The sequence below is a fragment of the Neobacillus pocheonensis genome (assembly GCF_050477905.1).
In the GTDB taxonomy this organism is placed as follows: Bacteria; Bacillota; Bacilli; order Bacillales; family Cytobacillaceae; genus Neobacillus; species Neobacillus pocheonensis_A.
Genome location: NZ_JBCNAD010000058.1, coordinates 1 through 57,671 on the forward strand (window position 1 = coordinate 1; position 57,671 = coordinate 57,671).

Genomic DNA, 57,671 nt, shown 5'->3' on the forward strand with positions numbered 1-57,671 from the left:
ATGCCTGGCACACCAAAAAAAAGACTCCGAGTTGGAGTCTAAAGCTTAAAGGATAATGGCAATAAGTCCGCCAGAACCTTCGTTAATAATTCTTTCAAGTGTTTCTTTTAATTTATATCTGGCATTCTCTGGCATTAAAGAAAGCTTTGCATGGATACCTTCGCGGACAATGGAACTTAAACTGCGCCCAAAAATATCTGAATTCCAAATGGACAGAGGGTCATCCTCAAAATCCTGCATTAAATACCGAACAAGCTCTTCACTTTGCTTCTCTGTGCCAATGATTGGAGCAAATTCTGATTCAACATCAACTTTAATCATATGAATCGATGGAGCAACTGCTTTTAATCTTACACCAAAGCGTGCACCCTGGCGGATGATTTCAGGCTCTTCAAGGCTCATATCAGAAAGTGTTGGTGAGGCAATGCCGTAGCCAGTTTGCTTAACCATCTTTAAAGCGTCGGCAATATGATCGTACTCTCCTTTAGCATGAGCGAAATCCTGCATTAGTTCAAGAAGGTGATCTTTCCCTCTAATTTCAACACCCACGATTTCTTTTAAAATATCATCATATAATTCATCTGGTGCAATTAAATCGATTTCAGCTATACCAGAGCCCATTTCAACTCCGGCAAGTCCTGCTCTTTCAATATATTCAAAATCACTGAATTGCTGGACGACTCGGTCTACATCTCTTAATCTCTTTATATCTTTTACTGTTTCCTTAACCGCTTCTTGATAGCTTTCTCGAAGCCAGTGATTTTCTCTTAACACCATGACCCAGCTAGGGAGATTAACATTGACTTCAAGAACTGGGAATTCATATAGCGCTTCGCGTAGGACATTGAGAACATCGCTTTCCCGCATGCTTTCAACACTCATTGCGATGACAGGAATATCATATTTCTCCGCTAAACTTGATCTCAAAGTTTCTGTACTTGGGTGGTATGGCTGAGCACTGTTTACCACCATTATAAATGGTTTTCCTACTTCCTTAAGCTCTTCGATGACTCTTTCTTCTGCTTCAATGTAATTGCTTCTTGGGATTTCGCCGATCGACCCATCGGTTGTTACGACAACCCCAATGGTTGAATGTTCTTGAATTACTTTTCTTGTGCCAATTTCAGCTGCTTCATGGAATGGGATTGGCTCTTCGTACCAAGGAGTATTGATCATTCTTGGACCATTTTCATCCTCATAGCCTTTCGCACCTGGAACGGTATAGCCTACGCAGTCCACTAGCCTAATATTCACATTTAGGCCATCATCAACATGCACTGTAGCCGCCTGATTCGGTACAAATTTTGGTTCTGTTGTCATAATGGTTTTTCCAGCAGCGCTTTGCGGCAGCTCATCTAACGCACGAGATCTTTCAGCTTCACTGTTTATATTCGGTAAAACAACCAGCTCCATAAATTTTTTAATAAATGTAGATTTTCCTGTTCGTACTGCTCCTACTACTCCTAAATAAATATCACCGCCTGTTCTTTCGGCAATATCTTTAAATAAGTCGACCTTTTCCAAGTGATCCCCTCCCGATCATTGAGTAAAGTGGGATAATTTCATCCATTTAGGTATTTTTGGACAGTATATGTTTATGACGTTGTCCTATCTTCTTATGACTGTTTTCGAAAATTTTTTACCCCCTTAATAAAGAATTCACCATTAAGTTTACTATCTGTAATGTCTGAACGTTTGAATTTATGGAGGGTTTCTATCTATGGTAACGGATATTGGGTTATGCCCATATCACAATAGATTTTTTAAGCAAAAAAACCCTTCTCCTACAATATATTTCATAGGAAAAGGGTTAGAACAATTTTTATTTTTCTAGGAATATGGGTTCTTTTAATGAAGAATCCACCGTGTAAGGCAATGAATATGCCGGAACAAACATCGAGTCATTTACCAGGATTGAGCGGATATCCTCACCAGGTTTTAACTGTTTGTTTGTCTTTTTTATAGCCTGATATAGGTCTGGACGATAATCTACAAATACTTCAGCATTTCCGTTTATAACAAAGGATAAATTTTGGTTCGTAAAGGGACTTACTGCATAAGGAGCCTTTTCATACCCCAACTTTTTATAATCCAAGGAAAATACATTTTTAGCAAGTTGATCTTTATAAGGCGGGTAGCCTTTTGCTTTTATTCTTAAATTAAGATCACGGATCGTCTCTGTTAACCTTAAATCAAATAACTTTACAGTTGGATTTGTTTCTACATCCACAAGGACGTATTGGAAAACACCTCCGCTTTCAAAAGCATTTCCTGGCGGTTCAGAAAGATATTTTGGGGAAATTTTTTTAAATTCGATTGGGTATTTCTGATATATAGGAGTCTCAGCTACCTTCGTTTTTATTGGTAGTATCCCGCCATTATCTTTTCTAAAATCATCAACCGCTGTTTGAACTGCCTGAATTTGATCTTTATAAGGGATTTGATTCTGAGATAACTCCTCTTTTGGATACATACAGCCAGTTAATAACAAAACAATAAGGACAAAAAGCAAACCGTGAACTTTCCATTTCATTACAATCACCTTTAATTTATGTATTTAAACAATTATGTGAAGAAAACGATGAGAAGCGTAATGCCGGCAATGATCATAAATAAATAGGCAAGAATTGCCGACAGTATCCGAAATATTCCCTTTAATTTATATCTGCTAAAATAAATGGTGATAATGGCAAGGAACATAAGGCCGATTCCTGCTATCGATATCCACATTTTCAACATTCCTGGTGACAAGCATGTTTCCCCCTTTTTATTCGAAAGATATTATATCATAGCTTGGGCTGTTCGTATAAATCATAAAAAAACTGAAGTAAAGAGGGGCGATTTCTCTACTTCAGTCAATAGGACTAAATATCCCATTCTCCAGGCGTCATACTACCAAGTTACTTCGTTGCATTGTATGCAATAAAGTGAAAAAACGTATCACCTAACGCCTATTTTCTTTATTAAAAAGCACATTTTTAGTTTTCTAAGGTTCTTTCATCTAAAACATTAACTAAATCTTCCATTTCGTGAGTTCTTCCACGGGCCATTAATACATCAACTGCATCTTTTGCATTCTTCCCATTGAACAGAACATCATAGAGGACAGAGGTGATTGGCATTTTAACATCGTATTTCTTTGCCAATTGATAGGCAGCCTTAGTTGTCCTCACACCTTCAACTACCATCCCCATATTATCAAGTACTTCATCCAATGTTTTACCTTTTCCTAATAAATTCCCAGCTCTCCAGTTTCTTGAATGAACACTAGTACAGGTAACAATTAAATCACCAATACCAGTTAACCCAGAAAAGGTTAGGGGATTGGCTCCCATTTTTGTTCCTAAACGGGCGATTTCAGCTAATCCTCTTGTCATGAGGGCAGCTTTAGCATTGTCCCCATAGCCTAGTCCATCAGTGATACCAGCCGCCAATGCGATAATATTCTTCAAGGCACCGCCAATTTCAACACCAATAACATCCGAATTTGTATAAACACGGAAATTCTGATTTATAAAAAGATCTTGAATTTTTTCAGCTGCAGCCATATTTTCCGAAGCAACGGTAACAGTCGTTGGATGGCGCAAACTTACTTCCTCAGCATGACTCGGACCTGAAAGAACGACAACATCATGCAAGAGTTCTTCCGGTAATTCTTCCTTAATCATTTCGGTAATTCGCATTAGTGAATCAGGTTCGATTCCCTTGCTAACATGTGCAATTGTAATCGGTCCTTCTAACACAGCGCGGATTTTTCCAAGGACTTCTCGAATAGCCTTTGTTGGAACTGCTAAAATAACGTTATCAACTCCAGTTAAAGCATCGCTTAATGAAGCATGTCCAACAATTAATTCAGGCAGGTCAATTCCAGGCAAATATTTCTTATTTGTATGAAGTTCATTTATTTCCTTTACCTGAGCTTCATTATGGCTCCATATACGGACCATGTGAGCATTATCCGCTAACACCATTGCAAGAGCTGTTCCCCAGCTCCCAGCCCCTACAACAGCAACAGCTTCTTTATTTTCTAACATTTCCATCACACCACCTCATCATTATTTTCTTTCTCTAGCGTAAATTTTGATAGGTGTTCCCTCAAAACCAAAAGCATCTCTAATGCGATTTTCTAAAAACCGTTCATAAGAAAAATGCAGTAATTCAGGTTCATTAACAAATACAACAAAAGTAGGAGGTTTCACAGCCACTTGAGTAGTATAATAAATTTTCAAACGTCGACCTTTATCTGTTGGTGTTGGATTCATAGCGACCGCATCCATGATGATGTCATTTAATACACTCGTCTCCACTCTCATCGAATGGTTTTCACTTGCCGTATTAATCATAGGAAGAAGTGTGTGGATTCGCTTTTTTGTTTTTGCCGATAAGAAAACAATTGGGGCATAACTTAGAAATAAGAAATGCTCTCTAATCTTTTGTTCTAACTCCTTCATTGTTTTCTCATCTTTTTCAATCGCATCCCACTTATTTACGACAATAACAATTGCTCTACCTGCCTCATGAGCATAACCAGCAATCTTTTTATCCTGTTCAATAATTCCTTCCTCGGCATTGATAACCACAAGAACAACGTCAGATCGTTCTATTGCCCTTAGAGCACGAAGCACACTATATTTTTCGGTACTCTCATATACTTTTCCTTTTTTTCTTATCCCTGCTGTGTCTATTATGACATATTTCTCGCCATTGTACGTATAAGGTGAATCGACCGCATCCCGGGTTGTTCCGGCAATATTACTAACGATGACACGCTCTTCACCGAGAATAGCATTTACTAAAGAAGATTTCCCGACATTTGGCCGTCCAATTAAGGAAAATTTGATTGTGTCATCATCGTATTCCATTCCTTTATTTTTAGGAAAGTGTTTAGCTGCTTCGTCCAATAAATCACCAAGACCTAAACCATGTGAGCCTGAAACCGGAATGGGCTCACCAAAACCAAGTGCATAGAAATCATAAATTTGCTCGCGCATCTCAGGATTATCGATTTTATTAACTCCTAATACAATTGGTTTTTTGGATTTATATAAAATTTTGGCTACTTCTTCATCTGCAGCAGTTACTCCTTCACGTCCATTAGTTAAGAAGATTATCACATCTGCTTCATCAATTGCTACTTCTGCCTGTTGGCGAATTTGCTCCAAAAACGGCTCATCGCCAATATCGATACCTCCTGTATCAATAACATTAAATTCATGTGTCAACCATTCACCAGAACTATAAATCCGATCTCGAGTTACTCCTGGAATATCCTCAACAATAGAAACACGTTCCCCGACTATACGATTAAAAATAGTAGATTTTCCAACGTTGGGCCGTCCGACAATGGCAATAACAGGTTTAACCATTTTGATCGCCATCCTTTCTATCCATAATTTAAACATTCATTTGTTATTTTATCTCTAAAGCAAATATGTCAAAGTATTATGTGCTAAATGATAAAGAAACCCTTCCTAATCTAGAAGGGTCTAACTTTATTATTTTAGCAAAAGTTTATCCATTCCCGCAATTGTAAGCTTCACATGAATCTCCTTTATGATGATTTTTGTTTCCCTTTTTCAAAAAAATGAAAATGATTTTGTAGTATTGCTCCAGCATTCTCAAGGAAACTCCAGCCTACAAGCAATGAGGCAATTAAGGCACACGCATCTAAATAAGCAAACGATCCGATTGGATAGGGGAATTGATATTTACTTAATATAAACGCATATAAAAATTCTCCCTGCATAGTCCCGCTGATGACAATTAAAAGTCGCCCTTTTAATGTTTTTTGCAATAATATCGCCAGATAGCCGATTGTTATGCCCATCATCCATTCCTTTTTAAAAATTATCCATATCGGATCAAAAATCTCAAACAAATGGAAGGTTACGTAAGCAATCGAGACAATTAATGAACATATGAACAGGTAAAGCAGCGAGTAAAGCTTTTCTTGTGCTAAAAACAGATAAGAAAACACTAATAATATCGGCCCACTACTGTACATCTCAATGCTTCCAATGTGGAAATGATAATTTGAAAAGATAATGACGATAAGAACGATAACAGACAACTTAAGACGGTATGGGTTTTGTTTATCCATAAAAAAAGTTAAATAGATCCAAAACGTCCAATAAATCCAGTAAAACATAGCCCCTTCCATCCACACACCTCCTATTATTTTCATTATTGGTAATCCTTATGTACTTTCATACTTCTTCGCATAATATTTTCAGGTGTGAATCATCTTAAAAAGAGGAGGTGTGTGGATATGGGTAAAGACCGCCAAGAAAAAAAGCTAAAAGCAAGCAGAAGAGTGGAATCAGATCGTGATCAGGCGTTGCACTATCCTGGAGCAACAAAATTATCAAGCCCAGAGGAAGCAAGGGGTTTGAATGACGGGAAAAGATAATAAAAAAAAAGCTCTCGCGTAAGCGTGAGCTTTTTTAAAAGGATCGTTGACTATATGATTTTGTATCAATTCCTCGTTGATTTAACCAATGATAGGTTTCACCTGAGATTACGATCGGAAGTCTTTTTAAATCAGAAATCGTTCTTGCCCCCAGTGCGGTCATTATCATGGTCATCTCCTCATGAAGGGATTCTATTTCGGCCTTTAAGGAATCTATCCCCTTATCAACGAGAATCTGTAAGAACTTGCCCGCTACACCAATTGCATCTGCTCCAATTGCTAAGCCCTTCACCATGTCAATTGCGTTGCTAAACCCGCCAGAGCCAATAATGGAGATGTCTTTCGAAACTGATGAAGCTTCAATGATAGAAATCGGAGTCGGGATCCCCCAATTAGTAAAGAACGAAAGTGATTTTTCCCTTCGTCTATTTTCAATTTCGGCAAAATTAGTTCCGCCAAATCCGCCTACATCCACAAGAGTCACACCTACAGACCCAAGAGATTTTACTGTTTCCATCGACATTCCAAATCCTACTTCTTTCACGATAACAGGAACCTTTACTTCATTAACAATTGATTCAATTCTTCTTAAAGCCCCTGTAAAATCACGATCTCCCTCAGGCATAGTAAGTTCTTGAATTACATTCAAGTGAATTTGAATAGCGTTTGCTTCGATCAACTCAATAGCCGCCTTTGCTTGATCCGGACTAGCTTCACTTCCCAAATTGGCAATAAGAAACCCTGAAGGATTTTCTTTTCGAACGACATCATATGTATACTTTTGCGTTTTATCCTTTAATGCAGCCATCTGGGAACCTACCGCCATAGCAATCCCAGTTTCTTTTGCAACCATGGCCAGTTCTTTATTTATCCGATAAGTTTTTTCACCGCCGCCACCCGTCATCGCATTGATAAAAATTGGCGAACTTAAATAAAGTTCGCCAATTGAGTGGTCTAATCGAACATCAAGCACACTAATATTCGGTAAGCTATGGTGAATAAACTTAATATCGTCGAATGTTGATGAACGTTCTTGCCCATTTTTAAGGGCGAAGCGAATGTGGTCCCATTTTCGTTCAGATCTAGACACTTCATATCACCATTATTTTCTTAGATTCTTTAATTTATCGCCAATTACTTCGCCAAGCTGGAATCCTTTTGATTCTTCTGGAAGTTCATAATCAAGGTTTTCTTCAACTTCTTTTTCTAGAAGTTCTTTAATGCTTAAAGATAGACGTTGTTCCTGTTCATTGGCATCAAGAACCTTTACTTTTACTTCCTGTCCTTCTTTTAGTACTTCATGCGGTGTCCCAATATGTTTATGAGCGATTTGAGAGATATGCACAAGACCTTCTACGCCTGGAAATACTTCTACAAAAGCACCATAAGAAACTAGTCTTTTAACATTTCCTGTTAAAACACTACCCTTAGGAGCTTTTTCATTAATATTTGACCAAGGTCCAGGAAGAGTTTCTTTAATAGACAATGAAATTCTTTCATTATCACGGTCAACACTTAATACTTTAACTTGGACCTTTTGACCTTCGTGTACAACATCAGTTGGCTTGTCAACATGTTCATAAGATAATTGAGAAATATGAACAAGACCATCAATGCCGCCAATGTCTACAAATGCTCCAAAATCAGTAATTCTTTGAACTGTACCATCAATCACTTGGCCAACCTGCAATGCACCAAGACGATTTTGTTTTTGTTTACCTTTTTCTTCTTCCACAACCGCACGATGAGATAGAATCAAACGGTTCTTTTCTTTATCTAGTTCAACAATTTTAAAGGTAAGTTTCCGACCTTTATAATCTGAGAAATCTTCAACAAAATAAGCTTCTACTAAAGATGCAGGAACAAATCCTCTAACACCTAAATCGACAACAAGACCGCCTTTGACAACATCTTTAACCTCAGTTTCAATTATTTCTCCACTTTGGAATTGACTTTCTAAGCTATCCCATGCTTTTTCAGCATCCACTTTCCTTTTTGAAAGAATTAATGCTTCTTCTTCAACTTTCAATACCTCAAGAACTAAAGTATTGCCTTCTTGAACAGCATCAGATGCTTTTTCAATATGAAGGCTGGAAAGCTCACTAATCGGGATTATCCCGTCAAGCTTACTATCTTGAATATCCACATAAACTTGTTTTTCTTCAACTTTAGTGACTTGTCCTGTTACTTTATCCCCAACTTCAAAACTTTTCACTTCTACTTGATTTAATTCTTCCGACATATGTATTCCTCCTTAATCCATTAACTACAAAATCTATATATGATTCGGTGGATGGCACACAGCATTCACCACATATAAAACACACTCAATAAGGAAAGAGAATTTTCAAAAAAAACTCTTTTTATTAACTTCTTACAAATAGACTATTTTGTCAAGTAATACCTATTGATGCTTTTTTATAAGTTTATGAATTTCTGACATAATTAATTCAGTAACTTGTTCCGCCGAAGCCTTTGTCTTTCTAGCCTCTTCCATTGCTATTGGCTGCCCATAAACGACCTTCAGTTTTCGTAAGCTTTTATACGGTCCAATTATTGCGCAAGGAACTACATACGCATCAGTCTTCAGGGCAAAGAAGCCTGCACCGGCTAATCCTTTCCCTAATTCGCCAGTCTTACTTCTTGTACCTTCAGGAAAAAGACCTAAAACATGACCATCCTTTAAAACGCTAAGTCCTTTTCTTAATGCTTCTCGATCGCTCATTCCTCTTTTTACAGGGAAGGCATTACATTTTCTTACGATACCACCTAAAACGGGAACTCGGAATATTTCTTCTTTCGCCATATAATGTACTGGACGTGAGGCCATAATTCCCAATATAATCGGATCGAAATTATTGATATGATTGCAGCAAAGAAGGACTCCGCCTTCCTTTGGAATATTCTCTACCCCTATTGCCTGTACCCTGTACCAAGGTTTAAAAACTCCATATGCTACTGATTTTGCAAATGAATAGAACGTCACACTTATCCAACCCTTTCGTGCACCAGATCCATTATCTTTTCTACGACTTCAGGAATTGACAAAGAGGTTGTATCGATTTCGATTGCATCATCTGCTTTTTTCAATGGAGCTACTTCTCTTTCTGAGTCAATTTTATCTCTACGTGCAATTTCTTGTTTTAATTGATTTAAATCTGAAGGAAAACCCTTGATAAGATTCTCTTGATAGCGCCTCTCTGCTCTTTCATCTACACTGGCTAGTAAAAATACTTTTACTTCAGCATTTGGTAATACATGTGTGCCAATGTCCCTTCCATCCATGACAACGCCGCCGGTAACTGCAAAAGCTTGCTGTCTTTTTACCATTTCTTCACGGATTAATTTGTGTTTTGCAACGATGGAAACAGAATTAGTTACTTCTGCTGAACGGATCTCATTTGTTACATCCTGATTGTCCAAATAAACTAACTGGCCTTGTTCAGAAGGGAAAAGCTCGATATTCGTCAATAACAGCATTTCGAGTAATGAATCTTCCTCTTCAAGATTAAGATTGTTCGCAATTGCCTTATATGTTAATGCCCTGTACATCGCACCTGTATCAATGTAAATATAAGCTAATTTTTCTGCTACAATCTTAGCTACTGTGCTCTTCCCAGCTGCAGCAGGACCGTCAATTGCGATTGAAATTTTTTTGTTCATAAATCCTCCTAATTACAATCATGATTTCTCATAAGTTGTCTTCTTTTTATTTTACCATAAGATAAAGAAATGCTTCTTTTTTTTCTATTTTAATTCATAAAAATAAAGCAGGAGCCCCTGCTTTTATTATTTTCCTTGAAACGTTTGGAGTATTTCTGTAAAGGTATTTTCATTGACCCCTTCGTATTTTGTTATTTGCTTCAGCTGTGGCAAAATATCTAATTGATGAAAAGCAAATTGTGTTAAAAAAAGAAAGATGAATTGAATGATGGCAATCTTGATTAAAATTCTTTCTACTCTTTTCATTACCTCACCTCTATAGTCAACTTAACTCTATTATTGGGGCGGTTGAATCATTTTATTCTGTTTGTATGTGTATGCTAAAAAAATAAGGGAAAGCAAATGCTTTCCCCTTAAATAACATCTTCGTAAACAGCCTCTGCATTTTTTAGCTTTTCCACTTTTTCTTCCATACCATTTTTTGCATTAATAAAGATTCGATAGGTGTCATCGCCAAGGGTTCCAAGAAATTCATAACATAATACTTCGTTGCCTAAATCGTTGATAATGATAGCTTGTCTATCCTCCATAACTTTCAAATTAGGATTCACTTTTGACCGTGCTTGTTCCATCGTTATCGAGGTTTTCTCAATGGTCCTGGTTTGGAAGGATTTTAAATACTCCTCCGCAGAAACACCCATAATATCGCCATTATCTAATGCCACTTTTACCTTTATTGCTTCAGGATAAATTCTAACTCCATTAATATTCGTTACAAAATTGAAAACGCCAATATTATCATATTGTGTGCTTTCAAATAGCTCCAAATCCTTAAATCCATTTTCCTTCAAAAAGGCGGCTGCTTTATTATTGGCATCATTTAAACTAATAACCTGTTTTTTGATATCTCGTTGATTGATAAACCAAATTGGATGTCCAGCCTTCTTTGTAATATCCATACTTGCTTCCTGACCAGTATTCTTGTTTTTTATGGATACACTGTAAAATCCATAGTCTGATCCTTTACCATTTTCAGTTACTTTTACTTCGGCATTTCCATCAAATTTCATATACTTTTTTGCTATTTGGATAGCTTCTTGACGTGTAATGGTTTTGCCTTTTATTTTTTTAAAATTTTCATCCTTTTTTTGCCCATTGGTAAATGTAACGCCAAGGTCTGTTTCATCAAATCCAGATACGGTCTTTTCAACCTTTTTTAATCCATCAATGATGGTATTATCGGTTTGCTCTTTACCAGACGCCAAGGCGAGTTCAACATCCATCCAGCGTAAATTGTTTTTTAACACCATATGCTGAACTCCTCTAAGTTCATTCTGAATATCATTTGACTGTTTATAGAGGACTTTAAGATTTTCGTATTCTTCTTTTGACAAAGGTTCTTTGTCTAAATCTCTTACTGCTGTTTTATAGCTAAAGTCTCCTATTTTTGCTAAAAAGTTTTCTGTCTTATTAAATGGAAGTAATGTCAAAGGAAGTTGGCCTACATCAGTATGTGCCTCTGAAGTAATTCTCCAAACCTCTGTTAATGATGGGGACAATGAATGTCTTGAGTTCATTGCAAGAGTTGTTCCAATTTTATCATGCAATAAATCCATTTGATAAGAAAGATCGTGAAAAGCTCGTTGGTAGTTGTTTTCTGCATTCAACAGAATCGCATTTTTCTCTTGGTGTTCCTGATAGCCCCAATAACCCGTTCCGGCAACACCGACTGCAAGAACTCCTATTAATATACCTCTGATCAATTCTCTTCACCTCTCTAATGGCAAAATATATGTTTTCCGATTCGTTTGATTTGTGGTCTTCCCCAAATCCATCCGCTTGTGGCTGTGGCAGGGTTAAAATAGTATAACGCTTCTCCTGTTGGATCCCATCCGTTTATTGCATCAATTACAGCTTTTTTAGATGCTTCATTAGGTGTCAACCAGATTTGGCCATCCGCCACAGCTGTAAAAGCTCCTGGTTCAAAAATAACTCCTGATACTGTGTTTGGAAAGTTCGGACTAGTGACTCTGTTTAGAATGACTGATGCTACGGCCACCTGGCCAATATACGGTTCTCCCCTGGACTCACCATGTACAGCATTCGCCATTAATCGAATATCGTTTTGCGAAAAACCATTTGGTGTATTTGCTGCGGTAGGTTTTTTGGGTGCTTTTTTAACTGCTGCCGCTTTGGGTTTTGTTGTCTCCGGAGCTGCCTTTTTTACAGCTGAATTGTTTGCTGGCGCCTTATTTGCTGTTGCTTTGTTTACTGGTGTCTTGTTCGTTGGTGTCTTGTTCGTTGGTGCCTGCTTACTAGGAGCAACTTGCTTATTTTGGGCAACTCCACCGTAATGAGTAAATTTTTTCCCTTTTTTTATATTGGTTTTTACAAAATACTCATTGTACTTGGATGCTTTTGCCAGTTTATTCTTAGTAGATGTCCCAGCTAACCCGTCAATTGGCAAACCGTATTCGTATTGGAAATTTCGTAAGGCCCAATAAGTGCTCCATCCAAAAACACCATCAATTTTACCATGATAGTAGCCTATATACTGGAGCCTTGCCTGCAGCTCAATAACATCTTCGCCCACAGCCCCTTTTTGGATTACCTGCCTGGTAAAGGCTTGCGCCTCATCGGTTTTCACGAATGACAGCGGTAAAATAAAAACAGAAATCAAAATGAAAGATTTTATTAGGATGTTTTTCATTTGCATGTGAATTTTAACCCCCATTGTCAATCTTTTTGCAGTAACCCTATTTTTTGTCTAATTGGTGTTTTTATTCCAATTAAAATGAATAAATAAAAAAACCCTTCATCATGAATGAAGAGTTTTTTGAACGGGGTATTGTTTTTTTAAATGTTTTGCACTTAATATTTTTGCTTTTTTCACTTTTCGTAATCCGAACCACCATAGAAAAATCATAAATGGAAATATGATCAACAACCAATGTTCTTGTGAAATTAATATAAAATCGTAGAAACCATGCAGTATAAAGGGTAATAACAACGAAAGAATGATCCACTTGGCTTTGTTTCCTTCGGTAAACTTCGCTTTACCAAGATAAAACCCCATAATGACACCAAACAGGGCGTGGCTCGACACTGGCAATAAAGCCCTTGTCATGGCATGTTCAATCCCATTTGCAACCAAATAAAAGATATTTTCCACAGTCGCGAAACCAAGGGAAACCGATACAGCGTATACTATTCCATCAAATGGTTCATCAAATTCAACATGCTGGTAGATAGCATAGAATAGGATAAACCACTTAAAAAATTCTTCAAGCAGACCAGTGTTTAGGAACGCATCGAAAAAGTGAGATTTAACCAAATGTTCGGTTTCAAGAACATGCTGAATAAACATAATCGGAAACACCAATAGAGCTCCGTACAAAAATGTCCGAAGTACAAAGGAAATTGGCTCTGGCTCATATTCATCTTTTAAATAGAAATAACTTAGTAAGGCCAGTCCGGGGGCAACACCGGCAGATAATATTCCCAGCATGATAAACCTCTTTTCCAATCCATTTCTTTAATCGTAACATGGAAACGAAAGAAAGAAAATGAAAGTTTCCACCATTTAGCTAATGGTGGAACGTTATTTGTTAAAATTTCACACTATCTAATCCGCTTGCAAGGGCAACTGCCAATTTAATTCTTGCCTTTTTAGCATCATTGTCACTGCCGAGGATAACCCCTTTTTTATATAGATCATAAGCACTACCCTCGTAATCATAGGTAGTGTAGACCGAACCTTCCTCGGCACTAGTAGTAATGACTAATTTTATTCCTTGCTTAATTGCTTTTTCAATTTCTTCCATCATTTTTGGAGCTACCTGGCCGCGGCCAACTCCTTCTAAAATAATCCCTTTTACTCCTGATTCTCTTGCTGCCTTAATAAATTTCCCATCTGCACCAATATAGCATTTTATGAGATCGACCTGTGGTATAGCCCTTTTAATCTCATAATATTCTCTTTTTATCGGTTTTTGAAAGACATGAACCTGATCATTGTCAATAATGCCAAGATACCCAAATCCAAAGGCATTAAATCCTTGAATATTGGAGGCATGTTCCTTTTTGACATAGCGAGCAGAGAAAATCCGTTCATTGAAAACGACAACCGCACCAGCATCATGTAAGTCAGTGGAACAGGCTGAATAAATGGCATGGCGTAAATTAATATAGACATCGCTCCCCAAATCATCTGGGGACCGTTGAGAGCCTGTAACTACCACCGGTCGGCGATCCTTGATGGTTAAATCAAGGAAATAAGCGGTCTCTTCCATCGTATCTGTTCCGTGTGTAACAACCACGCCAGCAACATTCTCATCATTAAAATAGGCTTCAATTTTTTTCTTTAAAGCAACTAAATCCTCAAAAGTGATATGAATGCTCGCTTTTTGAAAAATCGATTCAACAATGACTTCAATGTCTTTTGGCAAATTACACATAGCAGCAAGTTCTTCTCCTGTTAGCGCTCCAGAAGCAAGTTTGCCAGAATCCTTATTTGGTTTGCTAGCTATTGTTCCGCCAGTTGTTAATAAAACAACCTTTTTCATCACGTATCACCTTTCAGCTTCTTTTTCGATGATGGAGTTAGCAATCTGTCCACCATGGAACCTGCCATTTTCAATGAATATTTCATTAGCATTATTTCCAGCGGCTATTACCCCCGCGATATAAATGCCTTCAACATTTGTCTCCATTGTATCAGGATTAAAGAGCGGTCTGCCAGTTTCTGGGTCAATATCAATCCCCATTGTTTGTAAAAATTGATGATCGGGATGATAGCCAGTCATAGCAAAAACAAAATCGTTGTTTATCGAATTCTCTAAACCATCAACACTATAAATTACTTTCTCCTCAGTTATCGCTTTTACATTAGCGTTAAATTCCATCTTGATGGTTCCGGTACGGACTAATGCTTCAAATTCAGGGAGAATCCATGGTTTTATGCTTGGAGAATATTCCTTCCCGCGATAAAGAACTGTAACCCTTGCCCCTGCCTTCACCAGTTCAAGTGCTGCATCAACACTGGAATTTTTCCCGCCAATGACACACACATCTTTATCGAAATATGGATGAGCCTCTTTAAAATAATGATAAACCTTTGGGAGGTCTTCGCCAGGAACATTCATATAATTCGGATGATCATAATAGCCTGTGGCAACAACGACAAATCGGCACTCATACCTATTTTTATTTGTTATGACATGAAAGACATCCCCTTGCTTCGAAACTTCACTAACCTTTTCGAATGCGTTAATACGAAGACTCTTGCGTTTTGCTACTTCCCTATAATAGACAAGTGCTTGATTACGTTTTGGTTTATAGTTATCAGTTAAAAAAGGAACATCTCCAATCTCTAATTTTTCACTCGTACTAAAAAATGTTTGATGTGTTGGATAATGATAAATAGAGTTTACTACATTTCCTTTTTCAATAATGAGTGGTTTTTTTCCAATCGCTTGCAATGAAATTGCTGCAGCCAGTCCACATGGTCCGCCGCCAACTATAATTATGTCTTCAATTTGCACTTTCATACACTCCCTAAAACAACATAAAAAACTCCTACCTGTTTTATGATAGGAGTTTCCGGACCATATTTCAATGTTAAGCTCTTAAATCCAGCCTCTGAAGCGGCTCGCCTCAGCCATTTTTCTTACGCCGACCATGTAGGCAGCAAGGCGCATATCGACACGGCGAGTTTGGGCTGTATCATAAATATTTTTAAATGATTTAACCATAACTTTTTCAAGCTTTTCTTCTACTTCTTCCTCTGTCCAATAATAGCCTTGATTATTTTGAACCCATTCAAAGTAAGAGACAGTAACTCCACCAGCGGATGCTAGAACATCCGGTACAAGAAGGATACCACGCTCCGTTAATATTTCTGTCGCCTCTAAGGTAGTTGGGCCGTTTGCAGCTTCAACCACGATACTCGCACGAATGTTATGAGCATTCTCAGCGGTGATTTGATTCTCAATTGCGGCTGGCACAAGGATATCACACTCAAGTTCGAGGAGTTCTTTATTTGTAATAGTATTATTAAATAGTTTTGTTACAGTGCCAAAGCTGTCTCTTCTATCTAAAAGATAATCAATATCTAGACCGTTTGGATCGTATAATGCACCGTAGGCATCCGAAATCCCTACAACCTTTGCCCCTGCATCGTGCATGAATTTTGACAGATAGCTTCCTGCATTACCAAAACCTTGGACTACAACTCTTGCACCTTCGATTTGAATTCCCTTCTTTTGGGCTGCTTCACGAATACAGATAGTTACACCTTTTGCCGTCGCTGATTCACGTCCATGTGATCCTCCAAGAACAAGCGGTTTACCTGTGATAAACCCTGGGGAGTTAAATTCATCAATTCGGCTGTATTCATCCATCATCCAAGCCATGATTTGTGAATTAGTAAATACGTCTGGTGCTGGGATATCTTTTGTTGGTCCAACAATTTGACTAATAGCTCGTACGTATCCACGGCTTAATCTTTCAAGCTCTCTAAAAGACATATCACGCGGATCGCAGATGATTCCACCTTTTCCTCCGCCATATGGAAGGTCAACAATACCACATTTCAAACTCATCCAAATTGAAAGGGCTTTCACTTCTGTCTCTGTTACACCCGGATGGAACCGAATTCCGCCCTTAGTCGGCCCAACGGCATCATTATGCTGTGCACGGTAGCCAGTAAATATTTTTATAGAACCGTCATCCATTCTAATTGGAATTTTCACTGTCATCATACGTAACGGCTCTTTCAAGAGCTCGTAAACCTCTTCAGGATAACCTAACTTTTCAAGGGCCTTATGAATAACAGTCTGTGTTGATTTTAACACATCATGCTTTCCCTCTTGATTAGTTTTTTCATTTGCTTTTTCGGCTACCATTTGTAATCCTCCTAGAAATTGCTTTTACGAATGTTGTCCGCTTTCAGACACAAGTATACACCTTTAAATGATTTATGCAAGAAGAAAAACATACTTTTATTCATTTTATTCATCTCATATGTAAACGCTGCCATCCATGATTTATTAAATAATTTTATGGATAGCATTTGTACAAAAAGTCTAGTTCATCCAACCAATTATTATTTAAAAAAATGCAGAATCGTTTCCACCGCTTTATCTTCAATAATACTTTTTCCGTATTCTGAAAGGACATGTGGACTAATAATTGAGGCATTGCCATATTCTGAAAAAACACACGCTGCCTGTTCATTTTTAGAAACATCAAATTTAACCATTAAAAAGTAATAACGGTTGTTCAGAGTATATAGGCTTCCGCCCAAAATATTCATAGATGACAGCCTCTTTGCAAGATCTATAATATCCTCAAATTCCTCAAATTCGTATATGAGGTCATCAAAGCCTCCTACACTTACTTGCATTTCAATAAATCCATCATATAACATTTCTTCATCTTCTTCTACTTCATTTACAGTTATGATCATGATCATCCCTTGTGCCTGAAGGGAGAAAATTTCAACTGCTACAGACCCCTGAATATCTACATCGAATTCCTCACTGGCTTCTTCAAGCATATCGTGAAAGAGCTGGTTCCATTTGCTTGAATCCTTCCAAATATCTTCCTTAGAAAGTCCCCTATCAATTAAATCATCAGAGGTTAAAAAAATTTTAATTTTATTGGCTGTTAAGCGTTCTAAGCGCATGCTTTTGCCCCCTGCCGTGACATCACTCTTGTTTGTAGTGTATGCCTCAGGGCTCTGTTGGTGAATTGTCTACATTCCCCTTACTCTGTTGGACCATTCTTTAGCGTAAGTAAATGACATTCTGCAGGGGCGCCTAACCTCAAGGGGACAGTTGTTGTTCCATATCCATTACTAATTAATTGGGTCACATTTTGAAGTTTTTTTAGACCGCCTCTTTTATAAGGACTATACCCAAAAAGATGAATTTGTCCGCCATGGGTATGTCCACTTAATACGAGGCTTATTTGGTGATCGGGTAAAATCTTATTTGTAATGTTTGGAAAATGGCTAACCAGTATTTTAAAGCTTTTTTCTTCCGCATCAAATAGGGCCAACTCTAGCCGGTCCCGTTTTTGACTCATATCATCTACCCCAAGTAGACATAATTTTTCACCTTCATTTGATTCAAAAGTGACTGAGGTATTTGCTAAAACTTTTATTCCATTAACCAGAAGAATCGCATCCAATTCATGATAGTCTACTTCATAGTCATTGTTTCCCCAAACAAAATATACTGGTCCAATTTGTTTTAATCTCGTTAAGTTGGTTTTAACTCTAGAAATAGGAACACCCTTCTCGGTTAAATCTCCACCGATAATTACAATATCTGCCTTCCCTTTAACGTTATTGATAATCGTTTCTGAGATTGTTCTCCTATGTATATCTGAAATAAAAAAGATGGAAACCTTCCCAAATGTCGTGGGAAACTCAGGAAAATAGATTTCTTGTTCTACCACTATATTTAAAAATGCCTGCTTTAGCATATATATAAGCAGGAGGATAACTCCTATAATAATCAAGCTGACGAAAAAAATAACCATTTACATTTCTCCTCATATTCTCTTTAATTTTCTACGGAAATCATACCATAAAGAAGACCTAAACTAAAAAAGATGATGGCCTGTTCCCATCCAAAATTGAAAATCAAGTACAAAATAAAACCAAAACAACAATATTCCAATAAAATTGGTAATCTCCATGGAATCTGTTTTCGCCATGCCTTTTTCGTTCTCGATATTGTTCCTCTTATTAAGTCGCCATTTAATAACATGCCAATAAATAAAGCGATTGCGGCTGCAAAGAATTGTAATGGCTTAATGACAATTCCAATAAAAAAGTCTGAAAGTACAAATGGATGTGGTATCGTAATCCATTTCGTAACTAAGTATCCACATAATAAAACAATTAAAAATTTAACTAATTTTTTCAACATAAAAACTCCCCCCATAAAAATATATGAGAAGGAGTTTCTTTTTTTCCTTTATTTCTTGTTATTCATCTTCTTCAATGCTTAAGATACGGAATCCATGCTCTTCAAGCTTCTTTGTAAATCGATCAATATTGTCTTTCTTTTCAATCTTCATAACAATTCTTCGTACAAGTCTATCGGTTTCATCAAAGGTGACAAGAGAAATAATATGCTCGTGGAATTGGTGAGCAATTTCTGAAAGACGGGCAATCCGACCTTCCGTCTCAACCGATGTAAAAGCAATTCTGACGCCTGGGCGGTTAACGCCAAATGCGCTCTCGAAAGAGCTTAACACATCTGATCGTGTAACAACCCCAAGAAAATGATGATTTGAATCAACCACAGCTAATAATGGGAAATCTTTTAAATCTAGGAGTGTTTTTTCAAATAATTCTGAGCCCTGTAAAAACTTCTCTTGGTGACTGGCAATGTCTTTTACTACTGTCAAGTTTAAATAGTCATTCTTTGTTTTATTCGAAAGGAAATAATTTTCATAGATGCTGTACCTTGTAACAACGCCCACATACTGCTCACCTTGTAAAATTGGTAACCCATCTATTTGATGTTCTTCCAGTCTTTCCAAAGCCTCTTTTAGTGTGACCTCAGCTTGTACAGTAAAGCATTCATGCTTTGGTATCATAATATTTTTTACGAACAATTCCCATCACCTCAAAGTAATTATCCTTCTTATTTTATTATACTTCTACACAATAGTGAAAAACCCTCTCACATATTAAAGTTTTATGTCATGTCAAAAAAAAAACTTCATATATTTAAATGATATTGAAAAAAGGGGGGCAACTATGCACACTCATCATAAAGTCTACCATCCGTATGTAAGTCCGTTTGATCCCTGCAAGCCGATACTTGAAAAGACCTATTCAACTCCTCCTCATTTATATATAGGATTTCAACCACCAAATTTACCGCAATTTTCACCTCTTGAGGCCCTGAAAGCAGGCACGCTTTGGAAGGATTTTTATGATCCATATTACAATGCTTTGGAAAAAGCAGGAGGAGGGCTGCCGACGTGAAACAAGTACCGGCAGAATATTATCAAATAATGGAACAGCTTCAAGCTGTCGACTTCGTCCTTGTTGAACTTACCTTATATTTAGATACCCATAATGATGACCTTGAAGCTATTAACCAATTTAATCATTATGTTAAAGAAAGAAAACGCCTTAAAAAAACATTCGAAAGTCAATTTGGTCCTTTGCAGCAATACGGCAACAGTTATTCAGGGTACCCTTGGAATTGGGATAATACTCCATGGCCTTGGCAGGTTTAAAGAAATGGGAGGGATTATGTTAAATGTGGATATATGAAAAGAAGCTGCAATATCCTGTCCGAGTCAGTACCTGTAATCCGACTCTCGCAAAGTATTTAATTGAGCAATATGGCGGAGCTGACGGGGAACTGGCAGCCGCTTTACGATATTTAAATCAAAGATACACCATTCCCGATAAGGTAATCGGCCTTCTGACAGATATCGGAACGGAAGAATTTGCCCACCTCGAAATGATTGCTACAATGGTGTACAAATTAACAAAAGATGCCACACCAGAGCAAATGAAAGCAGCAGGTCTTGCAGCACATTATGCAGACCATGATAGCGCATTGTACTATCATAACGCTGCAGGAGTACCTTTCACGGCTACCTATATAACTGCAAAGGGTGACCCAATTGCTGATTTATATGAGGATATTGCAGCAGAAGAAAAGGCAAGAGCCACCTATCAATGGCTAATTAACTTAAGTGACGACCCAGATATTAATGATAGTCTTCGCTTTTTACGTGAACGTGAAATTATTCATTCTCAGCGCTTCAGAGAGGCAGTAGAAATTTTAAAAGAGGAACGTGATAAGAAGAAGTTCTTCTGATGCATTAAGAAGCAGATGGCTCTGCTTCTTATTTCTTTTCATGGTAAAGATTTATATCATAATGTTTTTTCATCACTTCGAAAACTAAATGACGGCTTTTCCATTCTTCTTCTTTTTTCCAGTAATCCTTGCTGCGGTCAACGATTTCACACCGTAATTCATGATATTCCTTCTCTGCTTTATCTTTTTTTTCTTTCAATAAATTCATGGTTCCATACATTCCAACAGTGAAAACTAAAAAAGTAAAATTTCTAGAATCGTTAACAAAAGCAGAAAACATCTCGGCAAATGAATAAGAATAAACACTGGCAACTGTAACATACAAATAAATGAAAAAGCTTGATGCTAAGATGATCGTTCCCCAGATAGATAATTTATGACGCCGTTTGAACCTGTCAAACTTTTCTTTTCTTTTCCTTACATTTTCAAGTGCCTGCTTAGTGGCTTGATCCGTATTTTCAAGTAATTGGATTGGAGAATCCATATTATCACCCTCCATTTCTCCGTATATAAATATGAACTTGTCCTTAATAATATGTTTTTTTAATAAAAGGTTTTAAAAATATTAATAAATAGGATTTTCAACTAGTCTGTTGATTTGCGCTCCAGGCGCTTCGCTTTCCGCGGGCGTGCCGGGGAGCGGAAATCAACAGGCCCAGTCGCATGGACAATCTTTTTATAAAAATGAAAAATTGCCGAGAAAAGTAATATTTCTCGACAATCCGATGATCTAAAAAAAGATCGGTTAGTTATTTAATGGTATTTTTAAAACTTGACCTGCATTTATACTATCACCCTGAATATGATTAGCCTGTTTAATAATCTCCATCCCTGTTTGTGAATGATAATACTCCATTGCGATATGATATAACGTTTCCTTAGGCTGAACTGTATGATAAACAATTCTACTTTTTTTTGGAATAATAGTGGGTGATGGGCTCTTTTTTGTTTCCTGAACAGGCTGGCTATTCTTATCTCCTGCCTTATTATCGGATATTCTTTGATTCGCGCTAGAGCCTTGATCAGGAGAATTTACTTGTGCACTATTTTCTTCAGGTTTAGTGGTTTCGGTATTTTCCTGATTTACTACTGCCTGCTCCTCTTCCACCTGTTTATCTTTTTCTTCACTATCATTTTTTTCTAGATTAATAGTTTCATAACCGACAGAATCATTTGAGGTTTTTACGGTATTGTTTATTTTCTTTCCATCCAAATATGATATAACACTAAAAATAATAACAGGAAGAAGGATAAAGAAAAGAACCAATAAACGAATGACCGGGTATTTAAGCTTCCATTTTGTTTTCTTCTTTTTCTGTCGATGCAACTGCTCCCTAGGCGGCAGCTGGTCGGTGTCATCTATTTTTTCATTAATTTTTTGAATCCGCTGTTTTAATCTCTCAGCTTGATCACGATATGGTTCCTCTTTATTCACGTGGAAACTCCTTTCTCATCAACATTACCTGGTGAACGCCTAAATTTTATATAAATGCCTAACAGAAAATCAATTACAAAATGCATCATTATCGTTACTGCCAAATTATCAGTCCACTCATAAATCATACCGATCACAAAACTTAGGACGACAATATTTAAAAATAAGAACCAATTAAAAAGATAGCGATAATGAACGATTGCAAAAATAAGACTTGCTAATAAAAGCCCGACTTTTGTTTGAATGATTCCTCGAAATAAAAGTTCCTCACTAAAAGCAACAAAGGCGGCAATCATGAGAATATGAAGAATGTTTCTATTTTTAAATATTCTTTCATTTAATCCCCCATCATCATAAAAAGAGGGCGGTAAATATCTCATTAAGATTAAGTCGATTATAACAATTGCTATACCTGCTGGAAGACCGATTATTATAATATTAAAGTCGTTTAATTGTAACTGCTTTAAATAGGCGAATTGATCAAATAGAATAACCCCTAAAATAAACGAAATAGCTAAAAGTATGATTTGCGTCAGATAGAGGTGAAGAAGCAATTCTTTGTCCGTTAGGCTTTTTATCAGTTCATTATACTTCTTTTTCATTCTCTCAGCTCATTCTTCAATAAGATTTTCCCTAGGTAGTCCATCCATGACTCTTTAGCTCTAATTTCTATTGGTTGGTTACTATAAGATTGATAGTCACTCAGCTGTAGTCCACACTGGTCGCAGCATGGAATAACTTTATCTGACAATTCATCATCAAAATAATGCAAAATAAATTCTCTTCTGCACGATTTTAATTCAACCAATGTTTTCATTTGCAAAATTTTGTTTATTTTTGCAGCTAGTCTATTCTTCACAAATAACTTAATGGTTTTTTGAAGTTCTGTTTGACTGACTTGGGGTGTATCATTAATCATTTCCTCCATTATCCGCCACTGAATTTCATTAAAACCTCCAAGCTCTTTTAAGTGATTATTTAGACGATGCTTTCCATCCATATGAGAACTTTCCTTATCTATATTCGAGAATAGCCAATCAATTTGCTGGTCAGCAGGTAGTTCTCCCATTGCCAACTGGATGGGAAGCTGCTCGTCCCCAGGTGAGTAGAGTAAAATAGCAATACTTTGCTTCCCATCACGGCCAGCTCTGCCAATTTCCTGAAGATATGATTCAATTTGCATTGGCATGTGATAGTGAATGATAAATCGGATATTTTCTTTATTTACACCCATTCCAAACGCACTTGTTGCACAGATGACGTCAAGCTGACCATGAATAAATTGCTGTTGAATTAAGACTCTTGTATTTTGGTCCTGACCTCCGTGATAGGCCATTGCCTGACAAATTCCTTTTTCTGCAATGATAGAAGCCATTTGTTCGGCTGATTTTTTACTTGAAAAATAAATTATGCCTGGTTTCTCCAACTTTGAAACAAGGTCTATTACTCGGTTTTGTTTTTCATGGTAATCAGTTAATTCTTCTACCATTAAAGCAATATTCGGACGATCAATAGTGGATTCTACTTTTCGTAGATTGTCAATACCGAGTGATTGAATGATGTCCCGTCTCACTTGTTTTGTTGCTGTTGCAGTTAAAGCAAGTGTAAGAGGTTCCCCTAACTTTCGGCGAATATCTCCTAATTTGGAATAATCAGGGCGGAAATCAAATCCCCATTGTGAAATACAATGGGCTTCATCTACTACAAATAACGAAATAGTTAACTCACTCAACTTTCGTAAAATATAAGGAACCTTCAACATTTCCGGTGATATAAAGATGAACTTAAATTTATTTAACTTGCGCAGCACATCATTTTTTTCCTCTTGAGTTAGAAAAGAGTTCAAAGCAACAACTCTTTTTTCACCAAAACGCTTAAATTGCTCAACTTGATCCTGCATCAAAGAAAGGAGTGGAGAAATAATTAAGACATGCCCGCTTAGGATAAGTCCTGGAAGTTGATAACACAAGGATTTCCCTGTACCAGTTGGGAGCATGGCTAAGGTATGCTGCCCTGCTAATAGGGATGAAATTACTTCCTTTTGCCCGGTTTTAAATGATTCATAACCAAAATGTTCTTTTAAAAGCTTTTCTAATTCCATGATCGATCACCATACTTCGCCAACACTAACCTTATTTGAAAGTAACTAACAGAATTCACTTTGTCCCGAATCAACTTAAGTTGTCGAGTATCAGATTGCCGTGAAACTTCCAGGATTATCTCCTGTAAATTTCTATCCACATAGTCGTCTATAGAAAAATCATCCAAGTGTAGGGCAAACTCAACAAAATGATCCTCAATAGTACTCATTTTTAAATTCCTTTTATCGGCAATCACCTCAGGAGAATAACCTTGATTAAAAAGATTCCAAGTCTTCCTTGAGGACAGCGTTAATTCATTACTTTGTTCTAAATGGTCGATAAGAGACGATAGGATTGGATATTGTATTGTATCGCTGCTAATCTTATTAATTAAATAATGAAGGATATTAACAAATTCAATATCATAATCATGAATATCCATTTTTAGCTTTTTAGCAGTCTGACTAGAAGTCAGACCAATTTGTTGAAAACCTGTTAATCTAAAGATGATGACCGATGGATCAATATCATTAGCACCAGTAAAACATTCAACTAGCTCGGAATATACTCTTTTACCTATTGTTTGTCTCGGTACTTGGATAACCTTTAATAACGATTTTAACCATATATGAACATCCTTGCTTTTCTGAATGGGGCTATATTTGGTTTCTTGATACACAAAATTCGAAGCAACCTGTATTAATAATGATAACCTTTCCCAAAATAAAGTAGTAAACAGGTGATAGCTCCAACCATTAAGATATTGAGGCAATTGATTGTTATTTAAATATAGCTCTCCACTAGGAGTAATAATAAATCGGTGCTCTCCGGAATTGTTAATCCACTGTTTTTCTAACATAGTATCAATTTTATTTTCAAAGGATTCACGAGTTAGAGTATCGTAAATTCCAAAGAATTTTTTAAGTGAAAATAAATGAGCGTCTTGGATAGTTTGGGATGATTTTTTTCCATTTAATAGATGAAAAATGGAATATATTGTCCTTTCATTATTCAATTTCTTTAAACAATATAGAAGAATTGATTCAAAATGATTCATCCCACCCACCACTTTTTCAAAAGGTATCGACAATGTTCCTATTTTTCTTTCTTATTTTAACATGAAACGTCGAAACATGTTGTTCCAAAATGTAAAAGTGTTGGTAGAGACAAAAAATGCAAACCGATTTATTTAAAACGATTTTTCTATTGAAAAGTTACTCATACAGTTTTACAATAGATATGAGTAATGCGTTTCCATATACTATGGAATAATTTTTGTTATATTACTGGGAGGTTTTTTTTCATGGCAAAGTACACAATTGTTGACAAGGAAACATGCATCGCATGCGGCGCATGTGGCGCAGCAGCACCAGATATTTACGATTACGATGATGAAGGCATTGCATTCGTAACTCTTGACGATAATGAAGGTATCGTTGAAATTCCAGATGTATTAATCGATGACATGATGGATGCATTTGAAGGCTGCCCTACTGATTCCATTAAGGTTGCTGACGAGGCATTTGATGGTAATCCAACTAAATTTGAATAATATTTTGTCAAAAATATATTCTTAAGCTACTAGCCCTTGCCTAATGATAGGTGAGGGTTTTTACATTTTTCACAAATAAAGGCAACCAGATTTCACTCAGGTTGCCTTTATTTCAATTTATGCGTTTTTCACGATTGTCAACTTATTAATCCATGCTTGCATCTTAATGAACATCAACATAAAGATGACGGACATCATGACACCTTTTACAATATTAAACGGTAAGATACCTGGCACCACCACATTGCGCATATCTGGAAAACCCATTAGAGCTGTGTAGGCTGGTAAAATGATAAAGTAATTTAAGATACTCATCATAATTGCCATTGTAATCGTTCCGAAGACTAAAGCTATTGTCATGCCTTTTCTAGTTTTTATCTTGTTATATACAAAATAGGTAGGCAGGATAAACATAATTCCTGAAAGAAAATTGGCGATATGTCCTACCGGTATCCCTGAAGGACTGCCTGTCGCAAAATAATTAAGTACATTTTTGAGAAACTCAACTACAATTCCTGCAATCGGTCCAAAAATTAATGCTGCAATCAATGCTGGGATATCACTGAAATCCACAGACAAGAAATTTGGGAATAGTGGCAGTGGAAAATAAATGAGCATTAATAAATAGGCTATACTGCTCAGCATTCCAATTGATACAAGTGCTTTAACGTTTGTTCTTTTCATTTTCTTCAACTTCCTCTCTCCTTTTTTTGATCCATCACGTTAGGAAGAGAGGTTCAGCAACAGATGCCCTGTATATAAAAATCCCCCAAGTAAAATCACTTGAGGGAGAACAAAGGCATGCTTAATAAACACTCGAAAAACAATTATTTTTGAATGTTTGCAGAACCTCTATCTTCTCCCATCCAGACTATACTGTCGGCTTTGGAATCGCACCAAATCCTGCCAAAAAGGCTCGCGGGCTTAAGAGTATTACTCTAATACCGCCGATCGGGAATTTCACCCTGCCCCGAAGATAGATCGATATGAAATTATAAAATTATTATACTTGAGAAATGGTATTTTGTTAAGTGATAAAAATTACAAAACCCGTAAACGAAAAAAGTTACGGGTCAAATAGCTACTTATTCAATTATTAATATTTGTTTCGGTCTAATCATATCTGACCGTAAATGGTTGATTTGCTTTATTCTATCCACAGAAACATTATTTTTTTTAGAGATTGAAAACAATGTATCCCCTTGTTTCACAACATACTGTTCAGTTATCACCGGTTTTGCATGTGTGCTTGCCTCTAAAACCCCCCTGCCCATGCTGGCAATTCCACCTTGAACCGTTTCCCCCACATCTGCTTTTCCTAAAAGCCTCTCTGGATTGATGGCATATTTCTTATCATATCTCCACTCTAACTCATGGGTTTCAAAATGAAGATGGATTCCAGTGGCTTGTCCGGTTTTCCCCATTTTGCCTAGGACATCACCTTGCTTTATATTTTGGCCAACAAAAACATTACGCCTATTTAAATGCGCATAAACTGTTACAATCCTACTTGGATGTATTATAAACACTACATTTCCGTATGTATTCGAAAAATAAGATTTGATTACAACCCCATCATCCACTGCAAGTATTGGTGTTTCCATTTTCCCAGCAATGTCAATGCCTTTATGTTTTCCTTGTCTTGTTCCGTATGTATCAGAGATAACTCCATCCGCTGGCCAAATCCAATGTTCCTTCATTTCGTTCAAACCTGCAGCTTGTGAATGTTTTCCACCTAAAAACAATAAACTCACACAAAGCGCCATAATAATGGCAATTAAAAACCTCTTTATGTAATCACGCATTTTAATACTTTTCCTCCTTAATTCTTCTACTCTCCTCCAAACCATATGTTCCCAGGTTCTAGTTTAGAACTTAGGGACTTTTTACGGCAGTTGAGCTTGAGCATACTTGTTATAATTTGGAGACAGTCACTATTTTATTCATAAATAAAGGCTCTTTTCGTAAGCTTTGTTGTTTCTGAAACTTAATAAGGTTTATTTACTAAGTTTCTAGGCAATTTTCGCAAATGTTCTTACGAAAAGATGCCACGAGGCTTCTAGTTATACGGGTTGATAAACTTATTCGGAAAACAACAATCTTTGCGAAAATAGCTTAAATAAAAAAATCAACCCGCTAGTGGTTGATTTCATTTTTATTGGATGTCGCGCATATTAGGAGCGATTGGCACCTTAATTTCCTTAGATAAATCAAATGGGCCTATATGACTTAAAGGAGAATTCTTTACGATAACCTTTTCAACTCCAAAATCTTTCGCAGTCAGCATCAATGCCTCAAAAGAGTATAAAGTGAGTTGATTATCCTTTAAAGATGAATCACTTTTAATAGAAATAAATAAGGTTTTATCCGAAATTGTCATATCATAAATCTTCAATGAGGGTATTAAAGAACTTTTCAATCCAAATTCAGGTTGGTCCGACTTCATCGCTTCCAAAGCAGTGCCGAAATCCTTATAGGTATTCTTGGATGGAGTTAAATATGGCAATTTACTGCCAGCAGGATAATAAAACAGGAAAGCATGATTCTTATCGATAACAATATTATGTTCTTGTTGTCTTCCGTAATTACCTAATTCAATGCCTGGTTGACCATTTGTTGTAAACTTTATCTTTTTAATATTACTATTTGATGCAATATCTTTTTGTAAGACATTTATAAAGTTTGTTTCAGTAGCCGATCCTTGTCCGTATAAGTGGTTCGAAGGCAGGTCAACAATGACACTATTATTATTTTTATCGAGCTGAAATGTCGCATTCAGCGGATAGAAATCACTTAAGCCCCATTCAGTTTCTTTTAGATTAGCCATTTTTTCAGCAAAAACCGAGATCCAAGATTTGTCGTTTGCGTTTGGAACGATAGTGGAAACAGGTATGAGAATCTGAGCCTGCTGGTCGGGTATCCAGTAAGTTAGCACCTTACCATTGCCCACTTCATCGTCATAGACGGCAGATTTTAAGCTTTCCGTTCTCATAAGCTCTGCCTTTGCTGTACCTGAAAACACCTTCTCCTTTTGGGAGGTATTAGTTTTATCCATTGCAATGCCTGCATCTTTTTTACTTTCCGCTTGCTCCATAGACTTTTTTTCCTGAGCATTATCAAAGGAATAATTTGTTCGATTCATTAAATTAGGCACTAATATAAGAAAAAGAAGCAAGGCTGCTGCAGTAGCGATACCAGGTAATAACCATGATATCGATTTGCGCTTTTTTATAGAAAGATTCTGGTAAATGTCACGAGGATCGCGATGATCTTGTATTTTTGGCATTTGCCTTAATAATTCCTCGAGCTGCTTATCGCTCCACTCTGACTTTTTCACGACTTAATCCCTCCTTTTCATAAAACGTTTCCATATGCTTCTTTAAAACTTTCAATGATCGATGCTGAGTTGTTTTTACTTTACTTTCGGTCCACCCTAAGGCATTTGCAGTTTCAGCAATGGATAAATCTTGTAAGTATCGTAAAATAATCACAGCTCGTTGATCCATTGTGCAGTGTTCTAAGCATTTGTAAACCCATTTAACTTCTTCTCTTTGAACAGTTATCTCCTCTGGAATAGGGTAGTCATCCTTTACCTGGTTGGTTGACCAATCAAATTTTTCGAGTACTCTTTCTTTCCAACCCTTTTGTTTACGAAAAAAGTCAATTGCCACATTCCTCGCTATTGAAAAGAGCCAGGTTTTTTCACTGCTTTTCCCCTCGAAGCGATTATAGGATTTAAATACTCTTATATAAACTTCCTGAACTAGATCCTCTGCGTGTTCTTTGTTTCTGACCATATAAAATAGAAATTGAAATACGTCATGATGATATTTTTGATAAAGTTCATCGAAAACGGAGTCCATCTATTCCCCTCCCCGTTCATTAATATTAGTCGATATTTATGTATAAAAGGTTTCACCCTATTAATATAGTCTTTTTCATGACAAAAAGGAAGGTATTTAATGGAAGCCTTTATTTAAAAGGTTGTATTAAACCTTGCTGTTGATTTCCGCTCCAGGCACTTCGCTTTCCGTGGGCGGTACGGTGGGCCTCCTCGTCGCTTCGCGCCTTCCGCTCCAATCAACGAGTTACAAAATTGACATAGATCTTTAACAGAGCCATTAAAAAAAGCCCATCCAATTTGGATGAACTTTAAATGTTTCTCGTGAATCAAGAACAATCGGCAAAATACTTGTTCTTTTTACTATTTTCGGGGTAACAAAAAGGAAAATGTCGTTCCATGTCCAAGCTTACTTTGAACAGAAATATGTCCACGGTGGGCATCAATAATATTTTTGGCAATAGCCAGTCCAAGACCGGTACCTGCTCTTCCCCGTGTCCTTGCTTTATCGGCTTTATAAAAACGTTCGAAAACGAATGGTAAATCTTCTTCTGGTATTCCAGAACCTGAGTCTGCAACTTCCATCCTAATTCCCTTTTCTTCTGACGATACGTTTAACCTAACAGAACCGCCCTTTGGAGTATGTCTAATGGCATTATCAATTAAGTTTGTTAATACCTGCTCAATTCGGTCTGGATCGAAGGAAACTGAGGATATTTGATCATCTATATCAGCCTGCAATTGAATATCGTTATCTTTAGCCAGTCCTTGAAATTTATGAATAATCCTATTAATGAAGGAAGATAGATTAACCTCATCGATCGTCAATTGGATATGTCCTGCTTCCATTCTCGCTAAGTCTAGAAGTTCATTTACAAGCCGTCCCATCCTGAGGGACTCATCATAGATAACCTTCGCCATTTCCTTTTTCTCTTCCTGTGATTCAGCAATATCATCAACAATCGCTTCACTATAGCCCTGTAACATCGAAATTGGGGTTCTAAGTTCATGAGAAACATTGGCAATAAAATCTTTTCTCATTTTTTCCAATTGTCTTTCCTTCGTCATGTCTCTTAATACAGCCACTGCCCCACGAATAAACCGATTACTGTATAAAGGGCTAACGAGAATAACCCAATGGCGGCCTTGAAGGGAAATCTCCCCAACCTGTTCTTTTTCCGTATCAACCGCTTGCTGAAAAAGTTCCATTACTTGCGATGGAATAGCCTCTGAACCAGATTCCGACTCACCTTTTTCATAGTACCAGTATTGAAGAAATCTGTCTGCAGGTGGATTTGTTATTAAAATTGTCCCATCGCGATTAAAGGTTATTACTCCATCTGCCATACTGCTTAAGATACTAGCAAGCTGTTCTTTTTCCTGGCTAAGAGCATTCATATTGAACTTCAATTGCCGTCCCATTTGATTAAAAGCTGTAGCCAGTTCTCCAATTTCATCATGGGTAAGAATGGGAACTTTTGTATCAAACTTCCCTCTAGCCACTTCAAAGGCTGCTTCTCTCATTTTTCTTAATGGCGCTGTTATTCTTGTTGATAAAAAAAAGGCAAAAATAGTTGTCAGAATAATTGCAACAGCCGCGACAAGTAAAATAAATCTTGTTGTAGAGCGGGATGTCTCTTGCATATCTTCCAAGGATTGATAAATAAAAACGGCGCCATTTTTATCATCCGTTAAATGAAGAGGTACTCCAATAATTGAATAATTAGCATCTTCATTATTCTTGTTTTTATTTGAAGAGAGGTTTGAGATTTTTTCGACAGTGATGTTTTTATTAAATACTTTAGATAATTCCGAGTCACTTTTAATATCAGTAATGGATAATTTCTTTCCTTTTTCCGTGTTAGGAGAGTAATATATTTCGTGATTGTTTTTTACAATTAACACTTTGGTATCATTATCGATGATCTCCCAAGATATTTCTAACCCTAACGGAAATTTTTCATCTGGATGGTTTTCCAGAACACGGGCAATTTTTTCAGCTGTATGTGTTAATTCATTTTTTGTTAACTTGATGTTATTGTTTTGGGTGTATTCCAAAAGCATGACAGTTAAGATAAATAGTACAAATGATACTAATAAAAGAATGGTAAACCAAAGTTTACCTACAACACTTCGTAAAAAGGTCATTCATTAACTACCTCAAATTTGTACCCTACGCCCCAAACTGTTACAATCATTCTTGCAGCTTCCTCAGACACTTTGTTTAACTTTTCACGGAGACGCTTTACATGCGTATCAACGGTACGCAGATCACCAAAAAATTCATAATGCCAAACTTCTTTTAATAACTGTTCACGGTCAAATACTTTATCTGGTGCTTTTGCAAGAAAATAAAGCAATTCATATTCCTTAGGTGTTAAACTCACCTCTTTACCGTCAGCTGTCACTCTATGGGCATCATTATCTATTGTTAAGTGTGGAAACACAATAACATCTTTTGTTGTTGTTTCTGTTTGCAGGTAGCTTGTTTGCGAAGATCTTCTTAAAAGTGCTTTTACACGTAAAACCACTTCTCTTGGACTGAAAGGCTTCACAATATAATCGTCGGTTCCAACTTCAAACCCCTGAACGCGATTTACCTCTTCACCTTTAGCCGTTAACATAATGACCGGAGTAGCTTTTTTGTCCCTTAGCTCGCGGCAAACCTCAATTCCATCTTTGCCTGGCATCATTAAATCGAGGAGAATGACATCATAGTCATTTGCCAACGCTTTTGTTAAAGCCTCATTTCCATCTTCTGCTTCATCAATGGTATATTCTTCACGCTCTAAATACATTTTCAATAAGCGGCGAATTCTTTCTTCATCATCTACTACTAAGATTTTCACGTCTTTATCCATTATTAATCCCCCCATGGAGTTTATTTTACAAAAGGTAAGCAATTTTTGCTATATTTTCAATGAATTACTCCTATTAAAAGTGTCAATATTATGACAAAATTACTATTTGTAAAAAAATTGCTTTTAAAAAAGACCTTCACAAATAGTGAAGGACCTATTTAATTAACCTGCATATGAATGAAGACCAGCAATAACAAGGTTAACAGCTACTAAATTAAACATGATAATCACAAAACCAATTACAGCTAGCCAGGCTGATTTTTCTCCATGCCACCCCTTCGATAATCGAAGATGCATAAAGGCTGCATAGAAAAGCCAAGTAATTAAGGCCCAGACCTCTTTTGGATCCCAACCCCAAAACCTGGACCAAGCCATTTGTGCCCATATCATAGCAAAAATAAGTGCTCCAAGAGTAAACACCGGGAATCCAATAAGGACAGATCGATAGCTAATTTCATCTACGAAATCAAGCTTAATATTTTTGACAAGCGGCTTAAGTGCTGCAGCAATCCGCTTTCTCAAAATTAAGCGAATAATACCATAAAGGATTAAGCCTGCCATTAATGACCAAATAACTGTATTTAATTTCTTTGCATTTATGATTGCTGGCATTTCTACTAGTGGTTTAAATCCCTCTTTTGTTAAAAGGTTTCCTTCATGTGGGCCAGTTAGTGCTGGCATTGTATATTCTACATTTGCTTCATTCCCATGTTTATCAACCCAAGTGAATTTTTCATGATATCCAAGTCCTGAAAACGTAGAGGATACTGCAACAAAGCCCAATACTGTTACTAACGAAAACATAACCACCTCAAGCCAAAAAGTCCGTTTAGTTGCCTTCGATTGGTCAATAGCCTTAACTAGATAAATTAATCCTGCGGCAAAGCTAATCGCTAAAATGGCTTCGCCAATTGCTGCAGTTGTAACATGGATATGGAGCCAGTAACTTTGTAAAGCTGGTATTAATGGGGTGATTTCCCTTGGAAACATACTGGCATAAGCAATAACCAGAATCGCAACAGGCATTGTAAACAAACCAAGTAAAGTTGTCCGATAAATAAAATAAATAACGATAAATGCACCAACTAAAGCCATTCCAAAGAATGTTGTAAACTCAAACATATTACTTACCGGTGCATGCCCGGCAGCAATCCATCGTGTAATAAAATAGCCAAGCTGTGAAATGAAACCAGTGATTGTTAGAAAAACAGCGATTTTCCCCCAACGATTGGTCCCCTTCTTTTCAGTCGACCCCTTTTTTGATGTTATAGCTCCGCCGTAAAATAAAGTTGCAACTAAATAAAGAATAAAAGCAATAAATAATAAATTACTACTTATTGTAACCAACTAAACTACCTCCTTATCCTGCTTTTCTATTTGAAGTTGATCATCAGGCATGATAAGCTTCGTATCGGTTAAAACAGATTCAATTTCCCGCTTCAGTCCGTACCAATTTTTGTTTGTGTGCGCCGCAATCCAAACCTCTCTGTTTTTGTTTTGCACCCAAATCCTGCGATGGTTCCAATAAGCTCCTTGCATTACACCAATCATGAAAATGATTCCGCCCAATATGATCGCCCATAAAGAAGAATCCTTACGGACAACAAATCCTGATACATTTTTTGTTTCTATCCCTTTAAAGGCCATTTTATAAGTATTATTGCCTGATGGTTCGATTGTTTGCCTGATTGCAACGAAACTCGTTTCTCCTTTTGGATTATCTGGAGTGATCATTCGAAAAACAAAGGCAGGGTTATTAGGTACTCTTGACTTGGTTGATGGTTCTCCGTTCTTGCCAAATTCAAAATCTGGAAAATAACTAAGAATTTTAACCGAGTAGCCTTTACCCAAATCATATTCTGATTTCGGATCACGAAGATTGATTTTCATCTCACCAAAAGATTGATTGCTCTTCTTGTTTGTCAGGGCAAATGTCATGGCATTAAGTTCACTTCTAAACGATGCTTGGAAAATAGAATATCCTTCATAAGTTAAAGGGTGATTAACACGAACCTTATAGTCCTTTACCTTTTCAAGTTCCGGTTTCTCACCTGGAATATTTTTACCGACACGATTATAAAGAACAACGTTTGATTGATAATTCTTAACCACTTCACCCGCTTCTTCAATCGCCTTCTCAAATGTTTTATCTTTATTTTTATCATAATGCTGCAAAATGAATTGATTATTTTTTAAGTATAGCTTGTCACCGGTTTCAGGGACTTGGGCCGTTTCGCCCTCTCTTACCCAAAGGTTCTCATTAACGTACATACCAGGAATGAACCTGAGCATCCCTCCAAATAGGAAGATGATTAAACCAACATGGTTCACATATGGACCCCATCTTGAAAAACGGCCTTTTTCTGCTAATAAATCTCCATTTTCTTCGCGTACGTAGTAACGCTTTTCTTTAAGATGGTTCTTGATGACAGCCATGTCACTATCATCCACATTGGAATTGACCCCAAAAACGCGCTGACGCTTTAAGAAACCTTCATGTCTCGTTACCCTTTGAGCCTTTAATGCTTTATATAAAGGTACTACTCTGTCAAGACTACAAATAACGAGCGAAATGCCAATCATGGCAATTAATAATAAATACCACCATGAACCATATAAATCATTTAACCCCAACTGGTAATATAATTTTCCAAACCATCCATACTCCTCTTCATAATACACATCTGCCGGCTGGTCAATATACATTTCCTGCGGCAAGATTGTTCCAAGTGCTGAAGCAATCAGAGTAATAATAATGAGCCAAACGCCAACCTTTACAGAAGAAAAGAAGTTCCAAATTTTATCAATGATTGTTTTATTATAAGTTTGTGAGCGGCGTGCACTACCTTCGTAGCGCATATCAAGCAATTGATTTTTATTCTCATTTTCGTCCAATAATTTTCCGCATGCTTCACATAACACGGTTCCGTGAGGATTTACGTGCCCGCATTCACATTTAACATCTTTCATTTTAAAAAACTCCCTGTAACCTAAGGTTTAATTTTCTCCATAAATTCCCTTACCGTACTTTCAGACATTTCTCCAGTATTGTATTTAATCACTTTACCATTTTTATCAATCAAAAAGGTGGCTGGCAACGGATCGATACCATAAGCGGTCATAACTTCCTTATCAGTATCAATCATTATCGGAAAATCAAGTTTATAGCGGTCGGCAAATTGATTTACAGCAAGTTCAGATTCTTGTATATCTACTGATAAAACCTGAACTCCTTTATCTTTAAATTGCTGATATTGATTATTGATATATGGCATTTCCTTCTTACAAGGAGGGCACCATGTTCCCCAAAAATTTAAAAACACCCCTTGTCCCCGGTAATCAGAAAGACGATGCTTGTTACCCTGCATATCTGTCAAAACAAAATCAGGCGCCGTTTCACCAACCGCCACTTTTTGTTTATTGTCTTTTGTAAAATTAGCATAAAGCGTATAGATAACGGCCGCTCCTAGAACAAGTAATATCACTGTTCTTATCAATAATCGCCGTCTTTTCATAACCAACCCTCCAATAAATCTCCTGACACAGTTAGTCTAAATTATAACATTTTTCAATATATCGATAGTGCAAACCCAATTCCTTAATTGTGACGGTTATGTGAATTTTTTTTAGAAACATCATTCGCAAGGGCTCTTAATTGTTTTACTTCGTGCGGTGTCAATTCTCGTGCCTCTCCAGCCTTTAGCCCAATTAAAGTTAGAAAACCATACCGTTCCCGCTTTAACTTGATAACCTCATGGCCAATTGCCTCAAACATTCTTCTTACTTGACGATTTCGCCCCTCATGGATGCTAATCTCCACTATCGCTGTTTGCTTTTTCTTATCAACTGAAACTACATTTACTTTTGCAGGTGCTGTTTTCCCATCTTCGAGTCGAATTCCCTTTTCCAATTTTCTTAGGTTTTCTCTTAGTGGGATTCCCTTGATTTTGGCAATGTACACCTTTTCAATTTCATTTTTTGGATGCATGAGCAGGTTGGCAAATTCGCCATCGTTCGTTAATAATATTAAACCTGATGTATCATAATCTAGCCGCCCAACCGGATAGATTCTTTCTTTAAACTCTGAAAAGAAATCGGTGACTACTTTTCTTCCCTTGTCGTCACTGACACTTGAAATGACTCCCCTTGGCTTATATAGAAGAAAATAGACCGGTTCTTCTCGGTAAATAGGAATTTCATTTACTTCTACTTTATCTGAAGAAGACACCTTTACACCGAGCTCTGTAACAATCTTCCCATTGACCTTGACTCTGCCTTCTTTAATTAGTTCCTCCGATTTTCGCCTTGATGCAATACCAGCTCTTGCTATCACTTTTTGCAATCTTTCCAAATTTTTCACCTCTAAATTAATCCATTCTATCCTAATGAATTATGACACAAAACCTTCACTTTTCAAAGTAGCGGGCATTTTATTTAAACATTAAAAAAGTAGATTCATGATAGTGAATCTACTTGGTTCCAAAAACTAGGGCAACAACTACGATTGATACAATTATTCCGACTACATCAGCGAGCAGTCCTACTTTAAGAGCGTCACCCATTTTTTTAATTCCAACCGCCCCAAAATATACGGTTAATACATAAAAGGTGGTATCCGTACTTCCTTGGAGGACAGATGCCAGTCTACCGATAAAGGAGTCCGGTCCATATACCGCAATTAAATCACTCGTCATGCCAAGTGCAGCCGTTCCTGATATGGGTCTAATGAATAATAACGGTACAATCTCAGCGGGCACCCCTATCGATTTCATGAAAGGTCGAATCCAATTCATTAGAGCATCTAATGCCCCGGATGCCCGAAATATCGAAATGGCAACAAGCATGCCAACAAGAAAGGGAATAATAGAAATGGCAATTTTTATCCCTTCTTTGCCCCCTTCAACAAAACTTTCATAGGTGGGAACTTGTTTAAATGTACCATATAATAGTATAAATCCAATTAATATTGGGATAAAAGTGAGTGATAACCCCGAAATCAGTCCCATATTGTTTCACCCTTTTCGGCTTCTGCGATAATAAAAATATCGGTCTATGAGTATGGCCCCGATTGCTGAGAGAATGGTAGCTATAATAGTTGGAACCACGATTTCGGTGGGGGATACCGACCGATAATTCATCCTGATTGCAATGACAGTTGTTGGGATAATTGTAATGCTCGCCGTATTGATTGCCAGAAAGGTGATCATAGACCGGCTCGCAATATTTTTTCCATCATTTAATTTTTTTAATTCTTCCATCGCCTTAATACCAAGTGGTGTAGCAGCATTTCCCAATCCAAACATATTAGATATCATGTTGGATAATATATATCCCATCGCTGGATGATTGGTTGGAACTTCAGGAAATAAGACTTTTACCAATGGCCTAAAAAGTTTAGACAGCCGTTCAAGTAGTCCCGATTCCTCCGCAATCCGCATCATCCCAAGCCAAAAGACAAGAACACTAATCAGTCCGATACAGAGTGTCACAGCCTCTTTTGCTCCATCAAAAATTGCCTTGTTTACTTCTTCCATCGTCCCGTTAATCATCCCAAAAATGATCCCAATAATTGTTATGAAAACCCATATATAATTAACCATTTACGTTCACACCAATAACTGAAAGGAAAATTTCCTTTACATAATCAATTAACCCTTCCTTCTCTTCTTTTACATTTTGATAGTAAATGGGCGTTTCGGTAACGACTCTTCCATCCAAGTAAACTGCTGCTTTACCGACTATTTTTTCGGTTTTTTTTCCATCGTTCCATTTTTTCTCCGGCTTGTTCAATTTGTATTTAACTGAAAATAAGCCCATTTCTTCATTCGTAGCTGGATAGACAATAGATTTTTTGACATACAAATGATTCTTATAGAATTTATTTGTTTTTATATTCACTTGTCCTTTTTCTACAACCTCGGCCATATCATAGTTTTTAAACCCATCTTCGTACATGGATATGTGATCATCCCAATCATTCGAATCATTTAATGTAACCGCTACTAAACTCATATCACCTTTTGTTGCCGTAGTGACGAGCGTTCTTTTGGCTCTCTTGGTATATCCCGTTTTACCTCCGGTAGTATATTTATATTTTGTTAGTAAGCGATTTTTGTTCTTCCAGACACGATCCCAATCTTCAGTTGGATTTGGGGCTCGATGGACTTTTGTACCAGAAATTTTTGCAAAAGTTTTATCCTGCATTGCATATCGCATTAAAATCGCCATATCATAGGCAGTGGAATAATGATCTTCATGATCATCTAGACCATGTGGATTGGCAAAATGTGTATCATACATTCCGATTTCCCTAGCCCTTTGATTCATTAAATAGACAAAACCATCAACACTGCCACCCACATATTCGGCGATGGCAACAGCCGTATCATTTCCAGACCTTAGCATTAATCCGTACACTAAGTCCTTCAATTTTATTTTTTCTCCAGGTTTTAAATAAACCGATGACCCTTCGGCGCGAGTCGCTTGTTCGCTCACTTTAACATAGTTGTCCATTTTTCCCGATTCAATCGCAAGAACTGCTGTCATTATTTTCGTAATACTAGCAATTCTTCTTTTTGTATGCGCTTCTTTTTCATACAGGACTCGACCGGTCTTCTGCTCTATGAGGACAGCACTAGCGGCACTTACTCCAAGGGAAGCATCCACCTTTTGAGGAATGTTAGCAGCGATTAGTGAGACCATGAGGGAAAAAATGACCAGCTTCAAAATCATTCTCATTAGATTTACCTCGTCCCTTCTATATTTACTTGTACAAGTTTATGCAGGACAAGGACTGTTATGACTATTACCATAGAAAAAGCAATCTGCCAAAACGGTAGATTGCCTTTTCGCTAAGCTTAAACCTTAAAAAGCAGGCCATTTTATATCCGCCGCTTTTTCAAATCTCATCTCTACATCATGCCAATTCACTATATTCCACCAATTATCCACGTAGTCGGCTCGTTTGTTCTTGTATTGAAGATAATAAGCATGCTCCCATACATCTAAAACAAGAAGCGGAATTGTATCCCATTGAGTTAACAGCATATGCCGTTCAGATTGTAAAACTTCCAAATGCCTGGCTCTAGGTGACCAAACCAACAATGCCCAGCCGACTCCTTCTACCTGTTTTGCCGCTTCGGTGAACTGATTTTTAAAGGCTGGGAAACTGCCAAAATATTTTTCAATTTCACTTTTTAAAAGACCGTGCGGAGTTCCTCCCCCATTTTGGCTCATATTTTTCCAAAATATTGTATGAAGGTAATGGCCTGATCCATGAAAAGCAAGCTCCCTTGACCAATGCTTAATTAGTGAAAAATCATTGGTCTCCCTGGCCTTTTTTAGATTCAGTTCGGCTTTATTTAATCCGTCAACATAGGAGCGGTGGTGCTTATCGTGGTGCAGCCTCATAATTTCCTCTGAAATAAAAGGCTCTAATGCATTATAAGCATAGGGAAGCTCTGGTAAAGTATGCCCCCCCGCAGGTACCGTCTTTTCTACTACCCAAATCTTGCCGACTTCTTGTTTTCTTTTAAAATAGTTTTCCATTTGTTCATGGATGTTCTCAGCTTTGGTTTGAAGAGAAAGAAGTTCTTCATTTGAAAGCTGTTTGTTCGTACCCTCGATTAAATCGGTAAACGCATCAAGCTGCTCCCACAACTCTGTGTTATCTCCTACTTTTTCTGAACGAAGAAATTGTTTCATTTGTTCATTCCATTCAAATAATTCATTCACATAATGTCTAAAACGGTCCATGTCATCCTCTCCTATTTTCGCTGTGAATCTACCTAATTATTATGAAATTCCATGTTGATAAAGAACTGAAAAAGGCTGCCATTGGTAGTAAACCAATGGCAGCCTTTTTCTAAGCTTATTTAGATTGAATCATTTTTGTTCGGTAGTCTGTTTCATAGTATTCAAGTTCTTCTCTAATACGCTGAAATTCGCCTTCAAGGCTTTTAACAAGTTGACTTATTTCCTCAGGCACATTCCGATAAAACTTAATGGAGTTCCTGCCAGTGTAGGCAGATCTACTATTCTCGAACCATGCATCGTTCTTTGGTGCGAAGAACTCTTCAATGCAATTATGGTAAATCTTATATAATGTTTTTTCGGCTGCAGCTTTTTGGAAAGGTTCACTTTGCATGATGACAGAGCATGCATCTAGCCCTTCTTCGCTGTATACAGCTAGTTTTCTTAGGTTTGAGAAGATTAATTTATTATAAGTAACATCTTCTTCATTTTCAAGATTTAATCCTTTAATTGTCGTTTCATTTAAGAAATCCTCTAATGTTGTAATGGTCTTAGTTAAAAAACCTTTCACGTCATTAAGCTGTGATTTTACCAATGAATTTCCCATATTTACCCCCTTGGAATGGATAGCATTTATTTAGGCTGTAATATAAACTCAAGCGGAGAGCGGAGCTCATAGCTGTTCTTTTGCTTTAGAGACTGAAATACTTCTGGTAATTTACTAAAATCAATATCTTGAAAATAAGCGGCAAAATCATGCTTTGAATTAATGTAAAGACGTTTTCGCCCGCGTAAGCCAGGATTCTTCAATAAACATACCAGGGCAACAATATCTTTAAATGTAACATCAAGGCCTTGGTCTGCTAAAATTGGATCCTGCGAATACGGTGTAAATTCTTGGAGGATCTCATCAAAATACCTTACATACAGAACGTGGAGTGTCTTTTCTTCTCCATTTTCAATAAACGTGACTTCACTTCTGTTAAAAAAATCCTCTGAGGTATTTGATTTTTCTTTTTCTAATTCAAACCCTTTACATTCTTTAATTAGCAACTTAATCCCGCTCCTTATCGAATTGCATAACCATTAAAAAATTAGGCTGTTGATTTTCACTCCAATCAACTGAGTTTAAAATAACAATATCTTTTAACAAAGCCTAAAATTTCAGAACATATATTTATTTTAGCATAAATTCATATAATTGATTGTATTTTAGGAGTTAATTGTTTCTTGAAATTTCTCAAAAAATAAATCTGCTTCTTCCTGAATGAATTCTTCCTCTACTTTTTCAGGAAGCTGCGGTAGTTCTTCAAGATTTTTTAATCCAAAATAATCTAGGAATTCTTTCGTTGTTCCATATAAATAAGCTCTTCCAGTTCCTTCCGCACGGCCTACTTCTTTGATTAATACTTTGGACATTAGTGTATAAAGCGGCCTTTCCGTTTTCACGCCGCGAATTTCCTCAATTTCCGCTCGGGTGATGGGCTGCTTATATGCAATAATTGCAAGCGTCTCAAGCGCTGCCTGAGAAAGTGTCGAAGTATTCGGGGAATCCACCAGCATTTTTAAAAATGGTGCATTTTCTTTCTTCGTCGCTAACTGATAGGTTCCAGCGAGTTGAACGATGATCAAACCTCTTTTTTCATTCTCTTCGTATTCCCGTTTTAATTCTTCGATGATCTCATTTGCCTTTGTTGCATCCACTTCTAAGACTTCCGCTAATTGTTTAAGGGAAAGACCTTCATCTCCTGCTGCAAACAAAAGGCTTTCAAGAATACTGTTCCAATTAATAATTTCCAACCACATTTTCTCCTTTCTTTACCGCCTCTACAAAGATATCACCGAAATTTTCTTGCTGATCTACGTCAATTTCTTTTCTCTTTATTAGCTCCAATATGGCTAAAAAAGTAACAACAATATGGTCTTTGGCCGGATAAGGAAATAATTCGTTAAAATTCTTCCTTCCCTTAAGCTGCTTTAATTCACTCAAAATTTCTGTCATTCTTTTTTCAATCGATATTTCTTGGCGGGCAATTTTTGTCGCCATTGGACGTTGAAGCTTTTTCCTTCTTAGTAATTTTTGAAAAGCTGCTAACATGTCATATAAAGAGACATTTAACTCTGTCTTTTCAGGACGTATATCCTTTACAAAATCGGACAGATCACTGGGAGGCTTTGTATACATAAGGCCGCGTTCCTCCTCCAGTGATTTTAAATCATGAGCAGCCTCTTTATATTTTCGATACTCAATTAAACGTTCAACAAGTTCATCCCGTGGGTCTTCCTCATAGGAAAACTCAGCGTCAACTTCATTTAATTCTTCTTCATGCTTTGGCAGCAGCATTTTACTCTTTATTTCCAGTAAAGTTGCTGCAATTACTAAATATTCGCTGGCAACGTCCAGTTTTAACTCATTCATCGTTCTAATATATAACAAATATTGCTCTGTTATTTCGGCAACTGGAATATCGTATATATCAATTTCGAGCCGATTAATTAAATGAAGGAGTAAATCTAATGGACCTTCAAATGCATCAATTTTCACCTGATATGGCATCGTATCTCACCAAAATTCTTTTAACTTAGACTATTAATAGTATAGAGGATTCAATTAAGGTTATCCAATAGAAAAATCAAAACATAAACAGCTTTATTAGGAATCCATGATGTTTGCCCAAACAATGGACAAATCCCCTACATATGATGACAAGGAAAAGAACAAAAACTTGTTTAGGAGGTATTTAATATGGCTGATGGCGGATATGGTGCCGGATTTGCTTTAATAGTAGTTCTATTCATTTTATTAATTATCGTTGGTGCTTCCTGGATTTATTAAGCGTCAACATTACATGATGGATTAGAACTAGAAAGCTCGTCATTGTTGACGAGCTTTTTATTCAAGATATGATAAACTATACATATATCTTTTTAGGGTTAGAGGTGATCTATTGTACCCGAATGAATATATTCAATTTTTAGCACATTTTCATGGTGACAGGGATTATTTTGAGTGCCATGAAATTCTTGAAGACTATTGGAAAAAAACTGACCCGAGTAACAAAGATTCCATTTGGGTCGGTCTCATTCAAGTAGCTGTGTCTGCCTACCATCATCGACGGGGAAATTATAACGGTGCAAAAAGAACATTAGAAAAAGCGATAAGGATATTAAGGATACAAGAAGCAGAGGTGATCAGCCTAGGACTGGACCATCTACCTTTTCAGATTTTATTAAATGATCGGTTATCACTTATAGAAAAGGGAGAAGTCTATCAGAGTTTTAATTTGCCGATCTGTGACCCCTTCTTACTAAAATTGGGCAAATCATTTTGTGAGCACCATGGTTATGAATGGGGTCAAAAAAGTGACCTGACGAATAGAAGTCTCGTTGACCGTCATACATTGAGAGATAGAACAGAAGTCATTGAAGAAAGAATTCAGTCTTTAAAGATGCGAAAAGGCAGCGAATGAATATACTCGCTGCCTTATTTTTTGTAAATTTAGCAAAAGTTACATTTTTCGATAAATGGTGCTGTATCTTCATTTGCGATAATGTCTTTATCTGCATACATTTCTCGGAGAGCTTGAACCATCCTTTTACCAATCCCTTGAAAGCGATGGGAGGGATTTACGGAAATATGCTGAATTTCGAGAGCATTTGTATCATGATGATATAAAACACCGAGAAGACCAATAATATCTTCTTCTTTCCATAAAAACAACTGCCAATTCTCTTCAGTTTCATATTCCTTCATCGTTTGCTGGAGTTTTTTTTAAGTCCTTTTCATTTGGCATAAAAGACAATAAACCCATGGCAATTTTTTCGAATGTTTTCTTATATCGAATTAACATTTAGATCCCTCATTATATTATATAAACCGATGAAATCTTTGGTTTAGCAATAGTATATTTTTTCCTAATAAATCAATAATAAACATGTATTCATTATATGTATTTGAAATTATAATGTTTCACTAACCACAATCATACATAATTATAGGACAATCATCAATGCTAAAAATTACTATTGCTTTGGTCCAATAAAATGCCAATAGACTATTCCCCAAATAATTGAAAGACCAATAAGAATACCAAATAATAACCAATTGCTTTTTTTCATAAAAACTATCCTCCAAAGCGTGCTTGCTCGACCTTCATTCTACACTATTTGACAAAAATAATCCATTTCCTCTATTAATAAATTTGTGTTCTATGAAACTTCTAACTTGTTTTTTTCGTTAATATGTATAGAATCGGTTATATTATTAGAAAAGCGAAAGCGCCTGTTTAGCGACGTACACTAGTCGCTAGGCGTTGTAGCTGGACAATTCTAAAAGTAAGTAAAAGTTCAAGGAGGACCACAATGAAAAAAATTCTAATTCTCCTAATGACTGCTTTCTTGTTCACATTCCCTATCCAGGGCTTTGCGGATATGGCTGAAGGAGATATGATTGTAACATTAGGTGAAAATTTAACGGCAGAACAAAAAAATGCTCTCTTATCGGAAATGGGTGCGCCAGAGAATGTTCAAATTGTGACTGTTTCAAATCAGGAAGAGCATCAATACTTAGGAAAATATGTTGCCAAATCTCTCATCGGGACTAAAGCAATCTCCTCCTCTTCCATTACGATGGGAGCAAAGGGTTCGGGAATAACGGTTAAAACTAAGAATATAAATTGGGTTACAGATGAAATGTATGTCAACGCCCTCATCACAGCAGGTGTCAAGGATGCCAGCATTTATATAACCGCACCGATATCTGTATCAGGTACTGCCGCTTTAACTGGAATTATTAAGGCCTACGAAATTTCGGCTGATAAAGCAATTCCAGAGGAAGTTAAACAGGCTGCCAATCAGGAAATGGTCGAAACCGCTAAACTCGGAGATGCTATAGGTGAAAAGAATGCTGCAGCACTAATTGCAAAAGTAAAAGAGGAAATAGCCAAAAATAAGCCGAAAAATGACGCAGAATTGCGAAGCATTATTGAGCAAGCGGCGAAAGAGTTAAACATTACTCTTACTGATGAACAAATGCAACGTTTGATGGACCTATTTAATAAGCTAAAAGGGTTAGACATTGACTGGAATCAAGTCAGCGATCAGCTAAATAAAGCAAAAGACCGTATTTCCAAATTTCTTCAATCTGAGGAAGGTCAAAGCTTTTTAGAAAAATTAAAACAATTTTTCATATCACTCATTGATGCGATTAAATCTCTTTTCTCTTAGTCATATTGAAAAAAGCTGCCGCGTGTGCGGCAGCTTTTTCCTATTTTAATGGTAAATCATACCTAATTAAATCCTCATATGTTTCTCTTTTTACAACCAATGTAGCGGTCCCGTTTTCAACAAAAACGACTGCTGGGCGCGGTATGCGATTATAGTTGTTTGACATCGAATAGCCGTATGCACCCGTACAGAATACTGCAAGAATATCCTCATCACCTGCTTTTGGTAAAGGTAAATCCCAAATCAACATATCACCGGACTCGCAGCACTTTCCAGCAATTGAAACTGTTTCATTTGCTTGTGCTAATGGTTTATTGGCCAGAACTGCTTCATATTTAGCATGGTAAAGAGCAGGACGAATATTATCGCTCATTCCGCCATCAACCGCTAAATATTTTCTGACTCCAGGAACTTCTTTTGAAGATCCTACTTTATATAGGGTAATGCCTGCATCGCCAACGAGCGAGCGGCCTGGTTCAATCCAAATTTCGGGCATATCAAGTGAATATTGTATTGTTAACTTTTTTACTTCCTTAATAATTTCACTTACATATTGGGATGGAGGGATTGGTTCATCCTCTTTTGTATAACGTATTCCAAAGCCTCCGCCTAGATTTAAAACCTCTGCTTCAAAAGATAGCTTGTTTTTCCACTCGGCCATCTTTTCAACAATTTTCTTTGCTGCTAATAAAAATCCAGTTGTTTCAAAAATTTGCGACCCTATATGGCAATGAAGTCCAAGGACTTTAAATTGTTCAAATTGAAGCGCGAATGCTAATGCCTCTTCCGCTTGTCCATTTTGTAAATCAAATCCAAATTTTGAATCCTCCTGACCAGTTAAGATATAGTCGTGAGTATGGGCTTCAATACCAGGAGTAATTCTTAATAATATATTTACATTTGTCTTTTTCTCTAAACAGATGGATTTTAATAAATCCATTTCAAAAAAATTATCAATAACAGTGCAGCCAATTCCGTGCTCCAATGCCATTTCTAATTCTTCCCTGCTTTTATTATTTCCATGAAAATGAATTCGCTCAACCGGAAATCCAGCGGCAATCGCCGTATATAATTCTCCACCAGAGACAACATCTAGTGATAAACCTTCTTCCTCGGCAAGCTGAACCATGGCAACTGTCGAAAAGGCTTTGCTGGCATAAGCAACTTGAGCCTTTACTTGCTGCTCCTCAAACGTTTGCTTAAATCCCCGCGCCCGTTCTCTCATTAAAGCCACATCATAAACGTATAGCGGTGTCCCAAATTGCTGTACAAGCTCGACGGCATCCACCCCGCCTATTTCTAAATGTCCCTTTTTATTGACTCCTGTTGTACCGTAAAAATACATTCCCTTCCCTCTCTCCATAAGGACTCACTACATTTTATGTAGACAATCATAAAAGATAATAAATAAATAGACAGAATCTGCATAGAAACTGCCTATTTTTTAACATTTCAAACCTTTATTTAATTAAAAATACTTTAGCACAACAGAGAAATTTCCGCAATCATTTCTCATTTGCTTTCGGCGGCTGACGGTAACGATTCCTTGGGTGGACAATACTTGGTCTAAGGATTGACCCTGGTATAGCCCTTCTAAAAATAATTTGCGCAAATCCTTTAGGCTCAAACGGAAGAAAAGGCCAAAAGTATGGTGTATTTAGGGCACGGGTTTTTACTATAAAAAGAAATAATAAGGTAGTCCCGATTACAAAACCTGGCGTATGGAATATTGCGACAAGAAGTAACAAGGTTAATCTACCCATTTTGTTTGCTATACTTAACTCGTAACTTGGGGTTGTAAAAGATCCAATACCAGCTACAGCCACATACAAAATTACCTCAGGAACAAATAGACCTACACTAATGGCAATTTGCCCAATCAATACAGCTGCAATTAAGCCCATTGCTGTTGAAAGCGGTGTTGGTGTATGAATGGCAGCCAATCTCAAAAATTCCAGACCAAAATCTGCTAAAAATATTTGAACGATAATTGGAATATTGGTCTGTTCATTCGGTCCAATAAATGATAGCTTTTCAGGTAATAATGATGGTTCCAATACGAATAACAACCATAACGGAAGTAGTAATATAGATGTTAAAACACCTAGAAATCGAGCAAAGCGCATAAACGTTCCCATTGCTGGTGATTCCCTGAATTCTTCCGCATGCTGAACATGATGAAAGTAAGTCGTTGGTGTAATAATTACGCTTGGCGAGGTGTCTACTAATATAATTACATGTCCCTCGAGGATATGGGTAGCGGCCACATCCGCACGCTCTGTATACCTTACAAGCGGAAATGGATTGAACCCTTGTTTTACTAAGAATTCTTCAATTGTTTTATCTGCCATTGGAATTCCATCCGTGGCAATAGCATTTAATTCTTTTCGGATTATATTAATTAAATCCGGGTCGGCCACATCCTCTAAATAACCTAAAGATACATCGGTTCTTGAACGCTCTCCTACCTTTAACATTTCAAAGCGAAGCCGTTCATCCCGAATTCTCCTTCTAATTAAAGCAGTATTGAGAATGATATTTTCTACTAAACCATCCCGTGATCCTCTTACTACCTTTTCTGTATCTGGTTCTTGAGGTGAACGCCCAGGATAGCTTCTTACATCAATAGCAAAGGCGGTATCTTCACCATCCATTACCACAACAATTAGACCTGATAATACTTTTAGGACTAATTGATCCAAATCCTTTATTCGCTCGACAGATTGGTTGATAAGCCTATTATCAATAATTTTGAACAGGTTCGTGGATATTTTTTCATGATCATTAATCTCTACTAATTCTTTTATAAGTTGGATGATATAGCTTGTGTCACAAAGACCATTTACATAATAAATATTGACTTCTTTTTTTAGGATGGTTAATTTCCGTATACCTAAATCAAAGCTGACACCAAGCCCAACTCGCTGTTTCATATAATTTTCAATTTCATGGACAGATTCCGGAATCGGCCAAATATGCTCTTTACTTCTTGTCATGGAAGCCACTCCTTTCTAGTATAAGCTCTACTGCTTTTTTCGTAATAGGCGAACCTACTTTGTAAGAGTCACGCCGGGCCATTTTACCAATATCGCCAATTCCTACGATTATTGGGACATTCAATTCATCTAGGCAGTAAACGGTATCTCCATTTATTCTTCCGATTTCAAGTTCAGGTATACCGAATTTATCTACACCATATGGCGTTAATTCTCCATCACGATCAATGCTAATATCGACTCTCGTCCATTCTTCATGATGCGATTTTGCTGCCACAGCGATAATACCCATAACCTCAATATCTTCATGAAGTGCCACATATTTCAAAGCGTTTTCACCATATCCTTCACCTACAATTCCACTGTCATCAAACATCACCAATACAGGGTCATGCGGAGTTTTTTTTATTAACTGGACAAGTTTTTGACCTGTTAATTTAGACGGATTCCCTTGTGAACTGGAAATACACCTGCCGCCAATTTCCTTGGCTACATGCTCTACAGCTCTCTTTGCATACTCATCACCGTCAGTAATTAAAATGACACGCCTCCGATTATTCATCCACCCATGTCCTTTCATGGCGAAGTTTATTTTATATGTACAAAATAAAGCCATTGAAAAATGGATCCAAAGATTTTGCCTAATACAATTGCCATGATTAAGATGACAATTTCTCCATCCAGCCGAATGCGTTTAGCTAGGATTGGCAAAACATTTAATACCTCTGTCAGTGCGGCAGCAAGCATGCCTACAAACACACCGCCGGTGAGGCCTAATGGAATCAAAAAATAAGCTGAAATAGCGATTAGCGGGTCCTGTAAACTTGCCATTACACCGCTAAGCGCCCCAATGACAACCGCCCATTCATAATGTTGAATCATCTTCATTGTTTTGGTTAATTGTGTAAGCCTTGGGATGACCCCAAGTACGGTAAGAAATGCTACAAAACCAGACCCTACTGCCAATCCGCTTGCTAATCCTAAAAATATGATCGCTACAATTTTAATCGTCATTAACGCGTTTCATACTTTCTTTATTTTCATGGATAATCACATAATTATCTAAATCCATCTGATAATTAAACATTTCTACTTCAAGGGGACTTGGTTCATCATTTATTCGCTTCTTGAAAAAATGATTAAAGAAGAGAATCATTCCAAGACCCAAACCAATAGAATAAGGAATCTGAAATAGTAATGGCTTTGCTTCATTCTTCCCGGTAATAATGGTATAGATTTTTTCTTGTACACTTTGCATACTTACGTCATCATGAAAATTCATAATCGCCATCGCTGAGCCAAAAAATAATAGAAACCATATTAGCAGAAAAAAAGGAATCGAAATTCCTTGTTTTTTATTCGTAACTTCAATGATCGTCTGAGCTGGCCCTATCGTTTGTACCTCCATGTCCCCGTACTTGTGTGCGATCAGCCGAATGATCTGCATAACATCAATAACGATAATATTCTGATCCATCTCAGTGACCTGGTGGACCAGGAGCTCTTTTAAACTTGAAAGCTCTGCCTCTGGGGCAATAATTTGGGCGACATCCTCTAACAAAACTCTTTCTTCTGGCTTTGTTTGAACGCGATTCCGCATGCGAATGTAGATTGTTTTTTCCAAAACATTCACTTCCCACACATTGATTCCTTGTGTATGTAGTATGAGTAAATGATTGGTTTTTCATGTATTAAAATGAAAAAACCGTATGGATTAGAGATCCATACGGTCTTTCATTTGTTGCAATATTTTTTTTTCCAATCTTGAAACCTGAACCTGGGAAATCCCCAGTCTCGAGGCTACCTCTGACTGGGTTTGGTCCTTATAATAGCGTAAATAAACGATTAGCCTTTCCCGTTCATCTAATTCACGGATTGCTTCTTTTAAAGCAATTTTATCAAACCATTTTCCTTCATTACCATCATCAATTTGATCTAATAGTGTAATTGGATCTCCGTCATTCTCATAAACGGTTTCATGTATGGAGGAAGGTGTCCTGCTTGCCTCTTGTGCAAGAATAACATCCTCTGGCGTAAGCTCAAGATACTCAGAGATTTCATTAACGGTGGGAACTCTTCCGAATGTTTTTGATAACTCATCCTTGGCTTTACGGATTTTGTTTCCCATTTCCTTCAGTGAACGGCTGACCTTTACAGTTCCATCATCACGAATAAATCGTTGAATTTCACCGATAATCATTGGGACAGCGTATGTGGAAAACTTGACATCATAGGAAAGATCAAACTTATCAACTGATTTTAATAATCCGATACAGCCAATTTGGAATAAATCATCCGGGTCATACCCTCTATTTAGAAACCGTTGGACGACAGACCAGACAAGACGCATATTTTTTTCAACAATTAAATCTCTTGCTTCCTGATCTCCAGCCTGGCTCTTTTTGATGAGTTCTTTCACTTCATGATCCTTTAAATACGGTTGACTTTTATCGTTCTTGACCTCCACATCCATCGGCAAGTCTCCTTAATTGCAAAGCATTTTGCGGGATTGTAAATGCTTTCGTAATCTAACTTCGGTTCCGCTGCCTGGTTGTGAATGAACCTCTACCTCATCCATGAAATTCTCCATGATGGTAAAACCCATACCGGACCGTTCTAGATCCGGCTTCGTTGTATATAATGGCTGACGAGCTTCTTCCACATCTAGAATTCCTAATCCTGCATCTCTAATGGACATATCAATTAAACTATCTTCAATCGATACACGGATGTAAACAATACCATTTGGATCGTTTTCATAACCATGAATAATCGCATTCGTCACAGCTTCTGAAACAACTGTTTTGATCTCAGTTAACTCATCCATAGTAGGGTCTAATTGAGCAATAAAAGCAGCAACAGTTACACGGGCAAATGATTCATTTTGACTTAAAGCACTGAATTCAAGATTCATTTCATTCTTCATTCAGGCAACCCCCAATCTTTGCAATGCAAATTCCTCAGTCGGTTCCAATTTGATGATTTTAAATAAACCAGACATATCGAATAATCTTTGTATTGCTGGGGAAATTGCGCAAACGACCATTTCACCATGCACCTGTTTAATTTGTTTATATCTTCCTAAAATAACGCCTAAACCCGAGCTATCCATGAAAGAGAGTTGTTCTAGATTCAAGACGATATGACGAATGTCATTTTTCTCAATCGCTGCTGTTGCTTTTTCACGAAGTTCATCAGCAGTGTGATGGTCTAATTCTCCACTTAAGCGAATGCATAGAACGTCATGTTTTGTCACTAATTCAATGTTAAGACTCACTATTCCCGGCCTCCTTAATCTGGTATAGTGAGTCAATTCGCTTTTTTGATGTCATTATCCTTCTATCACTACAAAACTAGTCGTTATTCGTCAAAAGAAGTAACTTATCTTTGCGATTCGACAATCTTTATAGTTGTTTATTTCCCTGCTTTCGTAAACATGCCAAATGAACGTTTATAAAGTGTCCACCAACCTGCTTCCTTAATCGCTTTGTTCGAGACGAGCGGGCTTTCAAGGATTACTTTTCCATCCTTGATTAATTTAATCGTTCCAACCTTATCTCCTTTATTTAAGGGAGCATTGAGATTTTTTTGGAGAATTATTTTTTGCTTTACTTCCTCCGTTTTTTCGCCCTTTTTCGTTAGCAATGAAAGTGGTTCACTTGTAACTGCGTCCACCGATTTTTCTTGGCCTTTGCTTATTCTTGCTTTGCCTATGGTTTGATTTCGTTTATACAATGGTTTGGTTTGGTATTGATTGAAAGCATAATTCAGCATTTTAGTTACTTGGGCGTTTCTCTCCTTGGATGTCGGGGCTCCAAACACGACTGCGATAACCCTCATACCATCTTTTTGGGCAGTTGCTGTTAAGCAATATTTGGCTTCAGCTGTGAAGCCAGTTTTTAACCCATCGACTCCTGGATAAAATCGGACCAATTTGTTTGTATTTACTAACCAGAATTTTTTGTCTGTATTTTCGCGTAGATATGCTTCATACATCCCCGTAAATTTCGTAATGTCTTCATATTTTAGAAGCTCTTTTGCCATTACAGCCATATCATGAGCAGAGCTGTAATGCCCGCTTACAGGTAATCCGGTTGTATTTTTAAAAAAGGTATGCTTTAATCCCAGCTCTTTTGCCTTTGCATTCATCATATCGACAAAGGCATCCTCTGAACCGGCAATCCTCTCGGCCATGGCCACAGAGGCATCATTGCCTGAACCAATCGCAATTCCTTGAAGCATTTGCTTGGTAGTCATTTCTTCTCCTGGTTCAAGAAAAATTTGTGACCCTCCCATGGAGGCAGCATATTCGCTCGCCCGGACCTTTTCATTCCAAGTAAGCTTTCCATGATCAATCGCTTCCATAATAAGCAGCATCGTCATAATTTTTGTCATACTTGCAGGCGGCAGTTCTACTTGACTATTTTTCTCATAGAGAACCTTACCTGTGTCACGCTCAATTAGAATAGCTGAACTGACGTTATTGACAATATCTGAACCCTTTTGTTCCATTTCAACATTCTTTTTTTCTTCTGCTGCGAAGGTAGATGGAACCCATAAGCTAGTAAGTAAAAAAGATGCTACTATAAAAGAGAATAATCGTTTCATTCGCGTAACCCTCCATTCTTTATAGCCACCATTTTTACCAAAAAAAACAAGTTTATACATAAAAAGGTGTCAGGCACCATGTGAAATTTTCGCATGGTGCCTGACACCCTTTTTTGTGGTTTGTTATTCTGTTATTTCTTCGTGGATGAGGATTGGCGCATCAACTTTGGTTGATGAAATTTTGATATTTTCATAAAGCTTTGCTTTTACTTCGCTTACGTCTTCAAAATTGCTGTATATCGTTACTAATGATTCACCTTTTTTGACTTGATCACCGATTTTTTTTCTTAAGACAAGTCCAACAGCTAAATCAATCACCGATTCCTTGGTTGCTCTCCCTGCTCCAAGTAACATAGCTGCAGTTCCCACTTCATCTGCTACGATTTCGGCTACAAAGCCATCTTCTTTTGCTTCAAGTTCAAACGTATATTTTGCCTGTGGCATTTTTGCAGGGTCATCAACAATCGAGGCATCCCCGCCTTGTGAACTTAAAAACACTTTTAATTTATCAAGTGCTGATCCATCTTTAATCACGTTTTCAAGAAGAGTACGCGCTTCTGCCAATGAACCAGCCTTTTCAGCTAAGTAAACCATATGACTGCCAAGTGTTAAGCAAAGTTCTGTTAAATCCTCTGGGCCTTCCCCTTTTAATGTATCAATTGCTTCTTTTACTTCAAGGGCGTTTCCAATGGCATATCCAAGAGGCTGGCTCATATCAGAAATAACGGCCATTGTCCGTCTGCCGACATTATTACCAATCCGTACCATTGCTTTGGCTAATTCTCTTGAATCATCAAGCGTTTTCATGAAGGCACCAGCACCTGTTTTTACATCAAGAACAATCGCGTCAGCACCCGCTGCAATCTTTTTACTCATAATGGAACTGGCAATAAGCGGAATGCTTTCTACTGTTGCTGTTACATCTCTTAATGCGTAAAGTTTTTTATCAGCAGGCGTTAAGTTTCCACTTTGTCCAATTACAGCGATTTTATTCTTATTAACAAGTTCGATAAATTCGGCGTTATCAATTTCAACATGGAAACCATTAACTGCTTCTAATTTATCAATCGTTCCGCCGGTATGACCCAAACCACGTCCAGACATTTTCGCAACTGGTACGCCTAACGCAGCTACAAGCGGACCAAGGACAAGAGTGGTTGTGTCGCCAACTCCTCCGGTTGAATGTTTGTCAACTTTAATTCCTTCAATTTGTGATAAGTCAATTTGATCTCCTGATTCTACCATCGACATGGTTAAATCAGCTCTTTCGTTCTCGGTCATCCCTTTAAATACAATGGCCATTGTTAAGGCACTCATTTGATAATCAGGTATGGTACCATCTGTATAGCCGTTTATGATAAATTTAATTTCTTCCTTTGTTAATTCGTGTCCGTCTCTTTTTTTCTCGATTAAGTCAACCATTCTCATTATTTATCACCACTCTGCTTTCACGTTTTTATAAGGCAATGCTTTTAACGATTTCTTTAATATAGAGGAGGAAATTCGCTTTTACTTTTTCAGTTGTTTCGATTACCTCATCATGTGTAAGCGGTTGATCTAGAATTCCTGCTGCCATATTCGAAATACATGAAATACCCAGCACTTTCATTCCACTGTGGCGGGCAACTATAACTTCCGGTACAGTAGACATACCTACTGCATCACCGCCGATTACTCTAGCCATACGAATTTCTGCAGGGGTTTCATATACAGGACCAGAATTTCCAATATATACGCCTTCTTTTACATTAATGTTTAAGCGAGAGGCGATTTCTTTTGCTATGGTACGTAACTCCTTAGTATAAGCCTCCGACATATCTGGGAAACGGGCACCAAGTTTAGAATCATTTGGACCAATCAAAGGATTTGTACCCATATTATTAATATGATCGGAAATAATCATTAAATCGCCTGGCTCGAAGCTTTCATTAACTCCACCTGCAGCATTGGTAACGATTAACACTTCTACCCCGAGTTCTTTCATGACACGTACAGGAAAGGTTACTTTATCCATGGGATATCCTTCATAGAAGTGAAAGCGTCCTTGCATAGCGACAACCTCAACTCCACTCAATATACCAAAAACAAGCTGCCCTGCATGACCTTCTACTGTGGAAACCGGAAAATCAGGAATTTCATTGTAAGGAATTTTGACTGGGTTCTCAATTTCATCTGCTAAAACCCCCAAACCAGATCCTAAAATAAGGCCTATCCTTGGTGTATTTCCATATTTATCCTTTAAAAATCCAGCAGCGTTTTGAATTTTTTCAATGTTCATTTTCATTCCCCTTTTTAACTTAATTCTTTTAAAAAGCTTTTTCCGTAGTTTGGCATTTTCACATTAAAGTTTTCCGCAACTGTCGCTCCAAGATCGGCAAATGTTTCACGCACAGGTAACTCTTTTCCTTCTTCCATTTTCTTAGAGTAAACAAGTAAAGGCACATATTCACGAGTATGGTCTGTACCAGGTGCGACAGGATCATTACCATGGTCAGCTGTAATCATTAATAGGTCATCTTCCTTCATTTTGGCAAACACTTCAGGAAGACGGGCATCATATTCTTCAAGAGCTTTACCATAACCCTCTGGGTCACGACGGTGACCATATAACGCATCAAAATCCACTAGATTTACAAAACTGATTCCTGTGAAATCCATATCGAAGGTTTCAACCAATTTATCCATTCCGTCCATATTAGAAACGGTACGAAGTGATTTTGTAACACCTTCCCCATCATAAATGTCTGAGATCTTTCCGATAGCGATTACATCGTTACCAGCATCCTTTAATTCACTCATTACTGTACGGTCAAAAGGTTTTAAGGCATAATCATGGCGGTTGGCTGTGCGTTTAAAATTCCCTGGTTCCCCCAAAAACGGACGGGCAATCACCCGACCAACCATGTATTTTTCATCAAGTGTCAGTTCACGAGCAATTTTACAAATTTTATATAGTTCTTCAAGCGGTATAATTTCTTCGTGAGCAGCAATTTGCAGCACAGAATCAGCAGAGGTATATACAATCAATGCGCCTGTTTTCATATGCTCTTCGCCAAGCTCATCAAGAATTTCCGTTCCGCTCGCTGGCTTATTACCAATAATCTTTCTGCCGGTGCGGCTTTCTAATTCGGACAACAATTCTTCCGGAAAACCCTCAGGGAAAACTTGAAAAGGAGTTTGAATATTTAGCCCCATTATTTCCCAATGTCCTGTCATCGTGTCTTTCCCATTAGATGCTTCCATCATCTTGGTATAAAAAGCTAACGGTTTTTCCGATTTGGCAATTCCATTTATTTCACGAATATTGCTTAACCCCAATTTCGCCATGTTTGGCATATTGAGTCCGCCCATTCTTTCTGCGATATGGCCAAACGTATCTGCACCTTTATCACCAAACTTTTCGGCATCGGGAGCTTCGCCAATACCGACAGAGTCCATTACGATAATAAAAATCCGTTTATATATATTTGATGTCAATCGAATCTTCCTCCTTTATACTAGGAAACGTTTACAAATCAAAAATCACACAAAATAGGTTACCCTATTTAAATTAGAACTATGAAGGTGAAACATAATTCTATTCGTCAGAAGTCTGACATCTATATTTTACTAAATGTTTTCGAAAATACAAGAAAAAAACCGCCAAAATTTTTGGCGGCTTTGTGACAATATGGTGAAGTTTAATTGTAGACTATGATTCTATTAAGCTCTCGGGTGAAATTTACTATAAACATCCTTTAACCTTGGCTTTGTAACATTCATGTATACTTGTGTTGTTGAAATGTCGGCGTGTCCTAACATTTCTTGAACAGCCCTTAAATCCGCGCCATTTTCCAATAAATGCGTGGCAAAAGAATGGCGAAGAGTATGAGGGGTAAGCTCTTTCGCGATACCAGCCTCATTTGCTAGTTTTTTTAAAATCTTCCAAAATCCTTGCCTAGTCAGCCTTTTCCCTTGATGGTTTAAAAACAGTGCCGCATCAGGATGCTGATTAGCTACAAAATGAGGTCTGCCAAAATCTAAATATTGCTTGATAGCTTCAGTTGCAGCACGTCCAAGAGGGATTATCCTTTCTTTATTTCCTGTTCCTACACATCGGATAAATCCCATCGCCAAATGGACATGATCGAGATCAAGGCCAATCAATTCACTTACTCGAATTCCCGTTGCATAGAGAAGTTCAAGCATTGCCTTATCCCGTCTTCCAAAGTGGTCGTCCAACTTTGGTGCATTTAAAAGGATTTCTACATCCTTTAAGCTCAATACTTTTGGAAGGGTTCGTTCTTGTCTGGGCGTGTCAATCAATACCGAAGGGTCCTGCTCAGTTGCTTTTTCCCTTAGCAAAAATTGATGAAAAGAACGAATAGAAGCAAGATGTCTTGCTATTG

Annotated in this window: 65 protein-coding genes, 1 pseudogene and 1 riboswitch (1 of these 67 running past the window's edge); of the genes and pseudogenes, 8 read left to right on the forward strand and 58 right to left on the reverse strand. The window is 37.3% G+C overall.

Features of this window, described 5'->3' with window-relative positions:
- Positions 1 to 45 precede the first annotated feature (45 nt).
- The 6 genes from spoIVA to ABES02_RS25415 all read right to left on the reverse strand — a co-directional run bounded on the left by spoIVA (position 46) and on the right by ABES02_RS25415 (position 6,160).
- A complete protein-coding gene (spoIVA, locus tag ABES02_RS25390; RefSeq protein ID WP_430140552.1) occupies positions 46 to 1,524 on the reverse strand; it encodes a stage IV sporulation protein A in 1,479 nt (492 codons plus the stop codon).
- A 298-nt stretch (positions 1,525 to 1,822) separates the two neighbouring features.
- Complete coding sequence (locus tag ABES02_RS25395) at positions 1,823 to 2,533, reverse strand: hypothetical protein (protein WP_430140553.1); 711 nt, start codon at positions 2,531 to 2,533, stop codon at positions 1,823 to 1,825.
- Between the two features lie 32 nt (positions 2,534 to 2,565).
- The gene (locus ABES02_RS25400) at positions 2,566 to 2,751 is read right to left on the reverse strand and encodes a DUF2768 domain-containing protein (protein ID WP_430140554.1); all 186 of its coding nucleotides are present in this window, start codon (positions 2,749 to 2,751) and stop codon (positions 2,566 to 2,568) included.
- A 227-nt stretch (positions 2,752 to 2,978) separates the two neighbouring features.
- Positions 2,979 to 4,034, reverse strand: coding sequence for an NAD(P)H-dependent glycerol-3-phosphate dehydrogenase (locus tag ABES02_RS25405; protein ID WP_430140555.1), 1,056 nt, complete (start codon positions 4,032 to 4,034; stop codon positions 2,979 to 2,981).
- Between the two features lie 21 nt (positions 4,035 to 4,055).
- Positions 4,056 to 5,366 carry a ribosome biogenesis GTPase Der gene (gene der / locus ABES02_RS25410; protein ID WP_430140556.1) on the reverse strand — a complete coding sequence of 437 codons (1,311 nt, stop codon included), beginning with the start codon at positions 5,364 to 5,366 and terminating at the stop codon, positions 4,056 to 4,058.
- Between the two features lie 185 nt (positions 5,367 to 5,551).
- On the reverse strand, positions 5,552 to 6,160 hold the full coding sequence (locus tag ABES02_RS25415; protein WP_430140557.1) for a YphA family membrane protein: 609 nt from the start codon (positions 6,158 to 6,160) through the stop codon (positions 5,552 to 5,554).
- A 108-nt stretch (positions 6,161 to 6,268) separates the two neighbouring features.
- Between ABES02_RS25415 and ABES02_RS25420 the strand changes: the two genes are divergently transcribed.
- Positions 6,269 to 6,409: a YpzI family protein gene (locus ABES02_RS25420; protein ID WP_007084885.1), complete on the forward strand. Its 141-nt coding sequence runs from the start codon at positions 6,269 to 6,271 to the stop codon at positions 6,407 to 6,409.
- A 34-nt stretch (positions 6,410 to 6,443) separates the two neighbouring features.
- On the opposite strand, the gene fni is transcribed toward ABES02_RS25420, so the two are convergent.
- The 15 genes from fni to ABES02_RS25495 all read right to left on the reverse strand — a co-directional run bounded on the left by fni (position 6,444) and on the right by ABES02_RS25495 (position 19,705).
- Positions 6,444 to 7,499: a type 2 isopentenyl-diphosphate Delta-isomerase gene (gene fni, locus ABES02_RS25425; RefSeq protein ID WP_430140558.1), complete on the reverse strand. Its 1,056-nt coding sequence runs from the start codon at positions 7,497 to 7,499 to the stop codon at positions 6,444 to 6,446.
- 12 nt (positions 7,500 to 7,511) lie between these two features.
- The gene (rpsA, locus tag ABES02_RS25430) at positions 7,512 to 8,651 is read right to left on the reverse strand and encodes a 30S ribosomal protein S1 (RefSeq protein ID WP_430140559.1); all 1,140 of its coding nucleotides are present in this window, start codon (positions 8,649 to 8,651) and stop codon (positions 7,512 to 7,514) included.
- Between the two features lie 162 nt (positions 8,652 to 8,813).
- Positions 8,814 to 9,395, reverse strand: a complete 582-nt coding sequence (locus ABES02_RS25435; protein WP_430140560.1) for a lysophospholipid acyltransferase family protein — start codon at positions 9,393 to 9,395, stop codon at positions 8,814 to 8,816.
- Positions 9,396 to 9,397: 2 nt separating this feature from the next.
- Positions 9,398 to 10,072, reverse strand: coding sequence for a (d)CMP kinase (cmk, locus tag ABES02_RS25440; RefSeq protein WP_430140561.1), 675 nt, complete (start codon positions 10,070 to 10,072; stop codon positions 9,398 to 9,400).
- Between the two features lie 126 nt (positions 10,073 to 10,198).
- A complete protein-coding gene (locus tag ABES02_RS25445) occupies positions 10,199 to 10,378 on the reverse strand; it encodes a YpfB family protein (RefSeq protein WP_430140562.1) in 180 nt (59 codons plus the stop codon).
- 107 nt (positions 10,379 to 10,485) lie between these two features.
- Positions 10,486 to 11,835 (reverse strand): germination protein YpeB, encoded by a 1,350-nt coding sequence (ypeB, locus tag ABES02_RS25450; RefSeq protein WP_430140563.1) that lies wholly within the window; start codon positions 11,833 to 11,835, stop codon positions 10,486 to 10,488.
- A 14-nt stretch (positions 11,836 to 11,849) separates the two neighbouring features.
- Positions 11,850 to 12,788 carry a spore cortex-lytic enzyme gene (gene sleB, locus ABES02_RS25455; protein WP_430140564.1) on the reverse strand — a complete coding sequence of 313 codons (939 nt, stop codon included), beginning with the start codon at positions 12,786 to 12,788 and terminating at the stop codon, positions 11,850 to 11,852.
- 102 nt (positions 12,789 to 12,890) lie between these two features.
- Entirely contained in the window at positions 12,891 to 13,580 is a 690-nt protein-coding gene (prsW, locus tag ABES02_RS25460) for a glutamic-type intramembrane protease PrsW (RefSeq protein ID WP_430140565.1), read from the reverse strand.
- Between the two features lie 100 nt (positions 13,581 to 13,680).
- Positions 13,681 to 14,637 carry an asparaginase gene (locus tag ABES02_RS25465; RefSeq protein WP_430140566.1) on the reverse strand — a complete coding sequence of 319 codons (957 nt, stop codon included), beginning with the start codon at positions 14,635 to 14,637 and terminating at the stop codon, positions 13,681 to 13,683.
- 6 nt (positions 14,638 to 14,643) lie between these two features.
- Entirely contained in the window at positions 14,644 to 15,615 is a 972-nt protein-coding gene (locus tag ABES02_RS25470; RefSeq protein WP_430140567.1) for a YpdA family putative bacillithiol disulfide reductase, read from the reverse strand.
- Between the two features lie 84 nt (positions 15,616 to 15,699).
- Entirely contained in the window at positions 15,700 to 16,977 is a 1,278-nt protein-coding gene (locus ABES02_RS25475) for a Glu/Leu/Phe/Val family dehydrogenase (RefSeq protein WP_430140568.1), read from the reverse strand.
- 200 nt (positions 16,978 to 17,177) lie between these two features.
- Positions 17,178 to 17,759 (reverse strand): genetic competence negative regulator, encoded by a 582-nt coding sequence (locus ABES02_RS25480; RefSeq protein WP_430140569.1) that lies wholly within the window; start codon positions 17,757 to 17,759, stop codon positions 17,178 to 17,180.
- A gap of 80 nt (positions 17,760 to 17,839) precedes the next feature.
- Entirely contained in the window at positions 17,840 to 18,619 is a 780-nt protein-coding gene (locus ABES02_RS25485) for a metallophosphoesterase (RefSeq protein ID WP_430140570.1), read from the reverse strand.
- A gap of 23 nt (positions 18,620 to 18,642) precedes the next feature.
- Complete coding sequence (locus ABES02_RS25490) at positions 18,643 to 19,011, reverse strand: hypothetical protein (protein WP_430140571.1); 369 nt, start codon at positions 19,009 to 19,011, stop codon at positions 18,643 to 18,645.
- Between the two features lie 58 nt (positions 19,012 to 19,069).
- Complete coding sequence (locus ABES02_RS25495; protein ID WP_430140572.1) at positions 19,070 to 19,705, reverse strand: CBS domain-containing protein; 636 nt, start codon at positions 19,703 to 19,705, stop codon at positions 19,070 to 19,072.
- A gap of 145 nt (positions 19,706 to 19,850) precedes the next feature.
- On the opposite strand from ABES02_RS25495, the gene ABES02_RS25500 reads away from it, so the two are divergent.
- Genes ABES02_RS25500 through cotJC form a run of 3 tightly spaced genes read left to right on the forward strand, consistent with a single transcriptional unit; the run spans position 19,851 to position 20,931 of the window.
- Complete coding sequence (locus ABES02_RS25500) at positions 19,851 to 20,081, forward strand: spore coat associated protein CotJA (RefSeq protein ID WP_430140573.1); 231 nt, start codon at positions 19,851 to 19,853, stop codon at positions 20,079 to 20,081.
- A complete protein-coding gene (locus ABES02_RS25505; RefSeq protein ID WP_430140574.1) occupies positions 20,078 to 20,338 on the forward strand; it encodes a spore coat protein CotJB in 261 nt (86 codons plus the stop codon). Before ABES02_RS25500 ends, ABES02_RS25505 begins: the two co-directional genes overlap by 4 nt.
- Before the next feature lie 23 nt (positions 20,339 to 20,361).
- Positions 20,362 to 20,931: a spore coat protein CotJC gene (gene cotJC / locus ABES02_RS25510; RefSeq protein WP_430140575.1), complete on the forward strand. Its 570-nt coding sequence runs from the start codon at positions 20,362 to 20,364 to the stop codon at positions 20,929 to 20,931.
- 28 nt (positions 20,932 to 20,959) lie between these two features.
- Here cotJC and ABES02_RS25515 read toward each other — a convergent pair whose 3' ends face one another.
- The 5 genes from ABES02_RS25515 to ABES02_RS25535 form a co-directional block, all read right to left on the reverse strand.
- Complete coding sequence (locus ABES02_RS25515) at positions 20,960 to 21,415, reverse strand: YpbF family protein (RefSeq protein ID WP_430140576.1); 456 nt, start codon at positions 21,413 to 21,415, stop codon at positions 20,960 to 20,962.
- A gap of 261 nt (positions 21,416 to 21,676) precedes the next feature.
- The gene (locus ABES02_RS25520) at positions 21,677 to 22,366 is read right to left on the reverse strand and encodes a LysM peptidoglycan-binding domain-containing protein (RefSeq protein ID WP_430140577.1); all 690 of its coding nucleotides are present in this window, start codon (positions 22,364 to 22,366) and stop codon (positions 21,677 to 21,679) included.
- The gene (locus tag ABES02_RS25525) at positions 22,363 to 22,968 is read right to left on the reverse strand and encodes a CPBP family intramembrane glutamic endopeptidase (protein ID WP_430140578.1); all 606 of its coding nucleotides are present in this window, start codon (positions 22,966 to 22,968) and stop codon (positions 22,363 to 22,365) included. Before ABES02_RS25525 ends, ABES02_RS25520 begins: the two co-directional genes overlap by 4 nt.
- Entirely contained in the window at positions 22,965 to 24,467 is a 1,503-nt protein-coding gene (locus tag ABES02_RS25530; RefSeq protein WP_430140579.1) for a RecQ family ATP-dependent DNA helicase, read from the reverse strand. The genes ABES02_RS25525 and ABES02_RS25530 overlap by 4 nt, the downstream gene beginning before the upstream one ends.
- Complete coding sequence (locus ABES02_RS25535; protein ID WP_430140580.1) at positions 24,458 to 25,504, reverse strand: helix-turn-helix domain-containing protein; 1,047 nt, start codon at positions 25,502 to 25,504, stop codon at positions 24,458 to 24,460. Before ABES02_RS25535 ends, ABES02_RS25530 begins: the two co-directional genes overlap by 10 nt.
- A 246-nt stretch (positions 25,505 to 25,750) precedes the next feature.
- On the opposite strand from ABES02_RS25535, the gene ABES02_RS25540 reads away from it, so the two are divergent.
- Positions 25,751 to 25,999 carry a ferredoxin gene (locus ABES02_RS25540; RefSeq protein ID WP_024030326.1) on the forward strand — a complete coding sequence of 83 codons (249 nt, stop codon included), beginning with the start codon at positions 25,751 to 25,753 and terminating at the stop codon, positions 25,997 to 25,999.
- A gap of 117 nt (positions 26,000 to 26,116) precedes the next feature.
- On the opposite strand, the gene ABES02_RS25545 is transcribed toward ABES02_RS25540, so the two are convergent.
- From ABES02_RS25545 to ABES02_RS25630, 18 genes are all read right to left on the reverse strand, one after another.
- Positions 26,117 to 26,683, reverse strand: a complete 567-nt coding sequence (locus tag ABES02_RS25545; RefSeq protein WP_430140684.1) for an ECF transporter S component — start codon at positions 26,681 to 26,683, stop codon at positions 26,117 to 26,119.
- Positions 26,684 to 26,849: 166 nt separating this feature from the next.
- Positions 26,850 to 26,981, reverse strand: a riboswitch (FMN riboswitch).
- A 103-nt stretch (positions 26,982 to 27,084) separates the two neighbouring features.
- On the reverse strand, positions 27,085 to 27,804 hold the full coding sequence (locus tag ABES02_RS25550) for a peptidoglycan DD-metalloendopeptidase family protein (protein WP_430140581.1): 720 nt from the start codon (positions 27,802 to 27,804) through the stop codon (positions 27,085 to 27,087).
- A 350-nt stretch (positions 27,805 to 28,154) separates the two neighbouring features.
- Complete coding sequence (locus ABES02_RS25555) at positions 28,155 to 29,336, reverse strand: hypothetical protein (protein WP_430140582.1); 1,182 nt, start codon at positions 29,334 to 29,336, stop codon at positions 28,155 to 28,157.
- Positions 29,311 to 29,862, reverse strand: a complete 552-nt coding sequence (gene sigX / locus ABES02_RS25560; RefSeq protein ID WP_430140583.1) for an RNA polymerase sigma factor SigX — start codon at positions 29,860 to 29,862, stop codon at positions 29,311 to 29,313. Before sigX ends, ABES02_RS25555 begins: the two co-directional genes overlap by 26 nt.
- A gap of 341 nt (positions 29,863 to 30,203) precedes the next feature.
- Positions 30,204 to 31,988 (reverse strand): ATP-binding protein, encoded by a 1,785-nt coding sequence (locus tag ABES02_RS25565; RefSeq protein ID WP_430140584.1) that lies wholly within the window; start codon positions 31,986 to 31,988, stop codon positions 30,204 to 30,206.
- Entirely contained in the window at positions 31,985 to 32,701 is a 717-nt protein-coding gene (locus tag ABES02_RS25570) for a response regulator transcription factor (protein WP_430140585.1), read from the reverse strand. Before ABES02_RS25570 ends, ABES02_RS25565 begins: the two co-directional genes overlap by 4 nt.
- A gap of 162 nt (positions 32,702 to 32,863) precedes the next feature.
- A complete protein-coding gene (ccsB, locus tag ABES02_RS25575) occupies positions 32,864 to 34,048 on the reverse strand; it encodes a c-type cytochrome biogenesis protein CcsB (RefSeq protein ID WP_430140586.1) in 1,185 nt (394 codons plus the stop codon).
- The gene (resB, locus tag ABES02_RS25580) at positions 34,049 to 35,671 is read right to left on the reverse strand and encodes a cytochrome c biogenesis protein ResB (RefSeq protein WP_430140587.1); all 1,623 of its coding nucleotides are present in this window, start codon (positions 35,669 to 35,671) and stop codon (positions 34,049 to 34,051) included.
- Positions 35,672 to 35,691: 20 nt separating this feature from the next.
- Positions 35,692 to 36,216: a thiol-disulfide oxidoreductase ResA gene (gene resA, locus ABES02_RS25585; protein ID WP_430140588.1), complete on the reverse strand. Its 525-nt coding sequence runs from the start codon at positions 36,214 to 36,216 to the stop codon at positions 35,692 to 35,694.
- 83 nt (positions 36,217 to 36,299) lie between these two features.
- The gene (gene rluB, locus ABES02_RS25590; RefSeq protein ID WP_430140589.1) at positions 36,300 to 37,052 is read right to left on the reverse strand and encodes a 23S rRNA pseudouridine(2605) synthase RluB; all 753 of its coding nucleotides are present in this window, start codon (positions 37,050 to 37,052) and stop codon (positions 36,300 to 36,302) included.
- Between the two features lie 118 nt (positions 37,053 to 37,170).
- On the reverse strand, positions 37,171 to 37,707 hold the full coding sequence (locus ABES02_RS25595; protein WP_430140590.1) for a spore maturation protein: 537 nt from the start codon (positions 37,705 to 37,707) through the stop codon (positions 37,171 to 37,173).
- A 6-nt stretch (positions 37,708 to 37,713) separates the two neighbouring features.
- A complete protein-coding gene (locus tag ABES02_RS25600) occupies positions 37,714 to 38,301 on the reverse strand; it encodes a nucleoside recognition domain-containing protein (RefSeq protein WP_430140591.1) in 588 nt (195 codons plus the stop codon).
- Positions 38,294 to 39,439 carry a D-alanyl-D-alanine carboxypeptidase family protein gene (locus ABES02_RS25605; protein ID WP_430140592.1) on the reverse strand — a complete coding sequence of 382 codons (1,146 nt, stop codon included), beginning with the start codon at positions 39,437 to 39,439 and terminating at the stop codon, positions 38,294 to 38,296. Before ABES02_RS25605 ends, ABES02_RS25600 begins: the two co-directional genes overlap by 8 nt.
- A gap of 126 nt (positions 39,440 to 39,565) precedes the next feature.
- On the reverse strand, positions 39,566 to 40,456 hold the full coding sequence (locus tag ABES02_RS25610) for a superoxide dismutase (RefSeq protein WP_430140593.1): 891 nt from the start codon (positions 40,454 to 40,456) through the stop codon (positions 39,566 to 39,568).
- Positions 40,457 to 40,571: 115 nt separating this feature from the next.
- Positions 40,572 to 41,060, reverse strand: coding sequence for a YpuI family protein (locus ABES02_RS25615; RefSeq protein WP_430140594.1), 489 nt, complete (start codon positions 41,058 to 41,060; stop codon positions 40,572 to 40,574).
- Positions 41,061 to 41,086: 26 nt separating this feature from the next.
- The gene (locus ABES02_RS25620; RefSeq protein WP_430140595.1) at positions 41,087 to 41,506 is read right to left on the reverse strand and encodes a hypothetical protein; all 420 of its coding nucleotides are present in this window, start codon (positions 41,504 to 41,506) and stop codon (positions 41,087 to 41,089) included.
- 159 nt (positions 41,507 to 41,665) lie between these two features.
- Positions 41,666 to 42,253 carry an SMC-Scp complex subunit ScpB gene (gene scpB / locus ABES02_RS25625; protein ID WP_430140596.1) on the reverse strand — a complete coding sequence of 196 codons (588 nt, stop codon included), beginning with the start codon at positions 42,251 to 42,253 and terminating at the stop codon, positions 41,666 to 41,668.
- Positions 42,240 to 43,010, reverse strand: a complete 771-nt coding sequence (locus tag ABES02_RS25630; protein ID WP_430140597.1) for a segregation/condensation protein A — start codon at positions 43,008 to 43,010, stop codon at positions 42,240 to 42,242. The genes scpB and ABES02_RS25630 overlap by 14 nt, the downstream gene beginning before the upstream one ends.
- A gap of 189 nt (positions 43,011 to 43,199) precedes the next feature.
- Between ABES02_RS25630 and ABES02_RS25635 the strand changes: the two genes are divergently transcribed.
- Positions 43,200 to 43,289: a YjcZ family sporulation protein gene (locus ABES02_RS25635; RefSeq protein ID WP_223591584.1), complete on the forward strand. Its 90-nt coding sequence runs from the start codon at positions 43,200 to 43,202 to the stop codon at positions 43,287 to 43,289.
- A 112-nt stretch (positions 43,290 to 43,401) separates the two neighbouring features.
- Positions 43,402 to 43,923, forward strand: a complete 522-nt coding sequence (locus ABES02_RS25640; RefSeq protein WP_430140598.1) for a DUF309 domain-containing protein — start codon at positions 43,402 to 43,404, stop codon at positions 43,921 to 43,923.
- A 29-nt stretch (positions 43,924 to 43,952) separates the two neighbouring features.
- Here ABES02_RS25640 and ABES02_RS25645 read toward each other — a convergent pair.
- Positions 43,953 to 44,304: pseudogene (locus ABES02_RS25645) on the reverse strand (GNAT family N-acetyltransferase).
- 511 nt (positions 44,305 to 44,815) lie between these two features.
- Here ABES02_RS25645 and ABES02_RS25650 point away from each other — a divergent pair.
- Positions 44,816 to 45,679, forward strand: coding sequence for a DUF1002 domain-containing protein (locus ABES02_RS25650; protein ID WP_430140599.1), 864 nt, complete (start codon positions 44,816 to 44,818; stop codon positions 45,677 to 45,679).
- 40 nt (positions 45,680 to 45,719) lie between these two features.
- Here the strand turns inward: ABES02_RS25650 and lysA are convergent, their stop codons facing one another.
- The 13 genes from lysA to xerD all read right to left on the reverse strand — a co-directional run.
- Positions 45,720 to 47,024 carry a diaminopimelate decarboxylase gene (gene lysA, locus ABES02_RS25655; protein WP_430140600.1) on the reverse strand — a complete coding sequence of 435 codons (1,305 nt, stop codon included), beginning with the start codon at positions 47,022 to 47,024 and terminating at the stop codon, positions 45,720 to 45,722.
- Between the two features lie 160 nt (positions 47,025 to 47,184).
- Complete coding sequence (locus ABES02_RS25660; RefSeq protein WP_430140601.1) at positions 47,185 to 48,675, reverse strand: spore germination protein; 1,491 nt, start codon at positions 48,673 to 48,675, stop codon at positions 47,185 to 47,187.
- Positions 48,662 to 49,237 (reverse strand): stage V sporulation protein AE, encoded by a 576-nt coding sequence (locus ABES02_RS25665; RefSeq protein WP_430140602.1) that lies wholly within the window; start codon positions 49,235 to 49,237, stop codon positions 48,662 to 48,664. Before ABES02_RS25665 ends, ABES02_RS25660 begins: the two co-directional genes overlap by 14 nt.
- 26 nt (positions 49,238 to 49,263) lie before the next feature.
- Positions 49,264 to 49,689, reverse strand: coding sequence for a stage V sporulation protein AB (locus tag ABES02_RS25670; RefSeq protein WP_430140603.1), 426 nt, complete (start codon positions 49,687 to 49,689; stop codon positions 49,264 to 49,266).
- Positions 49,679 to 50,299, reverse strand: coding sequence for a stage V sporulation protein AA (locus ABES02_RS25675; RefSeq protein ID WP_430140604.1), 621 nt, complete (start codon positions 50,297 to 50,299; stop codon positions 49,679 to 49,681). Before ABES02_RS25675 ends, ABES02_RS25670 begins: the two co-directional genes overlap by 11 nt.
- Positions 50,300 to 50,389: 90 nt before the next feature.
- Positions 50,390 to 51,148 carry an RNA polymerase sporulation sigma factor SigF gene (sigF, locus tag ABES02_RS25680; RefSeq protein ID WP_430140605.1) on the reverse strand — a complete coding sequence of 253 codons (759 nt, stop codon included), beginning with the start codon at positions 51,146 to 51,148 and terminating at the stop codon, positions 50,390 to 50,392.
- Positions 51,149 to 51,160: 12 nt separating this feature from the next.
- Complete coding sequence (spoIIAB, locus tag ABES02_RS25685; RefSeq protein WP_430140606.1) at positions 51,161 to 51,601, reverse strand: anti-sigma F factor; 441 nt, start codon at positions 51,599 to 51,601, stop codon at positions 51,161 to 51,163.
- Complete coding sequence (gene spoIIAA, locus ABES02_RS25690; RefSeq protein ID WP_430140607.1) at positions 51,602 to 51,952, reverse strand: anti-sigma F factor antagonist; 351 nt, start codon at positions 51,950 to 51,952, stop codon at positions 51,602 to 51,604.
- 137 nt (positions 51,953 to 52,089) lie between these two features.
- Entirely contained in the window at positions 52,090 to 53,283 is a 1,194-nt protein-coding gene (locus ABES02_RS25695) for a D-alanyl-D-alanine carboxypeptidase family protein (RefSeq protein WP_430140608.1), read from the reverse strand.
- Between the two features lie 123 nt (positions 53,284 to 53,406).
- Entirely contained in the window at positions 53,407 to 54,711 is a 1,305-nt protein-coding gene (locus ABES02_RS25700; protein WP_430140609.1) for a pyrimidine-nucleoside phosphorylase, read from the reverse strand.
- A gap of 28 nt (positions 54,712 to 54,739) precedes the next feature.
- On the reverse strand, positions 54,740 to 55,561 hold the full coding sequence (locus tag ABES02_RS25705) for a purine-nucleoside phosphorylase (protein WP_430140610.1): 822 nt from the start codon (positions 55,559 to 55,561) through the stop codon (positions 54,740 to 54,742).
- A 14-nt stretch (positions 55,562 to 55,575) separates the two neighbouring features.
- On the reverse strand, positions 55,576 to 56,760 hold the full coding sequence (deoB, locus tag ABES02_RS25710; RefSeq protein ID WP_430140611.1) for a phosphopentomutase: 1,185 nt from the start codon (positions 56,758 to 56,760) through the stop codon (positions 55,576 to 55,578).
- Positions 56,761 to 56,985: 225 nt separating this feature from the next.
- Positions 56,986 to 57,671 carry the 3' portion of a site-specific tyrosine recombinase XerD gene (xerD, locus tag ABES02_RS25715; RefSeq protein WP_430140612.1) on the reverse strand. 208 nt of this gene lie beyond the right edge of the window, so the window shows 686 of its 894 coding nt (coding positions 209–894); its start codon lies off the right edge, out of view; the stop codon is at positions 56,986 to 56,988.

What these genes read in the sequence shown, in the direction of transcription:
- ABES02_RS25395 (WP_430140553.1), bottom strand. Translation starts at nt 2,533, where the DNA reads ATGAAATGGAAAGTTCACGGTTTGCTTTTTGTCCTTATTGTTTTGTTA.
- ABES02_RS25405 (WP_430140555.1), bottom strand. Translation starts at nt 4,034, where the DNA reads ATGTTAGAAAATAAAGAAGCTGTTGCTGTTGTAGGGGCTGGGAGCTGG.
- der (WP_430140556.1), bottom strand. Translation starts at nt 5,366, where the DNA reads ATGGTTAAACCTGTTATTGCCATTGTCGGACGGCCCAACGTTGGAAAA.
- ABES02_RS25415 (WP_430140557.1), bottom strand. Translation starts at nt 6,160, where the DNA reads ATGGAAGGGGCTATGTTTTACTGGATTTATTGGACGTTTTGGATCTAT.
- ABES02_RS25420 (WP_007084885.1), top strand. Translation starts at nt 6,269, where the DNA reads ATGGGTAAAGACCGCCAAGAAAAAAAGCTAAAAGCAAGCAGAAGAGTG.
- rpsA (WP_430140559.1), bottom strand. Translation starts at nt 8,651, where the DNA reads ATGTCGGAAGAATTAAATCAAGTAGAAGTGAAAAGTTTTGAAGTTGGG.
- cmk (WP_430140561.1), bottom strand. Translation starts at nt 10,072, where the DNA reads ATGAACAAAAAAATTTCAATCGCAATTGACGGTCCTGCTGCAGCTGGG.
- ABES02_RS25445 (WP_430140562.1), bottom strand. Translation starts at nt 10,378, where the DNA reads ATGAAAAGAGTAGAAAGAATTTTAATCAAGATTGCCATCATTCAATTC.
- sleB (WP_430140564.1), bottom strand. Translation starts at nt 12,788, where the DNA reads ATGCAAATGAAAAACATCCTAATAAAATCTTTCATTTTGATTTCTGTT.
- prsW (WP_430140565.1), bottom strand. Translation starts at nt 13,580, where the DNA reads ATGCTGGGAATATTATCTGCCGGTGTTGCCCCCGGACTGGCCTTACTA.
- ABES02_RS25465 (WP_430140566.1), bottom strand. Translation starts at nt 14,637, where the DNA reads ATGAAAAAGGTTGTTTTATTAACAACTGGCGGAACAATAGCTAGCAAA.
- ABES02_RS25475 (WP_430140568.1), bottom strand. Translation starts at nt 16,977, where the DNA reads ATGGTAGCCGAAAAAGCAAATGAAAAAACTAATCAAGAGGGAAAGCAT.
- ABES02_RS25480 (WP_430140569.1), bottom strand. Translation starts at nt 17,759, where the DNA reads ATGCGCTTAGAACGCTTAACAGCCAATAAAATTAAAATTTTTTTAACC.
- ABES02_RS25485 (WP_430140570.1), bottom strand. Translation starts at nt 18,619, where the DNA reads ATGGTTATTTTTTTCGTCAGCTTGATTATTATAGGAGTTATCCTCCTG.
- ABES02_RS25490 (WP_430140571.1), bottom strand. Translation starts at nt 19,011, where the DNA reads ATGTTGAAAAAATTAGTTAAATTTTTAATTGTTTTATTATGTGGATAC.
- ABES02_RS25500 (WP_430140573.1), top strand. Translation starts at nt 19,851, where the DNA reads ATGCACACTCATCATAAAGTCTACCATCCGTATGTAAGTCCGTTTGAT.
- cotJC (WP_430140575.1), top strand. Translation starts at nt 20,362, where the DNA reads ATGTGGATATATGAAAAGAAGCTGCAATATCCTGTCCGAGTCAGTACC.
- ABES02_RS25515 (WP_430140576.1), bottom strand. Translation starts at nt 21,415, where the DNA reads ATGGATTCTCCAATCCAATTACTTGAAAATACGGATCAAGCCACTAAG.
- ABES02_RS25525 (WP_430140578.1), bottom strand. Translation starts at nt 22,968, where the DNA reads ATGAAAAAGAAGTATAATGAACTGATAAAAAGCCTAACGGACAAAGAA.
- ABES02_RS25530 (WP_430140579.1), bottom strand. Translation starts at nt 24,467, where the DNA reads ATGGAATTAGAAAAGCTTTTAAAAGAACATTTTGGTTATGAATCATTT.
- ABES02_RS25535 (WP_430140580.1), bottom strand. Translation starts at nt 25,504, where the DNA reads ATGAATCATTTTGAATCAATTCTTCTATATTGTTTAAAGAAATTGAAT.
- ABES02_RS25540 (WP_024030326.1), top strand. Translation starts at nt 25,751, where the DNA reads ATGGCAAAGTACACAATTGTTGACAAGGAAACATGCATCGCATGCGGC.
- ABES02_RS25545 (WP_430140684.1), bottom strand. Translation starts at nt 26,683, where the DNA reads ATGAAAAGAACAAACGTTAAAGCACTTGTATCAATTGGAATGCTGAGC.
- ABES02_RS25550 (WP_430140581.1), bottom strand. Translation starts at nt 27,804, where the DNA reads ATGCGTGATTACATAAAGAGGTTTTTAATTGCCATTATTATGGCGCTT.
- sigX (WP_430140583.1), bottom strand. Translation starts at nt 29,862, where the DNA reads ATGGACTCCGTTTTCGATGAACTTTATCAAAAATATCATCATGACGTA.
- ABES02_RS25565 (WP_430140584.1), bottom strand. Translation starts at nt 31,988, where the DNA reads ATGACCTTTTTACGAAGTGTTGTAGGTAAACTTTGGTTTACCATTCTT.
- ABES02_RS25570 (WP_430140585.1), bottom strand. Translation starts at nt 32,701, where the DNA reads ATGGATAAAGACGTGAAAATCTTAGTAGTAGATGATGAAGAAAGAATT.
- resB (WP_430140587.1), bottom strand. Translation starts at nt 35,671, where the DNA reads ATGAAAGATGTTAAATGTGAATGCGGGCACGTAAATCCTCACGGAACC.
- resA (WP_430140588.1), bottom strand. Translation starts at nt 36,216, where the DNA reads ATGAAAAGACGGCGATTATTGATAAGAACAGTGATATTACTTGTTCTA.
- ABES02_RS25595 (WP_430140590.1), bottom strand. Translation starts at nt 37,707, where the DNA reads ATGGGACTGATTTCGGGGTTATCACTCACTTTTATCCCAATATTAATT.
- ABES02_RS25600 (WP_430140591.1), bottom strand. Translation starts at nt 38,301, where the DNA reads ATGGTTAATTATATATGGGTTTTCATAACAATTATTGGGATCATTTTT.
- ABES02_RS25605 (WP_430140592.1), bottom strand. Translation starts at nt 39,439, where the DNA reads ATGAGAATGATTTTGAAGCTGGTCATTTTTTCCCTCATGGTCTCACTA.
- ABES02_RS25610 (WP_430140593.1), bottom strand. Translation starts at nt 40,456, where the DNA reads ATGGACCGTTTTAGACATTATGTGAATGAATTATTTGAATGGAATGAA.
- ABES02_RS25615 (WP_430140594.1), bottom strand. Translation starts at nt 41,060, where the DNA reads ATGGGAAATTCATTGGTAAAATCACAGCTTAATGACGTGAAAGGTTTT.
- ABES02_RS25630 (WP_430140597.1), bottom strand. Translation starts at nt 43,010, where the DNA reads ATGCCATATCAGGTGAAAATTGATGCATTTGAAGGTCCATTAGATTTA.
- ABES02_RS25635 (WP_223591584.1), top strand. Translation starts at nt 43,200, where the DNA reads ATGGCTGATGGCGGATATGGTGCCGGATTTGCTTTAATAGTAGTTCTA.
- ABES02_RS25650 (WP_430140599.1), top strand. Translation starts at nt 44,816, where the DNA reads ATGAAAAAAATTCTAATTCTCCTAATGACTGCTTTCTTGTTCACATTC.
- lysA (WP_430140600.1), bottom strand. Translation starts at nt 47,024, where the DNA reads ATGTATTTTTACGGTACAACAGGAGTCAATAAAAAGGGACATTTAGAA.
- ABES02_RS25660 (WP_430140601.1), bottom strand. Translation starts at nt 48,675, where the DNA reads ATGACAAGAAGTAAAGAGCATATTTGGCCGATTCCGGAATCTGTCCAT.
- ABES02_RS25665 (WP_430140602.1), bottom strand. Translation starts at nt 49,237, where the DNA reads ATGAATAATCGGAGGCGTGTCATTTTAATTACTGACGGTGATGAGTAT.
- ABES02_RS25670 (WP_430140603.1), bottom strand. Translation starts at nt 49,689, where the DNA reads ATGACGATTAAAATTGTAGCGATCATATTTTTAGGATTAGCAAGCGGA.
- sigF (WP_430140605.1), bottom strand. Translation starts at nt 51,148, where the DNA reads ATGGATGTGGAGGTCAAGAACGATAAAAGTCAACCGTATTTAAAGGAT.
- spoIIAB (WP_430140606.1), bottom strand. Translation starts at nt 51,601, where the DNA reads ATGAAGAATGAAATGAATCTTGAATTCAGTGCTTTAAGTCAAAATGAA.
- ABES02_RS25695 (WP_430140608.1), bottom strand. Translation starts at nt 53,283, where the DNA reads ATGAAACGATTATTCTCTTTTATAGTAGCATCTTTTTTACTTACTAGC.
- ABES02_RS25700 (WP_430140609.1), bottom strand. Translation starts at nt 54,711, where the DNA reads ATGAGAATGGTTGACTTAATCGAGAAAAAAAGAGACGGACACGAATTA.
- ABES02_RS25705 (WP_430140610.1), bottom strand. Translation starts at nt 55,561, where the DNA reads ATGAACATTGAAAAAATTCAAAACGCTGCTGGATTTTTAAAGGATAAA.